This window comes from Kineosporia rhizophila (assembly GCF_021277265.1).
Lineage (GTDB): Bacteria > Actinomycetota > Actinomycetes > Actinomycetales > Kineosporiaceae > Kineosporia > Kineosporia rhizophila.
Window position 1 is genome coordinate 1 of sequence record NZ_JAJSOH010000037.1, and the last position, 57,671, is coordinate 57,671.

A 57,671-nucleotide genomic window follows, 5' to 3' on the forward strand; every position below is an offset into this window, starting at 1 on the left:
CCGACGGCGGATTCCGGGCTTACTCTCAGGCCGTCGAAGGACACATCAGGCATCGGACGTGGCAGGCTTGGGAGGACGGATTTCTCCCGGCCGCCCCCGGCTCCAGGGGTGGGGCCGGGGGATGCCACGCGCCCGCGCGCTGGGACCGGAAACCGACCGAAGGGGGAGCGCCGAAGTGCTGCTGACCGCCTTGCCCGTCCTGCTCTACATCGGACTGATCGTCTACTCGGTGTTCGACGCCCTGCAGACCCCGGCCGACGAGCTCTACCGCCTCACCCGGGGCCAGTGGATCGCCGCGATCGTCCTGGTCCCGCTCTTCGGTGCGGTGCTCTGGCTGCTGGCATCCGGGCCGCGGCGCGGAGGCCGGCACGAGCACGCCCCCGGTCACCCGGCCGGCACGGGCTGGGCGGCGGAGGGGATGACGCAGTACCCGGTGGGCCCGGACGACGACCCGGACTTCATCGCCGGGCTGGCCCGGGCCCAGCGCAAGCGCACCCTGACCCGCCCGGACGAGACCCCGGACGAGAACACCTCCGAGGCGAAGCCGTCCCCGCCGGACGACGAACCGGGCGACGCCACCGCCGGGTGAAACCGCGTTCCTGACGTCAAGCCGGACGCCTGACCTGGCGATACCCCGCCCATCGGGGATTGCGAGGCACGAGGGATGACGAACACGGAGCCGGGCAGCGGCAGCGGCCCCCGGGCCGAGATCCCGGTGCCCGGTCAGCGGCTGCCGGAGGAACCGGCCGGGGCCGCCGGCCTGGCGCCGGGTGAGGTCCTGATCTACGAGGACCGGTTCGGCCGGGTCACCCGGATCGGCACCGGTGAGGACGCGCTGATCCGGCGCGAGATGCTCGGGCCCAACGCGGCCGCCCGGGCCCGGCACTCGGCCGCGGTGATGGAGCGGCTCCGGGGGATCGCCGGGGTGCCCCAGCTGGTCCGCGGCGCCGAGGGCGCGGCCTACCACGCCAAGCCGTTCCGCGGGGAGTCGCTGCGGACGCTGATGGCCTCGCCGGGCTGGCACCTCGACCTGTCCGCCCTGGTCGACGTGGCCGTGGACCTGGCCGCCCTGCTCGCCCAGGTGCATGCCCGGGGCGTGGTGCACCACGACCTCAGCCCCGACACCGTTCTGCTCAGCGTGCCCCAGAACCGGGCGATGGTGGTCAACTTCGACCGGGCCACCCTGTTCTCCGGCGAGCAGCCCGGCTACGCGCACAGCAACTCGATCGTGAACCGGCTGGCCTACCTGGCCCCCGAGCAGACCGGGCGCACCGCCCAGCCGGTCGACCAGCGGGCCGACCTGTACGCCGTGGGGGTCGTCGTCTACGAGTTGTGCACCGGCGAACCGCCGTTCGGCCGGGGTGAGAACGACGCGCTCAGCCTGATGCGCGACCAGCTGGCCCGGATGCCCACCCCGATCGTCCAGGTGAAGCCGGACTTCCCCCGGCCGCTGTCGGACATCGTGGCCAAGCTGCTGGAGAAGGAGCCGGGCCGGCGGTACCAGAGCGCCGCCGGGCTGCTGCACGACCTGAAGCGGCTGCGGCAGGAGCTGGTCAAGGCGGGGGGCGCGCACGGTGGGCGGCAGCTCGCCCGGATCGGCTCGTTCGCGCTCGGCGACCAGGACTTCCCGCACCAGCTCACCGGTCCTTCCCGGCTGATCGCCCGGGAGGCCGCGACCGCCCGGCTGCGCACCGCGTTCCGGCAGGTCCGCACCGGCGGGGCGAGCGGGATCCTGGTCAGCGGGCGGGCCGGGGTGGGCAAGAGTGCCCTGGTCGACCAGCTGCGCCCGACCGTGGCCGAGGCCGGGGGCTGGTTCATCACCGGCACCTTCGACGCGGCCGACGCCGACCTGCGCTCGGACGCGGTGGTGGAGGCCCTCGGCGCACTCGGCCGGCTGCTGCTCGCCGAGCCCGACCACGCCCTGGCCGAGCAGCGTAAACGACTGCGGGACACGCTCGGTGGCAACGCCGCGCTGATCGCCGGGCTGGTGCCGGACCTGGCCCCGGTGCTGGGGGTGCCGGGCGAACCGGCGCTGGGCGATCCGCTGGAACTGCCCAGCCGGGTGCGGCAGGGCGCCCTCGACGTGCTGCGGGCCACCGCCTCCCCGCAGCGCCCGGTGGTGATGGTGCTGGACTCGCTGCACTGGGCCGCACCGTTCCCGCTCGGCCTGGTGGACGCGGTGCTGACCGGCACCGACATCGACGGCCTGCTGCTGGTCGGGACCCTGCGCGAGGACGAGGTGGGTGAGGGGCACCCGCTCGGGGCCCTGGTCCCGCGCTGGTCGCAGCTCGGGCTCTGGCCGGCCGCGGTCCGGCTGGAGAACCTGGCCCGCGACGACCTGGCCGGGATGCTCGCCGAGATGCTCCGGCTGGACCGGCGCGAGTCGGCCCGGCTGGCCGACGTGGTCGGGGCCCGCACCCGGGGCAACCCGTACGAGACCATCGAACTGCTGAACGCGCTGCGCGCCGAGGGCGCCCTGCGACTCGGCGAGACCGGCTGGACCTGGGACGCCTCGACCGTGCGGGGCCGGCTGGCCGGCAGCGACAGCGGCGACCTGCTCGCGGCCGGCCTGCAGCGGCTGCCCGACCCGACCGTGGCGGTGCTGGAGGTGCTGGCCGGGCTCGGGCACCGCAGCGAGCCGGCCACCCTGGCCACCGCGGCCGGGATGAGCATCCAGGAGCTGGACGAGCGGCTGGAACCGGCGCTCGCCGACGGGCTGGTGACGGTCACCAACGGCGACATCGAGGGGCGTTCGACGATCCGGTTCCGGCACGAGCGCAGCCGCCGGCTGGTGCGCGAGCGGCTGGGCCTGGAGGCGGAACGGCTGCTGCACCTGACCATCGCGCACCGCCTGGCCGACGACCCGGCCCACCTGACCACCGCGGCCGCGCAGTACGTGGCCGCCCTGCCGGAACTGACCGCCCCGGCCGAGCGCCGCCGGGCGGCGGCCCTGCTGGAGCGGGCCGGCTCGGCGATCCGGGTGACGAATCCGGTTGCTGCCGAACGCTTCTACGCGGCCGGACGGCGGCTGCTGGCCGGTGAGCTGGGCCCGGACGACGAGGACCTACGGCTGCGCCTGGACCTGGAACGGCACGCCACCGTCTACGGTCTGGGCGACCTGGACACGATGGACGCCCTGTTCGGGTCGCTGAGCACCCGCTGCGCCGACCCGGTGCGCCTGAACGACGCGGTCTGCCTGCAGATCTCGGCCCTGACCAACCGGGGCCGGGTGGACGAGGCGATCACCCTGGGCCGCCGGCAGCTGGAACGTCTGGGCTGCCCGGTCCCGCCCTCCGAGCAGCTCGCCGACCTGGTCGGGGCCGGGCTGCCGGAGTTCGGCGCCTGGGCCGGCGACGACGACCCGAGCGCCGACCTGAGCCGCCCGGAGGTCACCGATCCGCTCGTGCACGCCCGGGCCACGGTGATCCGCCGGCTCGGCCCGGCCGCCTACTTCGCCGACCACGACCTGCTCGGCTGGCTGATCCTGACCAGCTCCCGGATGTGGGCCGAGCACGGCCCGCAGCGGCAACTGGTGGAGTCGCTCTCGCACGCGGCCTTGCTGACGATCGGCCGCAACGACGACTTCCGGACCGGGTACCAGGTGGTGGGCCGGGTGCTGGCGGTCAGCGCCGAGCGCGGTTGGGAACCGGAGACCTCGCACGCCCGCTTCCTCTGCGGAGCCACGGCCCGGCCCTGGTTCGAGCCGCTGGAGCGGGCCGTCGCCGACCTCCAGCAGGCCGAGTCGGGGCTGCTGCGCGGTGGTGAGCCGCAGGCCGCGGCGTTCAGCTACGGCACCCTGTGCGCCTCGATGCTCGACTTCAGCCCGACCCTGAGCGGTCTGCTCGACACCGTCGACCAGGGCCTGGCGCTGGCCACCCGGATGGGCAACGAGCAGGCCCGCCAGCTGATCGTCTCCTACCGGGCGCTGGTCTGGGCGCTGCACGGCGACCAGGCGCCGGACCTGGGCCACCGCAGTTCGCTGACGGTGCCCGCGGCGGTGGTCAACCATCATCTGGTCTGGGCCCTGCTGGCCGCGGTGTTCGGCGACGACGACGCCCTCGAGGCCCACCTGGCCGAGGTGATGTCCCGGTTCGCCTTCGTCGAGAGCCTGTACCTGGGCTCGCAGGCACATCTGCTGAACGCCCTGCTGAAGGCCCGCCGCGCGGATCCGCGGGCCCGGGACAGCCGGGACTGGCTGGCCCGGCGGGCCGAGGACCTGCCCGCCACCTTCGGCCACCTGCTCTCCTGGATCGACGGCGAGATCGCCTGGGCGGACGGGGACGTGCAGGCGGCGATGAAGCACTTCGACGACGCGATCCTGCACACCCAGCCGTTCCGCGGCTGGCACCGGGCGATGATCACCGAACGGTCGGCGCTGCTGCGGCAGTCGCTCGGCCACGAGTACGGCGCCCGGGCGATGTTCACCCTGAGCCGCGACTCCTACGCCGCCTGGGGCGCCACCCTCAAGGTCGAGCAGCTGCGCCAGCGCCATCCGTTCCTGCGGGCGGTGATGCCCGAGCACGAGCCGCAGCCGCACCGGGTGGACGCGGTGGTGGCCCCGGCCGCCGACCACGACGCGGTGGACCTGCTCGCGGTGCTCTCGGCCTCCCAGGCGATCGGCCGGGAGACCGACTTCGAGCAGCTGCACGCCCGGGTGGTCGAGGTGCTCACCGCGATGACCGGCGCCACCGACGTCACCGTCCTGATCCGCGACGCCGAGGGTGGCTGGGGCACCGCGGGACTGGGTGGCGAGCCGGCCTTCCCGATGTCGGCCTTCCGCTACGCCGAGCGCACCGGCGAGCCGCTGCTGGTCGCCGACGCCACCCGGGACGACCGGTTCGGCGCCGACGAGTACCTGCGGGACCTGGCCTGCTGTGCGCTGCTGGTGGTGCCGATCCAGGCCCAGGGCCGGACCGTCCTGGTCCTGGTGCTGGAGAACCACCTGCACAGCAACGCCTTCTCGGCCGACCGGCTGGACGCCGTACGGCTGGTCGCCGGGCAGCTGGCCGTCTCGTTCGAGAACGCCCTGGCCCGGCGCCGGACCGAGCAGGAGGCCGAGCAGCGGGAGAAGCTGCTGGAGGCGGTGCGCCAGCGGGAACGGCTGCTGGAGACGCTGCTGGCGATCCAGCGCGACATCTCCCACCGGGTGCCGCTGCAGATGGTCATGGACGCCGTCACCGAGGGCGCCTCGGCCATGCTCGGCGGCGCGTTCGTGGCCCTGGTGCTGCTCGACCTCAACGGCACCGACCGGCCGAACATCCCCTCGGTGAGCGGGCACCGGGCCGGGGCCGGGACCGACGAGGCGGTGCTGCGCACGGCGATCGCCGCGGTCGAGGCCGACGAACTGGTCTCCGCACCGGAGGGCGAGGAGCAGGACATCACCCTCATCGCCGCCCCGGTGCACGTCAGCGGGCGGATCATCGGCAGCCTGGTGACCAGCGCCCCGGAACGGCTGGGGGCCGAGGACTGGCGCCAGGACCTGCTGGGCGCGTTCGCCGAGCAGGTCAGCCTGGCCCTGAACGACGCCAGCACGCTGGAGGCGATCCGCGAGGCCTCCTACGACTCGCTCACCGGCCTGGCCAACCGCTCGCTGTTCCTGGACCGGCTGAAGCAGGCCCTCTCCGGTCCCGCGGAGCACGAGTCCGCCGAGGTCAGCGTGCTGTTCATCGACCTGGACCGGTTCAAGGCGGTGAACGACACCCTCGGGCACGCGGCCGGTGACGAACTGCTGGCCGAGGTGGCCCGGCGGCTGCGCGAGAGCATCCGGGACAGCGACACCGTGGCCCGGCTCGGCGGGGACGAGTTCGCGGTGCTGATGGAGGGCACCCGGGGCCCGGCCCCGGCGCTGCGGGCGGCCGAGCGGATCAGCCACGCGCTGAGCCGGCCGATCCCGGTGCACGGCCGGGACATCTTCGTCTCGGCCAGCGTGGGGGTGGCCTGCGGCCAGGCCGCGCAGCACGAGACCGGCGAACTGCTGCGCCAGGCCGACCTGGCGATGTACCAGGCCAAGAAGTCCGGCTCCCGGCGGGCGGTGGTCTTCGAACCGCAGATGCAGGAGGACGCCCGGGACCGCCTGGAGCTGCAGGGTGACCTCCGCCGGGCGCTCGCCGAGAGCCAGTTCGAGCTGGTCTACCAGCCGCTGATGGATCTGCAGGACCCGGCCGGGCGGCGGCCGCTGGGGGTGGAGACGCTGATCCGCTGGCGCCATCCCGAGCGCGGGCTGATCTCCCCGGCCCTGTTCGTCCCGCTCGCCGAGGAGACCGGGGCGGTGGTCGAGATGGGCCGCTGGGTGCTGGTCCAGAGCTGCCGCCAGGTCGCGGCCTGGCGCCGCCACTCCTGGCCCGACCTGGGCCTGAACATCAACGTCTCGGCCCGTCAGCTCGCCGACGGGCTGCTCGCCAAGGAGGTGATCAGCACCCTGGCCGAGACCGGTCTGCCGGCCTCGGCGCTGACCCTCGAGCTGACCGAGACAGTGCTGATGGAGGACCCGGAGGGGATCACCGCGCAGCTGTCGGAGCTGCGCCGGCTCGGCGTGCAGGTCGGCATCGACGACTTCGGCACCGGCTACTCCTCGCTGTCCTACCTGCGGCGCTTCCCGGTGGACAAGCTGAAGATCGACAAGTCGTTCATCGACAACATCGAGACCGTCGAGGAGGACCTGGCGATCGTGCGCACGGTGGTCGACCTGGCCCGGATCCTGGCGCTGGAGACCACCGCCGAGGGCATCGAGAGCGGCGCCCAGGCCGACCTGCTGCACGACGTGGGCTGCGAGGTCGGCCAGGGGTACTTCTTCGCCCGGCCGCTGCCTCCGGAGGAGATCCCGGCGTTCCTGTCGAAGTTCTAGAAGGGCACGATGTCGCGGTGCAGCACCCGGTGCCGCAGCGCCGCCCGGAACAGGTCGGCCGCCCCGGAACGGGCCCGCAGCTGCCGGTCCAGCAGGGCGCCGGACTCCTCGACCAGTTCCATCCAGCGCAGTTCCCGCAGCACCGCGAAGAACAGCGCGCTGGTGTCGCTCTCGGACGGGGTGCGCCGGCCGGCCACCCGCCAGCCGGACTCGGTGATCACCGCCTGGACCAGGGTGCGCACGTCTTCCTCACCGACCACGTCGCCCGGGGCAAGTACCGCCAGCACGACCTCCCAGGCCACGGCCAGGGCGGAGTGCTCCGGGCCGACCAGCCCGGCGGCCACGGCCTGCCAGAGGGTGCGGCCGTCGGCCAGGGCGGCCCGGCCGCTCGGGGTCAGGGTGAGCCGGGAGGCCCGGCGCCGGCACAGGCCCAGGCGCTGCGCGGTCTCGCGCAGCACCAGCACCGGGTAGGCGTCGACCTCGCGGTTGGCCGGGCCGATCAGCTCGTCGCGCCAGCCCAGCTCGTCGAGCGCCCGGGAGACGGTGCGCGGCGGCAGGTAGCCGGCCGCGGTCAGGGCCAGGCCGTCGCCGATCTCGGTGAGCAGCCAGTCGAGCGGGCGCAGCAGCGCCCGGGCCGGCGCGGCCATGCCCGGGTCGACGTTCTCGCGCAGCGACGTCTCCAGCGGGGCCAGCAGACCGCCGCGGGTGGTCGAGCGCGGGCCGCGGATCCAGTCGTCCAGCCGCTCGTCGAGGATCTGGTCGTACAGCGCCTCGCCGGACAGGTCCATCCGGGGCGAGAGCAGCACGTTGAGGGTGATCTCGGCCTGCGAGTCGCGCCAGCCCCGGGTGCCCGGCTGCAGGTCGCCCACGGCCACCGCCAGCTCCAGCCGGTCGGCCACCGCCTCGCGGGCCTGGCCCTCGGCCGGGCCCATGATCGCGCCCCAGGTGAGCAGTTCGGTGTCCGGCGGCTCGATGCCCGAGCGCTGCATCGCCCGGCGCACCACCGTGCGGCCCCGGTCGGGGGCCTGGTCACCGGTGAAGAGGATCTGCCGGGTGGTGTCGCTGCGGGCGATACCGGCGTAACGCTGCATACTCAGGCCGTCGAGCAGTGCGGCCAGCGCCGTGGCCACCCGCCAGCGGCCCTGCGCGTCCGACATCCACGACCGGTTCAGCTCGTCCCAGCAGAACTGCTGGAGCCGCCACTGCGTCACCGATTCGGGACCCTCACCCCCGGTCAGAGAGTCCCAAGCCGCCCGAGCGTCCTCGGCCACCTCGGGTTCGGCACGGCCGATTGCGGCCAGCGCCTGTTCCACGGAATGCACGGAAGCAGCCTGCCACTAACCATCCTCCTGGGGAACCTGCCGCGCTGGCCGATCAGGTCACCGCTTAGCATTGGCCGGTGCCGAACGGGACCCCCTCACGCTTCCTCGAGACCCGGCTGACCTGCACCGATGATCGTCTCAACGGCCTCCTTCCGGTGCTCCGGGCAGCGCTTTCGGGCAGTGGGCCGGCCCTCGCACTCAGCGACGATGTCCCGCAAAGTCACCGTAAATCCACAGTGGGTCCATCTCCGGGCGATCTCGTCGGGGCCCCGATCCCGCTGGTCGGGGCCGATGACGACAGCGCCGACCCGACCGCGGTGGCGGTCCGGACGTCCGGTTCCACGGGTGCGGCCAAACACGTTCTGTTGTCCTCCTCGGCCCTGCTGAGCTCGGCCGCCGCCACCCACGACCGGCTCGGCGGCAGCGGCCGCTGGCTGCTGGCGCTGCCCGCCCAGCACGTGGCCGGGCTCCAGGTCCTGGTGCGCTCGCTGGTGGCCGGCACCACCCCGGTCGTGATGGACCTCACGTCCGGCTTCACCCCGGCCGGCTTCGCCGAGGCGACCGCCCGGCTGAACGGTCAGCGGTTGTACACCTCGCTCGTCCCGACCCAGCTCGTGCGTCTGCTGGACAGCCCAGAGGTCGACGCGCTGCGGCGCTACGACGCGATTCTGGTCGGAGGGGCCGCGGCAGGGCCGGCATTGCTCGAACGAGCTGCGGCGGCGGGCGTCCGGCTGGTGACCACGTACGGCATGAGCGAGACGGCGGGCGGCTGCGTCTACGACGGGGTGCCGCTGGACGGCGTGCAGATCACCCTCGACGAGCCCGACGGCCGGATCCGGATCGCGGGGCCGGTGCTGGCCCGGGGGTATCTCGGCGACCCGGAGGGCACCGAGGCCGCCTTCGGCACCCGGCCGCGGCAGTTCGTCACCAGCGACCACGGCTCCTGGCAGGAAGGGCGACTGCAGATCGGGGGACGACTGGACTCGGTGATCATCAGCGGTGGCCTGAACATCGTCCCCGGCCCGATTGAAGACGCTCTTGGTCACCTCTCCGGGGTGGCCGAGGCCGTGGTGGTCGGGTTGCCCGACCCCGAGTGGGGTCAGCGGGTGGCTGCGGCGATCGTGCTCTCCCCCGGCGCCGTTCCCCCTACCCTGGCCGAGGTCCGCGCCGCGGTCCGGCAGTTCGCCGACCCCCGCTCGGCGCCCCGGCAGCTGACCGTGCTGGAGAGCCTGCCGCTGCGCGGGCCCGGTAAGCCCGATCGCTCGGCGATCGCGCAGACCCTGGTGAGCACACCACCGACCGAAGTCCTGAGAGGAAGCTGAAGCATGGCCACCGCAACGCAATGGGTCGAGGGGGCGCGGCTGCGCACCCTCCCGCTCTCGGCCGCCCCGGTGCTGGCCGGGACCGGCGCGGCGATCGGCCAGGACCTGGGCTGGGGCGGGCGGGAACTGCTGGCGGCGGTGCTCGCGATGATCGTCTCGCTGGCCCTGCAGGTCGCCGTGAACTACGCCAACGACTACTCCGACGGCATCCGCGGCACCGACGACGACCGGGTCGGGCCGTTCCGGCTGACCGGCTCCCGCGCCGCCCGGCCGGAAGAGGTCAAGCGCGCCGCCTTCACCGGTTTCGGTGTCGCCGGGGTGGCCGGGCTGGCGCTGGTGCTGCTGTCCGGCCACCTCTGGCTGCTCGCCGTCGGGGTGCTGTGCGTGCTCGCGGCCTGGTACTACACCGGCGGCAAGCACCCCTACGGCTACGCCGGGTTCGGCGAGGTGTCGGTGTTCGTCTTCTTCGGCCTGGTGGCGGTGCTCGGCACGATGTACACCCAGGTGGGGACGATCTCGGGCACCGGAGTGGGGGCGGCCACCGGGATGGGGGCGCTGGCCTGCGCGGTCCTGGTCGCGAACAACCTGCGCGACATCCCCACCGACGCCGTGAGCGGGAAGCGGACGCTGGCGGTGCGGCTGGGCGACCCGGCGACCCGGGTGTTCTTCACCTTCCTGGTGGCCACCCCGTTCGTGCTCACCCTGGTGATCTCGCCCTGGCACCCCTGGACCGCGCTGTCGCTGCTGGCCCTGCCCCTGGCCAAGGGCCCGGTGACCGCGGTGACCTCGGGCGAGACCGGTCTGGGACTGATCCCGGCGGTCGGCGGCACCGGCAAGCTGGGCCTGGTGTGGGCCCTGCTGATGGGCATCGGCCTGGCCTTCTGAGCCCCGCCGGCCGGGCCGGGCCGACCGCGCGAGCCGGCTACTTCTTCGGCTGCTGGTCCTGCTCGGCCCGGATCGCCTCGGCGGCCAGCGCGTCCTCCACCTCGTCGTCCGGCCGTTCGAGGCCGGCCTCACGGGCCGCGGCCTTCTCGTCCAGCCGCCGACGGGTGCGCTCGGCCAGGGCCAGGCTCACCTCTTCGCGCGGCCTGCGCAGGAAGAGGTAGGACAGGGCCACCGAGATCACCCAGGCGAACACGATGAGCAGCAGGCTGCGGCCCATGACGAGGCCCAGCCCGATCAGGACCGCGACGAAGATCGCGAGCCGCATGGCGGTGTACTTGATCAGAGCCTGGTGCACCCCTTCAGGGTAGCCCGGCGTCACTCTCCGGCCGTCGCCCGCCCACCGGCACCTGACCGGGACGGGTCTTCAAGCTGCCCCCCTTCCCTGCCGAAGCAACGCGCATCAGCGTTCACCCGACCGGGTGACCCGCACCCGCGGTCTCGGCCGACGCCAGCAGGGAGACGACACGATGCAGCTTCTCGGGGCCGATCCCGGCGGCGAAGGCCGTCCCACCACTCCCGGCCTGAATTCCACCGACCTCAGCCCGGCCGGTCTGGCCCCGCTCACCGGTTTCGCCGGAACCGGCGCGACCGGCACCCAGGCGGGCCGCTGGGGCCGGCTACGCCGGATGGGCCGGCTCAGCCGGATCAGCCGGGGCAGCCGCCGTGGCGCCCGGGTGCGACTGCGCGGCCGCCGTCCGGTCGTGCGCACCGGCCGTCCGGGGCCGATCGATGATCACGCCGGTCTGCCCGCACCTCTGCTGACTCCCCCGCTGGCGATCGCAACCCCTGTGCTGGACAACCCTTCCCGCGACGCCGGGTGCGGATTCGACACCCTGACCTTCGGACCGGTCACACGCCCCGGCGGGCCCGGCGAAGAAGAGGCGGACACCGCCGAGTGGGACCTGCCGGTGTCCATGGCGATCGACCTGTCCGACGGCCCGAAGGTGATCCGGCGCCCGCTCCCGCCGCTACCCCCGGAGTTGCTCAAAGGCGTTCCCCGGCAGGCCGGTCCCGAGCGGGCCAACCCTGATGCGAACGACCAGGACGAACAGACCGGGCCGACCAACCCGGTCCGGGCCGAAGCCCTCGTTCCACCTCAGGCGCCGACTCCCGTGACCCCCTATGCCGGCGTCAATCTGAACCCGTCCTCTCCGGTGACCCACAAGGAACCCCGACGCGTCCCCGAGGCCCTGCTCACCCTCGTCCTTTCGTTGATCGCATCGGCCACCGCCTGGGCCACCGCCGCCACCCCGCAGGTCTGGCTCGCGCTCTCGGCCCTCCCCGCGGCCGGACTCCTGGCGCTGCTGCTGCCCGAGGCAACGGTGGCCCGGGTACTGCGCGCCACCGCGCTTTTCGCCTCCGCCGCCGCGCTGGCCGTGCTCGACCCGGCCATGACTCCCGTCAGCCTGACCATCGCCCTGGCCACCGCAGCCTTCTACCCCCTGATGCTCAGCCCAGCCGGCGGCTGGCTGGTTACCGCATTGGCTGTCGTCTCCCCCACCGCCGCACTGATCGGGCGCACGCTCGCCGACGGCCCCGACCGGGTGCTCCGCATGCTGGGCGACCCGCAGGCGAATCCGGCAGTCGGCCCCCAGATCGCGCTGGCCTCCGGCATTCTCGTCGCCGGACTGGTCGGCCTGACCACCACCGTCACCCGCCGCCGGCTCATCGGTGCCGCCTCAGCCGCCCAGACGGCCGAGCGCCAGGCCCGTGCCGAGGCGGCCGCCCTGGCCGCCGCCTCCTCGACCGATCCGGCCACCGGCCTGCCCAACCGCGACGGCCTGCTGCGGGCGATCGCGCTCACCCTCACCGAGCCCGACCCGGTCACCCGCGGCAGCAGCCAGCCCCCGGTCGGGCTGGTCCTGGCCGAGATCGAGCGGTTCGACCACCTGGCCGACACCTTGGGCGCCCCGCTGGCCGACGACCTCGCCGCCCAGGCCGGTCTGCGGATCTCCAAGGCCTTCGCCGACCATCTGGTGGGCCGCGTCTCGCGTCACCAGTTCGCCGTGGTGCTGACCGAGGACGTGCTCACCCCTAACGCCGACACCTGTGCCGACGTGGCCCGCAGCATCAGCCGGCAGATGGCCGAGCCGGTGCTGGCCGGCCGCCGCGAGTTCACCCTGTCCTGCTCACTGGGCGCCGTGATCTCGGGGCCCGGGCTGATCACCGCCGACGACCTGCTGCAGGCCGCCGACGAGGCGGTACGCACCGCCCGGCGCGGTGGCCGCGGCCGCTTCACCATGTTCGACCGGGCCGTGCGGGCCCGCCGCCGGCTGCAGGCCGGGCTGGAGAACGAACTGCGCCAGGCCGTGCTGCGCGGCTCGATCGAGGTGGACTTCCAGCCGATGCTCGCGCTGGGCTCCGGGACCGACGACGACGACCACATCACCGGCGCCGAGGCCCGCCCGCGCTGGCGGCGGCCGGACGGCACCACCATGCCCGCCGAGGACTTCCTGCCGCTGGCCGACGAGCTCGGGCTGGGCGTCACCCTCGGCCTGCAGACGATCAACCGGGCCCTGACCGCGCTGGTGATCTGGCGGCACGAGGGGGTCGGCGTGGACCAGGTCTGGGTCGGCCTGACCCCGGCCCAGCTGCAGGATCCGGACTTCGCCCACGAGGTGGCCGCGCAGCTGGCGATCCGCGGGCTGGCCGCCTCCTGCCTCACCCTGCAGATCGGGGCCGGTGAGCTCGGCGAGTCCGGCCAGGCCCTGCTGACCCTGGGAATGCTTCGCTCGCTGGGGATCTCGGTGGCCCTGGCCGACTTCGGCGGCGGCGGAACGTCTCTGACCATGCTGCGCCGGCTGCCGATCAGCGCGGTGAAGCTGGATGCGCGGCTGACCGCCGAGCTCGCCGAGGCCGACGACGTGCCCCGGGCCGCGGCCCAGTTGTGCCACTCGCTCGGGCTGCAGGTGATCTGCGACGCCGTGCAGACTCCCGGCCAGCTGGAGGGAGCCCGGCGGATCGGGGCGGACGCGGTGCAGGGTCAGGCGATCGCCCGGCCGATGTCCGCGCAGGACGTGACCAACCTGCTCACCCTGCGCATGCCTCGCGCCCTGCGGCTGGGCACCGAGAGCTAGAAGCTACTTCTTGTCCTCGTCGTCCGGCCGGGGCTGGCGGTGGTCGAGGGTGCGCAGGAAGTCGGGGTCGTCGTCGGGGCCCAGGGTGCGCAGCCGCCGCGGCGGCTGATTGCCCGGCGCGGCCTGGTGCCCGAAGAAGATCCAGATCAGACCGCCGAAGAACGGCACCATCACGATCAGCAGCAGCCACAGGGGTTTGGGCAGGGTGCGGATCTCGTCGTTGTTGCTGCGCAGGCAGTCGATGACCGCGTAGATGGTGATGCCGAGCGCCGCGAGCACGAGAAGAACCCTGACCATCGCCCAATGGTAGGCGGTGAGTCTGTGGCCCGCGCGTCCCCTTCGCGCACCACGAGAACCGAACCACAAACCAAGGACGCCTGTGAGCCGGAAGGCTCACAGTCCCCCAACGCCTCCGGCTCCGGGAGGTACCCCCAGTCCTCAGTTTGGATCTTGGTTTCGGTCGGTGCTACTTCGCGTAGGCGTGCAGCCCGGAGAAGAACAGGTTGACCCCGAAGTAGTTGAACATCAGGCAGGCGAAGGCGACGCAGGCCAGGTACGCGGCCCGCTTGCCGTCCCAGCCGCGGGTCGCCCGGGCGTGCAGGTAGGCGGCGTAGGCGACCCAGATGACGAAGCTCCAGATCTCCTTCGGGTCCCAGTTCCAGTAGCGGCCCCAGGCCTTCTCGGCCCAGATCGCACCGGCGATCAGGGTGAAGGTCCACAGCGGGAAGGCGATCGCGTAGAGCCGGTAGGACGTCCGGTCCAGCACGTCGGCGCTGGGCAGCTTGTCCATGAAGGCGCCGCGCGTGGGCGGCCGGCCCGCCGCGCTCAGCGAGGCCCGCCGGTCCTGCACCAACTGCAGCACGGTCAGCGAGAACCCGAGCACGTAGAGGGCGGAGGCGATGAACGCCACCGACACGTGGATGATCAGCCAGGTGCTCTGCAGGGCCGGCACCAGCTGGGCCGACTCGGTGTAGAGCACGGCGACCGCCAGGCCCAGGGTGAGCAGCACCGGGCCGACCACGAAGGTGCCCAGGAAGCGCAGGTCGAGGCGCCACAGCGAGGCCAGGTAGACCGCCGTGACGACGACCGCCCCGCTGATCGAGAACTCGTACATGTTGCTCCACGGCACCCGCTCCGCGGAGATGCCCCGGGTGATCACCCCGCCCAGGTGCAGGGCGAAGGCGAGCCAGGTGACCATCACCGCCATCGCCACGGTCTGCCGCTTCTCACCGGCCCGGTCGCCCGCCGCGAGCGAGGTCGGGGCCAGGTCGGTCCCGTGCTCGCTGGTCACCGACGGGCCGCCGACCTTGGCCAGTTCCTTCTCGCGGACCGCGGCGGCGGCCACCCGGCCCCGGCCGGACAGGTCCACGGCGAAGGCGACCAGGGCGACGGCGTAGGCCGCCATCGCCGAATAGATCAGGTTGTTGCTCAACTGCGCCAGGGATTCGTTGACGCCCACGTCAGACTCCTTCGCCCGCTGTGTCGGCCGGCTTCTCGCTGGGCGCGTCCGGTTCCCGGTCCGCGCGTGGTTCGGTCGCCGCCGTGTCCGTGCTGGTCGCCGGGGACTCCTCCACCCGGGCGGGCACTGCGGCCGTAAGGAGACTACGCACCTCGTCGGCGAGTTGCGTGTCTTCGGTCCGGGAGAGTCCGCCGACCCCGACGACGGTGAGGCCGTCGGCGCCGGGCGTGACCCGGAACCAGACCCGGCGCCGGCGGACGAACAGCGAGGCCGTCACGCCGAACAGGGCCATCAGGGCGAAGACCAGGACATAGGGCTTCGTCGGGTCGTAGCGGATGTCGAGCGCGACGTAGCGGGTGACGCCGTCGAGGGTGACGGTGCCGTTGCCCCCGGGCAGCTCGACGCTCTCGCCCACCCCGATCGTCTTGCTGAACTGCTCGCCCTCGGCGTTCTTGACCGGGGTCAGCCCCTCCGGGTCGAGGACGTAGACCGACCGGCCCACACCGTCGTCCAGGCCCAGGTCCCCGGTGAAGGCGAGAACCTGCAGCCGGGGGTTGTCGGCGGCCGGGAACACCGAGATCTCGGCGCCGGTGGCCGGGTCGGTGCCGGCGGTGGGCAGGAACACGCCCATCAGGCCCAGCTGCCGGGGCTTGGCCGCGGGCAGCTTGATCACGCCGGTGGAGGTGTAGTTCGAGTCGTTGGACAGGAAGGCCACCGGCCCGGACCAGACCTCGTTGCCCTCGCCGTCGCGCACGGTGATCTCGGGGGCGTAGCCGTTGCCGACCAGGAACAGCCGGGCGCCGTTCACATCCAGCGGCTGGTTGACCCGGATCGACCTCTCCTGCGGGTCGGCCCCGGGCTCGGTGACCAGGTCGACCTTGGCCTCGAAGTCGCGGGCGGCGCCGAACTGGCTCCCGCCCGCCTGGGACTCGAAGTCGGCGGTGAAGCTCTTGAGCGTGAACGAGTACGGCGGCAGGTCGTCGGCGCCGACGTTGCGGCCGGCCTGGAAGGTGTCGTACTGCGGCAGGGTGTTCGCCCACTTCTCGCCGACGATCACCAGGTTCTGGCCGGAGTAGCTGACGAACGAGCCGATCGCCATCGCCGCCAGCAGCCCGACCAGCGAGAGGTGGAAGAGCAGGTTGCCGGTCTCGGAGAGCATCCCGCGGTCGGCCGAGAGCGTCTGCCCGTCGTGCGCGTGCACCCGGTAACGCCTGCGCCGCAACGCCTTGCGGGCCGCCTCGAGCACCTCCTCCGGGGCCGCCGAGGTCTCGGCGCGGCCGTGCACCGGCATCCGCTCCAGGCGGCGCGGGGCGCGCGGCGGCTTGGCCAGCAGCGCCTTGAACTGCTGCCGGGTGCGCGGCACCACGCAGCCGATCAGCGAGATGAACAGCAGCAGGTAGATCGCCGAGAACCAGGGCGAGCCGTAGACGTCGAAGCCGTCGAACCGGTTCACCCAGGGCGCCAGGGTGGGGTGCTCCTCGATGAAACCGGTGACCTGGGCGGGGTCGATCCGGGTCTGCGGGATCAGCGAGCCCGGCACCGCGGCCAGGGCGAGCAGCATCAGCAGGATCAGCGCGGTGCGCATGCTGGTGAGCTGACGCCACATCCAGCGCAGCCAGCCGATCGGCCCCAGCCGGGGCTGCACGATCGGCCGCTCGGTGTCGGTCTCGGGCAGCCGGGGCTTCTGGCCCTCCTGCAGGTCGGCGCTCATCTACAGCACCAGCTCGAAGTTGGCCACGAACCCCTGGCTGCTCGCCACCAGGTGCCCCCAGAAACCGCTGACCAGCATCAGCCCGATCAGAACAAGCATGATCCCGCCGAACCGGGTGATCGCCACCCGGTGCCGGCGCAGCACGCCGAAGGCCGACATGGCGCGCCGGTAGGCCAGCGCGGCCAGCAGGAACGGCAGGCCCAGGCCCATGCAGTAGGCGAAGGCCAGCAGGCCGCCCCGGCGGGCGTCACCGAAACCGCTGGACATCGAGACGATCGCGGTGAGCGTGGGGCCGATGCACGGCGTCCAGCCCAGGCCGAACACCACCCCGAGCAGCGGGGCGCCGACCAGGCCGGCGGTGGGCCGGATGTCGAGCCGGCGCTCCACCGCGAACCTGGGCAGGAAGCCCGCGAACAGCAGCCCGAGGACGATGGTCACGGCCCCCAGCACCCGGGTGATGATGTCGTTGTACTCCATCAGCGAGCGCCCGACGGCCCCGGCGATCCAGCCCATGGTCACGAACACCGCGGTGAAACCGGCGATGAACAACGCCACTCCGAGCACCATCCGGCCGCGGCGCTGCTGCTCCAGGTCCTCACCGGTGAGACCGGTGACGTAGCCCAGGTAACCGGGCACCAGGGGCAGCACGCAGGGCGAGGCGAACGAGACCAGCCCGGCCAGGACCGCGATCGGGACGGCCAGCAACAGGGGGCCGTCGAGCACCGTGCCGGTCATGCCTGCGCATCTCCCGAGACGTCCTCGACCAGGTCGACCAGGGTGACCTTGGAGACCACGCCGACGTAGCGCGCGGCGATCCGGCCCTCGGCGTCGAGCACCAGGGTGACCGGGATGGTCTGCGAGGTGACCGCCCCGTTCAGGGCCAGCAGCAGGTCACCCTCGTCGAACAGGCTCGGGTAGGTGATCCCGTACTCCTTCTCGTGGGTCTTCGCCCCGGCCACGGTGTCGCGGAAGGCGATCCCGACGAAGTTCGCCTTCTCGCCCAGTTCCTCGTGCGCCTCCTGCAGGTCCGGCGCCTCGGTCCGGCAGGGCCCGCACCACGAACCCCACACGTTCATCACCAGCGGCTTGCCGCGCAGCGAGGCGAGGTCGAGCTTCTCGCCCTCGACCGTGGTGCCGGACATCGCGATCGGCTCCTTACGGTCACCGGTCTCGATGAACTGGGTGGCGCTGCCGTCGACGGCGGTGCCGTCGTCGGCCGACGCGTTCGAGCAGCCCGCCAGAGCCAGGACGAGGGCGCCGGCGGCGATCAGAGGTCGTGCGGAGAACATGGGACTCAGGCTCCCGCAATCTTCTGTGCGCCGGGCAGCAGGTCGCGCGAGGGCTCGGTGTAGGACACCGAGACCACCCGGTCGTCGTGGTACGTGATCGAGGTGACCGAGGCGAGCGAGCACTCGCGGGTGCGCGGGTCGTGCCACAGCCGGCGGTTCTCCACCTTCAGCCGGGCCATCCAGATCGGCAGCTGATGGCTGACCAGCACCGCCTCGTGGCCCACGGCCTTGTCCCGGGCGTCGGCCGCACCGGCCAGCATCCGCCCGGCGACCTGCTCGTAGGGCTCGCCCCAGGACGGCCGGAACGGGTTGCGCAGGTGCCACCAGTGCTGCGGGTGCCGCAGCGAGCCGTCGCCCACCCCGAAGGTCAGGCCCTGGAACACGCTGGTGCCCTCGGTGATCCGCGGGTCGGTGCCGACCTCCAGGTCGTGCGCCCCGGCCACCGGCTCGGCGGTCTGCTGGGCCCGCTCCATCGGCGAGGCGATCACCAGCACCACGTCGCGGGTGGCGAAGAACCCTGCGGCCCGCTCGGCCATCCGGTGGCCCAGGTCGGACAGCCGGAACCCGGGCAGCCGGCCGTAGAAGATGCCCTGCGGGTTGTAGACCTCGCCGTGGCGCAGCAGGTGCACCACGGTGCGGTGGTTCGCCTCGTCACCGGCCGTCGGGCGCACCAGGTGCGCGTTGACGTCCGGGTCCACCTCGGGCAGGTGGTCGGGCGCGGGTGGCACGTCCGGGTGGATCAGTTCCTCGTTGGTGCGCGGGGTCGCGCTCTCGCCGCTGGGCGGGTGCTCCTGGCTGGTCACGGCGCCATCCTTGCAGCCTCGGCGGCCGCCGCGGGCAGAGCGGAGACCACCTGGTCGAGGACCGTGTCGTCGTGCACGGCGGACAGGAACCAGGCCTCGAAGGCGCTGGGCGGCAGGTAGACGCCCTGGCTGAGCATCGAGTGGAAGAACGCGGCGAACGCCGGCAGGTTCTGCTGCCGGGCCTGGTCGTAGTTGGTCACCGTGGTCTGCTCGGTGAAGAACACGCTGAACATCGAACCGGCGAACTGGATGGTGTGGGGCACCCCGGCGGCGTTCAGCGCGTCGCGCACGGCGTAGGCCAGCTTGCCCGACTGGGCCAGCAGGTGGCCGTACACGTCGTCGGTGAGGTTGCGCAGGGTGGCCAGACCGGCGGCGGTGGCCACCGGGTTCCCGGACAGGGTGCCCGCCTGGTAGACCGGGCCGGCCGGGGCCAGGTGGCCCATCACGTCGGCGCGGCCGCCGAACGCGGCGGCCGGGAAGCCCCCGCCCATCACCTTGCCGAAGGTGAACAGGTCGGGCTCCGGGCCGGACTCCGAGAGCCCCTGCCAGCCCGACCGCGACACCCGGAAACCGGTCATCACCTCGTCGGAGATCAGCAGGGCGCCGCTCAGCCGGGTGACGTCGCGCAGGGCGGCCTCGAACTCGCGGCTCGGCGGGACCACGCCCATGTTGCCGGCGGCGGCCTCGGTGATCACCGCGGCGATCTGCCCGCCCTCGGCCGCGAACACCTTCTGCAGGGCCTCGACGTCGTTGTACGGCAGGACGATCGTGTCGGCGGCCGCCGCCCCGGTGACCCCGGGGGTGTCCGGGAGGGCCAGCGTGGCCAGGCCGGAGCCGGCCGCGGCCAGCAGGCTGTCCACGTGGCCGTGGTAGCAGCCGGCGAACTTCACGATCCGGGAGCGGCCGGTGAAGCCGCGGGCCAGGCGGATCGCGCTCATCGTGGCCTCGGTCCCGCTGGAGACCAGGCGGAGCTGCTCGACCGGGGCGACCCGGGAGACGATCTCCTCCGCCAGGGCCACCTCACCCTCGGTCGGCGTGCCGAACGAGAACCCGTTGGCGGTGGCGGCGCGGACGGCCTCCATCACGGCCGGGTGCTGGTGGCCCAGGATCATCGGGCCCCACGAGCACACCAGGTCGACGTAGCGCCGCCCGTCGGCATCGAAGAGATAAGGCCCCTCGCCCCGCACCATGAACCGCGGCGTGCCCCCCACCGCGCGGAAGGCGCGTACCGGGGAGTTGACGCCACCTGGCGTCACGGCGGAGGCGCGATCGAAGAGCGCCTGCGAAGCGGGAGCGTCGGCCGGGTAGACCCCACTGACGTCTGTCACCAGTGCAGTGTCCCAGTCCCGGACCTAGGACCCGCGACTGGGGGTCCTAGGTCTCCGCCGATCCTGCCCTGATCCTGCGCTGATCTTGCGGTGTTTCAGAGGTACAGGTCGACCCGGCCGGCCCCGATCGCCTGCACCGCCGCCATCTGGGCGGCCTGGGCCGCCATCATCGCGGCGTCGGCGGCCCGCTGGGCCAGCATCCGCGAGGCCTGCCGCTGTTCCATCATCTGCATGGTCGCCAGCAGGTCGACCCCGCCGTTGCCGACGTAGGCGTACTGGTTGCTCACGGTTCCTACACTCATCACTCCTCCTAGCCCGTCCAGGATCAAGCAGGCTTCAGGATCTGCCTGCCCCCTCCCGGTCGGCCGGACCCACCGTGATTTTCAGGCGCCGTCCGGGTGAATGAAGGGCCCGGATCGTGACCGTGCGTAGAGCTTCTCGCCCTAGGAGCGCAGGGCGGCGGCCACCTCGGTGGCGTAGTAGGTCAGGATCACCGACGCGCCGGCTCTGCGGATCGACAAGAGCGACTCATGGATTGCCTGCTCCCGGTCGATCCACCCGTTCGCGGCAGCCGCCTCGATCATCGCGTACTCGCCCGAGATCTGGTAGGCCGCAATGGGTATGCCGAACCGGTCGGCGGCCCGGGCGATCACGTCGAGGTAGCTCATCGCCGGCTTGACCATCACCAGGTCGGCCCCCTCGGCGATGTCCAGCTCCATCTCCCGCAGGCCCTCGGCGCCGTTGGCCGGGTCCTGCTGGTACGTCCGCCGGTCGCCCTTCAGGCTGGAGTCGACCGCCTCGCGGAACGGGCCGTAGAACGCCGAGGCGTACTTGGCGCCGTAGGCCAGGATCGACACGTCCTGGAAGCCGCGACCGTCGAGCGCCGCCCGGACCGCCGCGACCTGGCCGTCCATCATCCCGCTGGGGCCCACCGTGTGGACCCCGGCCTCGGCCAGCGCCACACCCATGTCGGCGTAGCGCTGCAGCGTGGCGTCGTTGTCCACGGCGCCCTCGGGGGTGAGCACGCCGCAGTGGCCGTGGTCGGTGAACTCGTCCAGGCACAGGTCGGCCATCACCACCAGCTCGTCGCCGACCTCCTGGCGCACGTCCTGCACGGCCTGGTTCAGGATCCCCTCGGGATCCGTGGCCCCGGAGCCGGCCGCGTCCTTGTGCAGCGGGATCCCGAACAGCATGATCCCGCCCAGGCCGAGCCCGGCGGCCTCGGCCGCCGCCTTCCGCAGCGACTCACGGCTGTGCTGGTACACCCCGGGCATCGTGCTGATCGGGCGCGGCTCGTCCAGGCCCTCCTTCACGAAGGCGGGCAGGACGAGTTCGGCCGCGTGCAGCCGGTTCTCGGCCACCATCCGGCGCACCGCGGGGTTGACCCGCAGGCGGCGCGGCCGGATCTGCGGGTAACCACTCACTTCGCGCTCCTGCGGGTGGATCCCTTGCGCTGGCTGGGCCGCAGCACCGGCTCACCGGCCTCGTCGGCGCTCAGCCGCAGCCCCGCACCGTACTCGGCCAGGGCCGCCACCAGCGCGTCGGCGCTCGGCTCGGCGGCCAGCACGTCGACCCGCAGGCCGTGCTCCTCGGCGGTCTTCGCGGTCTGCGGGCCGATGCAGGCGACCACCGTGGTGGCGTGCGGCTTGCCGGCGATGCCGACCAGGTTGCGCACCGTGGACGAGGAGGTGAAGACCACCGCGTCGAAGTGCCCGCTCTTGATCGCCTCCCGGGTGTCGGCCGGCGGCGGGGCGGCCCGCACCGTGCGGTAGGCGGTGACGTCGTCCACCTCCCAGCCGTTCTGCTCCAGCCCGGCCACCAGGGTGTCGGTGGCGATGTCGGCCCGCGGCAGGAAGACCCGGTTGATCGGGTCGAGCACCTCGTCGTAGGGCGGCCAGCACTCCAGCAGGCCGATCGCCGACTGGTTCTCGGCCGGGGTCAGGTCCGGCTCGATCCCCCAGTCGCGCAGCGCCGCGGCGGTGACCCCGCCCACGGCCGCGACCTTGAGGCCGGCGAAGGCCCGGGCGTCCAGGCCGAACTCCTCGAACTTCTCCCGCACCGCACGCACCGCGTTGACGCTGGTGAAGCCGATCCACTCGTAGCGGCCGGTGACCAGGCCCTTGACCGCCTTCTCCATCTGGTGCGGAGTGCGCGGCGGCTCGACCGAGATGGTCGGCACCACCTGGGCGGTCGCGCCGTGGTCGGCCAGCTCCTTGACGATCCCGCCGGCCTGCTGCTTGGTCCGCGGCACCAGCACCCGCCAGCCGAACAGCGGCTTGGTCTCGAACCAGGAGCCCTTGTCGCGCAGGCCCGCGGCCTCGCCGAACACCGCGGTCAGCGGCTTGTCCAGCTTGGCGGCGGCCAGCACCGGGCTGAGCTCGCCGAGCTGACAGGCCACCGAGCGCTGCCGGGTGGTGGTGCCGTGCGCGGTGACCACCACCGGGGTGTTGGCCCGGCGGCCGGCCTCGAGCAGACCGTCGGCCGCGCCGGCGATGTCCTCCTCGGCGCCCAGGACCACCACGGTGGTGCCGGCCGAGGCGTGCAGCTTCCAGTCCACCACCTCGCCGTGCGGGTGCAGCACGTGCACGCCGCTGACCCCGGCCGGGGTCAGCGGGACCCCGGCGTAGGCGGGCACCGCGGAGGCGGCGGAGACCCCGGGCACGACCTCGAAGGGCAGGGACTGCTTGCGGCAGGCCTGGATCTCCTCGGCCAGACCGGTGAACGTGGCCGGGTCGCCGTCCATCAGGCGCACCACCCGGGCCCCGGTCCGGGCCGCGTTGACCACGACCTTGGCCCGGCTGGCCCGGGTCATCGGCTGGCCGTCCTCACCGAAACCGGCGTCGAGCACCTCGACCCCGGGCCGGCAGTAACGGGCGATGACCGCCTCGCGGGGAAGCTGGTCGACCACGACGACGTCGGCCTCGCCGAGACGCTCGACGGCACGGAGGGTGAGCAGGCCGTCATCGCCGGGGCCGGCACCGACGAAGGCGACGGAACCACCGGGAGCCGCCTTCTTGCTGGTGATGATCGATGTCACGAGTCACCTTCTCTAGCCACGGCCACGTCGGCCGCCGGCAGGGGGTCTGGTACGGGGATCAGGAGGGCGGCGCCGGCGTCGAGCATCTGCTCGGCGAGCGCGCGGCCCAGGGTGGTGGCGACCTGCTCGTCCTGGGGATCGCCCAGCCGGGCGGTCGCACTGCGGCGGATGGTCTTCACGCCGTCCGGAGAACCGGCGAACGCGGTCAGCGTCAGCACCTCGTTCTCGATGGTGGCCAGGGCGCCCACGGGGGCGGCGCACCCTGCCTCCAGCCGGGCCAGCAGCGCCCGCTCGGCGAGCACGCAGAGCCGGGAGACCCGGTCGTCGAGCAGTCGCAGGGCGGCCAGCAGCGAAGCCGACTCCGGGCGGCACTCCACGGCGAGTGCGCCCTGCCCGGGAGCGGGCAGCATCTGCTCCGGGCCGAAGTGGTGGGTGGTCTCGCCGTCGCGCCCGAGCCGGCGCAGGCCGGACAGGGCCAGCACGACCGCGTCGACCTCGCCCGTCCCGATCCGGCCGATCCGGGTGCCCACGTTGCCGCGGATCCCGGTGACCTCCAGGTCCGGGCGCAGGGCGCTGAGCTGGGCGGCGCGGCGGGGCGAGCCGGTGCCGACCCGGGCCCCGGCGGGCAGCTGGGCGAAAGTCAGCCCGTCCCGGGCGACCAGCGCGTCGGACGGGTCTTCGCGCACCGGCACCGCGGCCAGGGTCAGGCCCGCGGGCTGGGCGTTGGGCAGGTCCTTGAGCGAGTGCACGGCGAAGTCGCAGCGCCCCTCGAGCACCGCCTCGCGCAGCGCCGAGACGAACACGCCGGTGCCGCCGAGCTGGGTCAGCGGGGTGTTGTCGGCCTGGCTGATGTCGCCCTTGGTGACGATCTCGACCAGCTCGACCTGGAACCCGCGCTTGGGGCAGGCCACCGACAGCGCCTCGAGCAGCCGGTCGGCCACCCACCGCGACTGGGTGGTGGCGAGCTCACTGCGCCGGGTGCCCAGCCGCAGCACGGTGGGCTTGTCGTCGAGGCCCTCGAGCACCCCGAAGGCGTCGGCGAACATTTGGTCGAGCGTGGTCACGATGCTCCTCCGGTGCGCCCGAGCAGGGCCGACAGGTCGGTCAGGGAGTCCTGCTCGAGCTGGACGGCCAGTTCCACCCCGGGCAGGTCACCCGCCTTCGCCGCCGGCGCCGGGCCGAGATTGAACAGCAGGCGCAGCGCCTCGGCGTAGGTGTCTCCACCGGGGGCTGCGGCCAGTTCCTTGACCCGTACGGTGGGCTGGTGGAGAAGCTTCTCCACCACCCGGTGCACGGTCTGCTCCAGTTCGGCGAAGACGTCCGGGTCCAGGCCGTCCAGGCGGCCCGAGAGCCGCTCCAGTTCCGCCTCCATCACCGAGCGGGCCATCGCCCGCAGCGCGACGACGGTCGGCGCGACCTCTTTGGCCCGCTGGTCGGCCAGGTACAGCGCGACCTCGTTCTCCACCATCGACCGGGCCTCGGCCAGGTCCTCGCTCAGGCCCTCGGCGGTCAGGATCCGGCCCAGGTGCTCCAGGTCGAACACGTACGCCCCGGGCAGCGCGGCCACCTCGGGCTCCACGTCGCGGGGCAGGGCCAGGTCGATGTACGCCTGCGGGCGGCCCTCGCGGGTCTTCAGCGCCAGCTCGGCCGCGTCGCGGGTGACCAGGTAGCCGGTGGCGCCCGCGCAGGCGATCACCAGGTCGGCGGCGGCCAGGGCCTGCGGCAGCTGCTCCAGCGGGACCGGGGTGCCGTCGACCGACTCGGCCAGGCGGCGGGCCCGGGGCAGGGTGCGGCTGCAGACCGAGATCGAGGCGACCTGGGCCCGGTGCGCCGAGGCGACCGAGAGGCCGCTCATCGCGCCGGCCCCGAGCACCAGCACGTCCAGCCCGCCGAGCGGGCCGAGCTCTTCGGCGGCCTGCCGCAGACCGGCCTCGACCAGGCTCGGGGCGGCCTTGTCGAGCAGCGTCTCGGAGTGCACCCGCTTGCCCACCCGCAGCGCGTTCTGCACCAGGTGGCCGATGGTGCGCCCGGCCGAGCCGGTGGCCTGGGCGGCCCGCAGCGCGGTGCGCACCTGGCCGAGGATCTGCTGCTCGCCGACCGCCATCGAGTCCAGGCCGCAGGTGACCTGGAAGAGGTGGGCCACGGCGGCGTTCTCGTAGTGCACGTAGAGGTGCTCGGTGAGCTCGCCCAGCGGCACCCCGGTGGCCTCGGCCAGCCCGGCGCCGATCTCGCCGATGCCGCCGTGGAACTTGCTGACATCGGCGTAGACCTCGAGCCGGTTGCAGGTGACCAGGGCGATGGCCTCGGCCACGTGCTCTCCCCGGCACAGGCTCGCGACCAGGCCGGAGGCCGACTCGGTGGTGAGGGTGGTGCGTTCCAGCAGGGCGATCGGAGCGGTGCGGTGCGACAGCCCGACGATCATGATGCTCATCCGGCGGCCTCGGCTCTCGACTCCGTCAGTGCGGCTCGGGGGGTGGTTCGGGGGGTGTTGCGGGGTTCGGAGGGCGCCGCTGCCCTCGTGTCGGTCCGGCCGTCACTCAGGCCGGCCAGGGCCCCGGAGAGGTCCTGGGGTTCGGTGGGCATCTCGCTGGTCAGCCGGCTGGCGAGGCGTCGCTGCTCGTGGAAGGCCAGGATCTGCAGTTCGGTGGCCAGGTCGACCCGGCGCACCATCACCCCGTCGGGGACGGTGAGCACGCACGGGGCGAAGTTGAGCACACCGGTGACCCCGGCCGCGACCAGCTGGTCGCAGATCTCCTGGGCGGCCGGCCCGGGGGTGGCGACCACCCCGATCTGGATGCCGCCGGCCCGGACGGTCTCCTCGAGATCCGCGAGCGGGCTGACCGTGAGTCCGGCCACAGTTTCGCCGACGACTTTCGGATCGGCGTCGACCAGAGCGGCGACGGTGAATCCCCGAGAGGTGAATCCGCCGTAGTTCGCCAGTGCGTGACCGAGATTTCCGATCCCGACGATCACGACCTTCCAGTCCTGGGTCAGGCCGAGTTCACGGGAAATTTGGTAAATCAGGTATTGGACCTCGTAACCCACCCCCCGGGTTCCGTACGAACCGAGGTGGGAAAGGTCTTTGCGGAGTTTCGCCGAACCGACTCCCGCCGCCGAGGCGAGTTCTTCCGAGGAGACCGTCGCCACACCGCGCTCGGCGAGGGCGGTCAGCGCCTGCAGGTAGAAGGGAAGCCGGGAGACCGTTGCCTCGGGGATTCCGTCACGGGCGGCCCGGCCGGATCGGACGAGCCGGGCGGGGCGTGGTCGGGTCACAGTCGGCCGGCTCCTTCGATGGCTTCGGTACCCCTGATGAGGGACGACTGACGCCTTGTGACCGGCGCAGTCATGCCGGTGTGTCGTTGCCCAGACTAAGCGCTTGTGAACGCATGCACAAAGTTTCGCGGTCATCGGTTACGGCGCGAGAAGAGCCCTTTACGGCGAGTGAGCGCTGCTCGCAGTCTGTCCTCGTCGACCCGCCAATAGGTGTGCTGTAGACCGTCCACGAGAACCACCGGGATCTGCTCCCAGTAGGTCTCGGCGAGTTCGGGATCATCCAGAATGGACAACTCGTTCCAGGCTGTCCCGGTTTCGATTGCGATCTTTTTCACCACCACCCGGGCGTCGTCGCACAAATGACAACCGGGTTTGCCGATGAGAGTGATTCGCGGCTGATCGCCGGTAACGTCGGGCACCCGGCCCACATTACGGTCACCGGCGGCCCCCGCCCACGCTCGCGACGTCACACAATTCATGTCTGTTCACGTCGGTGTGGCGTTGCCCGGCCTGTACGCCCTCCGCAGCGCGCGTAGACTCCCCGCCATGTCGGACGCCGAGATCCGGATGGTGGAGAGCCACTCCACACCGGCTCGCCCGGGCGACCCGACCGCGGCCGCCTTCTTCGACGTGGACAACACGATCGTCCGCGGGGCCTCGATCTTCCACCTGGCCAAGGGCCTCTACCACCGCGGCTTCCTGACCCCCCGCGACATCGCCCGGTTCGCCCTCCAGCAGGCACGTTTCCTGGCCCTCGGGGAGCATCCGCACGCGCTGGCCGAGGTGCAGACCCGGGCCCTGGCGTTCATCGCCGGCCGCTCGGTGGCCGAGATGCGCACCATCGGTGAGGAGGTCTTCGAGGACATCCTGGCCAACAAGATCTGGCCCGGCACCCTGGCCCTGGCCCGGATGCACGAGGACGCCGGGCAACGGGTCTGGCTGGTCACCGCCACCCCGATCGAGATCGCCGAGGTGATCGCCCAGCGCCTGGCCCTGACCGGAGCATTGGGCACCATCTCCGAACATGTGGACGGCCACTACACCGGTCAGCTGGTCGGCGCCCCGATGCACGGGGAGGCGAAGGCCGACGCGGTGGCCGCCCTGGCCGAGCGCGAGGGCCTGTCGCTACGCCGCTGCGCGGCCTACAGCGACTCCTCCAACGACATCCCCCTGCTGTCCCTGGTCGGGCATCCGGTGGCGATCAACCCCGACAGCCGGCTGCGGGCGCACGCCCGGGTCAACGGCTGGCAGGTGCACGACTACCGCACCACCCGGCGGGTGGCCAAGATCGGCCTGCCCGCGGCCGGGGCCGGGGTGCTGGCCGGGTTCGCGGCCGGGGCCCTGCTCACCAAGCGGCACGAACGGCCATCCGCGCACGCCTGCTCAGAAGAAGACCGAGCGCCGCTGAACCAGCAGTGAGTACAGGGTCTGCTGGATGGTCTGGCGGATCCGGTCGGTCAGGTCGAACACCAGGATCGGGTCCTCGGCGGCGGCCACCTGGTCACCGCCCGGCCCGGTGGTCGGGACCGGGGTGCCGAACTCGATCAGCCACTTGCTCGGCAGGGGCACCGCGCCGAGCGGGCCGAGCAGCGGGAAGAACGGCGTGATCGGCAGATAGGGCAGGCCCAGCAGCCGGGCCAGCGCGGGCACCTGGGCGATGATCGGGTAGATCTCCTCGGCCCCGACGATCGAGCAGGGCACGATCGGCACCCCGGTGCGCAGTGCGGCCGAGACGAACCCGCCCCGGCCGAAGCGCTGCAGCTTGTACCGCTCCGAGAACGGCTTGCCGATGCCCTTGTAGCCCTCGGGCCACACCCCCACCAGTTCCCCGGACGAGAGCAGGCGCTCGGCGTCGGCGTTCGAGGCCAGCGTGGCCCCGCCCCGGCGGGCCAGCCCGGCCAGGAACGGCGTCTGGAACACCAGGTCGCCCCCGAGGATGCGCAGGTGCCGCTCTCGCTCCTCGCGCACCGCGACGGCCGTCATCAGCGCGTCGATGGGCACAGCGCCGGAGTGGTTGGCCACGATCAGCGCCCCGCCCTCGGCCGGGATGTTCTCCGCCCCGCGCACCTCCACCCGGAACCAGTGCTGGTAGAGCGGGCGCAGCAGGTTGAGCGGGACGGCGTCGGCGAACTCGGGGTCGAACCCGAACGCGTCCACCTCGAAGTCCCCGGCCAGCCGGGAGCGCAGGAACTCGAGCACCTCGAGCAGTCGGTCGGGATGCTCCTCGGCCGGCGGTTGCGTGGTGGGCGCCTCTGAATTGAAGACGTTTGTGCCGGCCGCCGCCGTCGGCTCCGGTCGGCCGGTGGTTTCGGTCCGGATCGGAGACGACTCTTGCCCGTCGTCGTCCTCCGCCCCCGGGACCTCGGTGATGGCGGTGAGCACGGACTGCCCGATCTGGTTGGCGATGGACAGCACCATGGAAGCGGCGGACGAGGCCGGGACCATGGAAGGCTTGGGGATCTCGGCGTCCGGCACGGCGGGCGGCGGGTCTTCCGGAACGATCAGCAGAGGCGTGGTCCGCCGCCGATTCCGCTCGGCCGCCGCCCTTTCCGCCCCCGCCCGCACCTGCTGAGCCGCGACGACGACAGACTCCTCGGACCGGTCGGCCGCCCGCGACTCCGCCCCGCCCGGCTTGGAGGAGGTGGCGCCCGGCTTGGAGGAGGTAGCGCCCTGCTTGGAGGAGGTAGCGCCCTGCTTGGAGGAGGTAGCGCCCTGCTTGGGGGAGGTAGCGCCCGGAGTAGGGGAGGCTGCGGCCGGTTCGCGGGAGATGGCGCCCGGGCCGCGGGAGGTTGCGCCCGGGTCCAGGGAGGCTGCGCCCGGCTTGGAGGAGGTAGCGCCCGGAGTAGGGGAGGCTGCGGCCGGTTCGCGGGAGATGGCGCCCGGGCCGCGGGAGGTTGCGCCCGGGTCCAGGGGGGTTGCGGCCGGGTCGCGGGAGGTGACGGCCGGGTCGGGAAGGGTTGCGGCCGTGTCACCCGTCGCCACCGGCAGACCCGATACGCCGCCAGGCACACCCGACACGCCCGGCGAGCCCGGCAACGGCTGCCCCGGCTGAGCTACCGAGGTGCCCTTGGCCACCCGCTTAGCGGTGCTCTTCCGCGGCTTTGCGGTGCTCTTCCGCGGCTTAGCGGTGCTCTTCCTCAGCTGCGCTGCGCTGTCGCCGGCCTTGGCCTCAGCGCGCGCCGACCTCGCCGTGTTTTCCTCGGCCTTTGCCACGCCGCCCCGGGCTCTCGCGGCACCATCTGAGGCCGTCGTCGCGCTGTCCTGGGGCTTCGCCACGCCCTCCGGAGCCTGCGCCGCGCTACCTGAGGGCTCCGTCGCCACACTCAAAGGCGTCGCGGCGCCCTGTGACTCCGATGCGTCCGGCTGAGGTCCCGCCGCCAGCTTTCGCGAACGTCCTGCCTTCTGGGGCTTCGCCTCCCCCGAGGAGCCGGGGCTCTTGGGCGCGGTCTTCCGCTTTCGGGGGGCGGACGGGTTCGTGGGGTCGGCCGGGCTCACTGGAGCACCTCCGTCCCGGGCTGCGGTTCCGGCCGGAGCCGGCTGACCAGCTTCCGCTCCACCGCGTTCACCACGGTCGGTGAGAACACCCCGCGCAGGCCTCGGGTGCGTACGAAGTCCTGGAAGGCCGAGCGGGTGGTGTAGGCCGGCTCCAGGCCGAGCACCTCGCGCATCCGGGTGGTGTCCAGACAGCGGCCGAAGCGCAGGTAGCGGATCTGGTCGGCGCTGAAGTCGGCGAGCCCGCCGCGGTGGTAGACCGTGCCCATCAGCTCGGCCAGCGGGGACGCGATGCCCACGGTGGGGCGGCCGGCGAAGCGCGCGGCCTGGCCCAGGGTGATCACCCCGTCGCCGGCCACGTTGATCACGTCCTGGGCCGGGCCCAGGGTGGCCCGGACCAGGGCCTCGATCGCGTCGTCCTCGTGCAGGAACTGCAGGCGGGGGTCGAACCCGAGCACGGTGGGCACGACCGGCAGCGAGAAGTAGTCGGTCATCGAGGTGCGGATGCCCGGGCCGATCACGTTGGCCAGCCGCAGCGTGGCCACCTCGACGTCGGGCCGGCGCCGGCCGAAGCCGCGCACGTACTCCTCCACCTCGGCCGAGTCCTTGCCCCAGCCGCTGCGGGGCGGGTTCTTGCCGGTCATCGTCTCGGTGAGCATCGCCGGGTCGCGCGGGCTGCTGCCGTAGACCGCCGAGGTGGACTTCACCACCAGTCGCTGCAGCCGGGGGGCCCGCTGACAGGCCGCGAGCAGCTGCATGGTGCCGATGACGTTGACCTCTTTCTGCGCCGTGCGGCCGCCGGCCGAGTTGGGCGTGGCGATCACGCTCATGTGCACGACGGTGTCGGCCTCGGTCTGCTGCAGGATCCGCCCGATCATGGCGTTGCGGATGTCGGCCCGGACGAACTCGGCGTCGCCGATGTCGTGCGGCGGGGCGATGACGTCCACCCCGATCACCCGGCCGACCTCAGAACGGGAGGCGAGCGCCCGGGCGAACCGGCCACCGAGGTACCGGGAGACGCCGGTCACCAGCACCGTCCGACTCATCTGGTCCTCCGCCCCTGCTCGACGCCGTACCCGTGTCCCGACCGTAACCCTGACGGTAACCCTGACCGGACCGGCGCCCCTCGGCGACCGCAGCCCGCCCTCGCCTCAGACCGGGACCATCCCGACCGTAAGCGACTCGCCCGTCCGCGAGCGAGCATCCCGTCCGGGATCGGCGCTGCCTTCACGGTCTTGTCGCCACCTCGGGAACCCATCCGTCCACGAACGGTCTCGTCCCCGTCCCCCAACCCGACCCCGTCCAGAACTGGGCGTTCCTCCGCCCAGCCGGCACACCCGTCCGCAAGTGGTTGCCCCTCCGGCACGACTGTGCCCCCCGTGGGCCAAACCTCGGACCGACCCCACAAAGCACGCGCGGCGGCCAGTGAACACTGGCCGCCGAGGTGCGGTACTTCGTCCCTGCTGGGACTTACTTCTTGTTGCGACGCTGGTGACGCGTCTTGCGCAGCAGCTTGCGGTGCTTCTTCTTGGCCATCCGCTTGCGGCGCTTCTTGATGACGGAGCCCACGGGTCCTCGCAGTTCGTTGATCGGGTCGCCCGCGACACGCACGCGGGATCGAGGTTCTCGCGGCGCGGGGATGCCCGCACCAGCATTACCTGGTCCCAGGGTAGCGCCTCGTCAGTGGTGCACCCGGTCTCACCTCCGCGACATCGGTCCCAGCAGGACCTGCCGCGCGGCTCCTGGGCAGTTCAGGTGGTGGATCAGGCGGTCTCGGTGGTGCCGTTCATGTAGGAGTGACGCAGGTATTCCTGGACCGCGCGCTCGGGCACCCGGTAGGAACGGCCGACCCGCATGGCGGCCAGTTCACCGGCATGCACCAGCCGGTAGACGGTCATTTTCGACACCCTCATGATCCCGGCCACCTCGGCCACGGTGAGGAATCGAACTTCGAAATCTCCCCTGGGCAGTGCACGCACGGCGGTCATCTGAGGTCTCCCCTCGGTCGGGCTGACGGTCCGAATCGAAGGCGTTCGGCCCTCTCGCGCCGGATGTCGATTTCGCTCCGGATACGTTCGGCAACGCCCCGTAACCAACCATAGGTGTAAGTGAGCCTGAAGTGTGAATCGAGTTGCCGACTCGCCCGAATATCCGGGCGTGAGGATCCCCCGAACTGCCCGTTTTTGGCCCTCAACCCACCAGTACGGGCCTGGTGTGCATCAAAGTCCGTCTCCGAAGCCCGTTCGGGGGACGATTTGCTACTCCCCGGTCCGGCAGATCTCGGGCCGATGCCGGGCAGTCGGCAGGCGGTTGTCAGGCAGCTGCCGGGCCGGGGTTCAGTCGAAGTACGGGTCGAGCCCGTGGAGCGGGAAGATCGCCTTGCGGGTGGCCAGGACCACCCGGTCGATCGCGTCAGCCGGGTCGTAGCCGGTGCTCCAGGAGCGGTAGTCGATCTCGGCCCCGTCGGTCATCCGCTGCGGCGCCGGACGGCCGCAGCGGGATGTGACGTATTCGCGCCAACTGCCCGGCACATCTGTGCCCGGCGGGATCGGCCGGTGGGCCGCGATCCCGATCAGGTGCGCCCAGGCCCGGGGAACCACGTCGACAACCTCGTAGCCCCCGCCGCCGAAGGCCACCCAACGCCCGCCCGCGAAACGGTGGGCGAAGTCGTGCAGTGCTTCGTAGGAGGCGCGTTGGGCGTCGAGAGAGAGTGCTAGGTGGGCCAGTGGGTCGAGCACGTGGGAATCGCACCCCTGCTGGGTGACGAGCACCTCGGGCTCGAACGCCTGCAGCAGGGAGGGCACCACGGCGTGGAAGGCGCGCAGCCAGCCCGCATCGGAAGTGCCCGGGGGCAGCGCCACGTTGACCGCCGCGCCCTGCGCCGCGGGCCCACCGATTTCTTCAGGGAAGCCGGTGCCCGGGAACAGGACGCGCCCGTTCTCGTGCAGCGAGATGGTCAGGACCCGCGGGTTGTCCCAGAAGATCTTCTCCACGCCGTCGCCGTGGTGAACATCCACGTCCACGTAGGCGACCCGCTGGGCGCCGGCGTCGAGCAGCGCCTGGATCGCCACGCCGATGTCGTTGTACACGCAGAACCCGCTGGCCGCGCCGGGCATGGCGTGGTGCAGCCCACCGGTGAAGTTGACCCCGTGCTCGGCCTGGCCGGACCAGACCGCCAGGGCCACCTCCCGGCTGGCCGCGCAGATCCGCGCGCTGGCCTCGTGCATGCCCGGGAAGGTGGGCACGTCGGTGGAACCCAGGCCGAACTTCAGGTCCGAGACCACCGGGCGGGTGGAGGCCCGGCGCACCGCCTCGACGTAGTCGGCGTCGTGCACGCTGAGCAGCAGCTCGTCGTCGGCCGGCTCGGCCCCGACCACGTGCACCCCGGCCGCGTCGAGCAGACCCAGGGCCTCGGCCAGGCGGGCGGTGAGCTCCAGCCGGATCGGGTGCATCGGGTGCTCGTCACCGAAGTCGTACGCGGTGAACGCCTCGTCCCAGACCAGCCGCAGTGCCTCCACGGCCCCCACGGTAATCGCTGGACGAGCTGGTGGGCAGGTTCACGCGTTACGTAACGCCACGCAGCCGGGAGATTGCTCTCAGCTCTGCGACAGCTGCGCGGAGCGATTGCAGGCCGCCTCGATCGCCGAGACGAAGGCCCCGCGCACCCGCTGGTCGTCGAGGAGCCGCACGGCCGCCGCGGTGGTGCCGCCCGGGCTGGTGACCTGCTCGCGCAGGATGCTCGGGTGCTCGCCGGTCTGCCGCAGCATGGTGGCGGCGCCGAACAGGGTCTGCACCACCAGCTCGGTGGAGGTCGGCCGGGGCAGGCCGAGCAGCACGCCGGCCTCGATCATCGCCTCGGCCACGTAGAACACGTAGGCCGGGCCGGAGCCACTGACCGCGGTCACCGCGTCCTGGTAGGCCTCCGGCACCTGCAGCACCTTGCCCGTGGAACTGAGCAGTTCCTGGGCGCGCTCGGTGTGCTCGGGCCGACAGTGCGTGCCCGGGCTGAGCACCGACATGCCCTGGTCGACCAGCGACGGCGTGTTCGGCATGACCCGGATCACCGGGGTGCCCTCGGGCAGGGCGCCCTCCAGCGCGGCGATGGTCTGCCCGGCGGCCAGCGAGACCACCAGCGTGCCCGGGCGCAGGGCCGGGCCGATCTCGGCGAGCAGGCCGGCGATGTCCCGGGGCTTGACCGCCAGCAGCACGGTGTCGCCCCAGGCGGCGGCCGCGACGTTGTCCAGCACCTCGACGCCGTGCCGCTGCTTCAGCTCCTCGGCCCGCTCCGGACGGCGCGCCGAGACCACCACCTCGCCCGGTGACCGGCCGGCCCGCAGCAGCCCGGCCAGGATCGTGCCGCCCATGTTCCCGGCGCCGAGGACGGCGACCCGGCTCTGATGCCCCTGCTCAACCATGCCCGCCATCATGCCTTCACCCCCCGGCCGAGCGGGCCAGCACCTCGCCCAGGGCCAGGCCCAGGTGCAGGCCGAGCCGGGCCTCGCCGGAGTCCAGGTCCACCCCGGCCAACTGCTCGATCCGCTCCAGCCGGTAGTAGAGCGTCTGCCGGTGCACCGACAGCGCGGCCGCCGTGCGGGCCGCGTTACCGCCCTGGTCCAGGTAGACCAGGGCGGTCCGGATCAGGTCGGCGTCGGCCCGGGCCCGCAGCCGGTCGGCCGGGGTGCCCTCGATCAGCGCCTGCACCGCGGCCGGGCCCTGCGCGATCACCCGGTACACGCCGAGGTCGGCCCAGGTCAGGACCGGGCCCAGGTGAGGACGGGCGTGGGCGGTGAGCGCGGCGGCCTCGGCCTGGCGGGCGGCGGAGAGAAGAACCGAAGCCCAACCCGGGCGCCCCTGCGACCCGCCGCTCGAAAACTCAGGCGCGCCAATCGTCCTTTGTTCAAAAGGACCGCAGATCTCGCTTACCCCCGCCACCGCTCCCGACGGCAACTGCCGCGCCACCCGGCGGGCCGCGACTTCGGCATCCGCGCCGGCCGGCACCGAAAGCACCGTGCGCCGCCGCGACCCGTCGGACAGTCGGATCACCGCAACCACCAACGGCTCCCCCGCCGCCAACTCCCCCAAGGCGACGAGACGGCGCCAGGCGACATCGACGTCTTCAGTAGTGCTCGTGTTCTCGAACAGTGCCTCGATCAACGCCGTACGTTCGTCGGCTGCCCCCGCCCGTCGGGCCAGAAGAGCCCCGGCACGTTCGGCGAGCGGCGCAGACCGAACCAGCGCGGCCTTGTCTACCCCGGTGGCCGGCTCGACCACCCAGAAATAGCCGTACGTACGCCCGGCTGCCCGTACGGGGATGCAGATCCTGGCCGCGATCTGCCGGGACTCGTCGGCCGGGATCCGCACCGGCCCGGTGGCCGAGGCGATGCCGTGCTCCAGGAAATAGCTACGGACCTGCGCAGTGGCGTTCTTCCGCAGAATCGTCGCGGCGCGCACCTGATCGACCCCGTCCGGGCTCTGCGAGCCGTAGGCCACCAGGGCGAATCCCAGGTCCTCGAGCACCGCGGGGGCCTGCAGCAGGTCCGAGACGTCGTCCACCAGCTCCTGCAGCGCCCGGGCGTCCGGCTCGGCGGGGGCAGAGGTCATCCTGGTCGGACATTCGTCGGAACGGCTCGTGACATCTGCACATGGTGGCACTCCTGCCCCACTCCTAGCCTGGCCGTATGCCGAAACTCCTGCTGGCCGCCGCTCAGACCCGGCCGGTCCGGGCCTCCGTCAGCGCGCTGCCGATCAGCCGCAAGATGGTCCGCCGGTTCATCGCCGGCCCGGACGCGCCCTCCGCCCTGGAGGTCACCCGGAAGCTGCGCGAGCAGGGCCTGTCGGTGACGCTGGACGTGCTCGGCGAGGACGTGACCGAGGCCTCGCAGGCGGCCGCCACCGCCGCGGCCTACCGCTCGCTGCTGGCCGCGCTGGCCGATGCCGAACTGTCCGACCGCGCCGAGGTCTCGGTGAAGCTCTCGGCCCTGGGGCAGGCGCTGGGCGCCGACGGCCACAAGATCGCGCTGGAGAACGCGGCCTCGATCGCCGAGGCCGCGGCCGCCACCGGCACCACCATGACGCTGGACATGGAGGACCACACCACGGTCGACTCCACCCTCGGCATCCTGACCGAGCTGCGCACCCAGCACCCCTGGGTCGGCGCGGTGCTCCAGGCCGCGCTGTACCGCACCGAGGGCGACTGCCGGGACCTGTCGAACGCCGGCTCGCGGGTGCGGCTGGTGAAGGGCGCCTACGCGGAACCGGCCTCGGTGGCCCACCCGCGCAAGGCCGACGTCGACGCCGCCTACCGCCGCTGCATGGAGATCCTGTTCCAGGGCGAGGGGCACCCGATGATCGCCACCCACGACCTGGCGCTGGTCGCCGAGGCCACGGCCACCGCCTCGCGCCTGGGCCGGGCCCGCGACAGCTGGGAACTGCAGATGCTGTACGGCATCCGTGACCAGGAGCAGCGTTCGCTCGCCGCCGCCGGGGTGGACGTGCGGGTGTACCTGCCGTTCGGCACCGACTGGTACGGGTACTACATCCGGCGCCTGGCCGAGCGCCCGGCGAACGTATTCTTCCTGCTCCGTAACCTCTGAGACCCCTAATACCTAAGGACGATTCGATGGACGCGATCACGAAGGTCCCGGCTCCGGTCAACGAGCCGCCCCGCCCCTACACGGCCGGCAGCGCCGACCGAGCCGCACTCGAGCCCGCCCTGAAGGAGATCTGGGAGACCCGCACCGAGATCACGAACTGGATCGACGGGGAGCCGGTGGCCGGCGGCGGCGCCGTCGTCGAGGTCGTCGCCCCGTTCGAGAAGGCGCACGTCCTGGGCACTTTCCGGGAGTCGACGGCCGAGGACACGGCCCGGGCGATCGCCGCGGCGAAGAAGGCCGCCCCGGCCTGGGCCGCGCTCTCGATCGACGACCGGGCGGCGATCCTGCTCAAGGCCGCCGACCTGCTCACCGGCAGCTGGCGCGCGGTGACGAACGCGGTCACCATGCTCGGCCAGGCCAAGACGGTCTACCAGTCGGAGATCGACGCGGTCTGCGAGCTGGCCGACTTCTGGCGTTTCAACGCGCACTTCGCCCGGCAGATCTACGCCGAGCAGCCCGCGGCCAACTCCCCCGGCATCTGGAACCGGCTGGACCACCGGCCGCTCGAGGGCTTCGTCTACGCGATCACGCCGTTCAACTTCACCTCGATCGCCGCCAACCTGGCCACCGCCCCGGCCCTGATGGGCAACACGGTGATCTGGAAGCCGAGCCCCACGCAGGCCCTCTCGGCCGAGTACACGATGCGCCTGCTGCGCGCGGCCGGTCTGCCCGCCGGTGTGATCAACCTGATTCACGGCCCGGGCCCGGAGATCTCGTCGGTGGCCCTGGCCGACGAGGACCTGGCCGGTATCCACTTCACCGGTTCCACCGCCACTTTCCAGCACCTCTGGCAGGAGGTCGGGGCGCGGATCACGAACTACCGCTCCTACCCGCGCATCGTCGGCGAGACCGGCGGTAAGGACTTCGTCCTCGCGCACCCCAGCGCCGACGTCGACGTCCTGCGGACCGCCCTGGTGCGAGGCGCTTTCGAGTACTCCGGGCAGAAGTGCTCGGCGGCTTCGCGCGCCTACGTGCCCCGCTCGGTCTGGACCCGACTGAAGGACGGGCTCGCCGACGTCACCAGTTCTCTGCCCGTCGGCCCGCCCACCGACTTCGCCAACTTCACCTCGGCCGTGATCGACGAGCGGGCGTTCGCCAAGCACAAGGCCGCGCTGGCCCGGGCCGCCGCGGCCGAGGGCGTCGAGGTGCTGGCCGGTGGCAAGGTGGACGACAGCGTGGGCTACTTCGTCGAGCCGACCGTGCTGGTCGTCGACGACCCGGCCGACGAGGCGCTCACCACCGAGTACTTCGGCCCGATCCTGGCCGTGCACGTGTACGAGGACGCCGAGTTCGACGCCGTCGCGGCCGCCATTGCCAAGGACTCCAAGTACGCGCTGACCGGCGCGATCATCGCCCAGGACCGGCAGGCGGTGGCCTCGGCGGCCGAGGCCCTGCGGTTCGCGGCCGGCAACTTCTACGTCAACGACAAGCCGACCGGTGCGGTGGTGGGGCAGCAGCCGTTCGGCGGCTCGCGCGCCTCGGGCACCAACGACAAGGCCGGGGCCCCGCAGAACCTGCAGCGCTGGACCTCGACCCGGTCGATCAAGGAGACGTTCGAGCCGGCCGTGGACTGGCGCTACCCGCACATGGGCTGATCAAGGCCCGGCACTGACCACCGTGGGCTCCAGGTAACCCCCCTCGACCTGGGGCCCACGGTCTTTTCCTGAGTCCTAGCGGGCGGGCGTGAGGTCGGCCGAGGCCAGGTGCTCCCGGGCGAAGTTCAGGCACTCGGTCAGCTCGGCCTCCCGCTCGGCCCGGGTGCGGCACTTACGGGTGTTCACCTCGACCGCCACCACGCCGGCCCAGTCCCACTCCGAGAGCAGGTCCAGCACCTCGCCGCAGGGCTGCGTGCCCCGCCCGGGCAGCAGGTGCTCGTCCTTGGCCGAGCCCGCACCGTCGGCCAGGTGGATGTGCGCCAGCCGCTGCCCCAGAGCCCGGGCCATCGCCAGCGAGTCACCGCCGGCCGTGGCGGCGTGCGAGAAGTCCAGCGTGACGTGGCTGTACGGCTGCTCCAGCGGGTCCCAGCCCGGGGAATAGGCCATCACCTCGCGGCTACGGGCCCGCCAGGGGTACATGTTCTCCACCGCGATCGGCACCGCGAAGTGGTCGTTCATCCGGGCCACCCCGTCGACGAACGCCGCGCCGTACTCCTTCTGCCAGCGGAACGGCGGGTGCGCCACCACGGCAGTGGCCCCCACGTCCTCGGCCAGCTGCACCGAGCGCTCCAGCTTGGCCCAGGGCTCCTTGCCCCAGACCCGTTGCGTGACCAGCAGTGTGGGGGCGTGCACCGACAGCACCGGAACGCCGTAGTGCTGGGAAAGCCGCTTCAGCGCGCCGGTGTCCTGGCTGACCGGGTCGGTCCAGACCATGACCTCGACGCCGTCGTACCCCAGACGTGCAGCGATCTCGAACGCGTCGGCACAGGATTCCGGGTACACAGAACTCGTGGACAGCGCGACCTTGGCTGCCTTACCCCGTGAAGCCCGTGCCCCACCATTGTTCGATGAGCCCATGCCGTTCAGCGTAGTCACTCCCGCGGAGGCCGCTTGTGCACACCCTCCCGCGCACCGCGGGGCTCACCCGAGCGGCGTACGCGTGGACACGCCGGGCCCGGTGGCGCTCATCATGTCGTCGAGGCGGCGCAGGATCACGCCCTCGCGCAGCGCCCACGGGCTGATCTGCATGCTCTCCACCCCGAGCAGCTCCATCGCGGCCTCGGCGACCAGCGCCCCGGCCAGGATCTGCCGGGCCCGGCCGGTCGAGACGCTGGGCAGCTCGGCCCGCTCGGCCTCGGTCATCGCGGCCAGCCGCGGCACCCACTCGGTCAGGTCGGCCCGGCGCAGCGTGCCCTCCTCGGGGGTGCAGATCCGGGCCAGGGTGCGGAAGGTCTTGCTGCTGCCCACCACCTGGTCGGGCTGGCCGCCGCGGACCACGTCCCGCACCACCCGGCCGATCTCGGCCCGGGCGTAGCGGCGGGCGGCGCGGATCTGCTCGGCGCTCGGCGGGTCTCCGGCCAGGCGGTCGCGGGTGAGGCGGCCCGCCCCGAGCGGCAGCGAGATCGCCACGTCGGGCAGTTCGTCCAGCCCCGCGCCGATCTCCAGCGAGCCGCCGCCGATGTCCAGCACCAGCAGCCGCCCGGCCGACCAGCCGAACCAGCGGCGTACGGCCAGGAAGGTGAGCCGGGCCTCGTCGCCGCCGCCCAGCACGTGCAGCTCGATGCCGGTCAGCTTGCGCACCCGGGCCAGCAGCTCCTCGCCGTTGGGGGCGTCCCGGATGGCGGAGGTGGCGAACCCGATGACCTCCTCGACGCCCAGGTCCTCACCCACGGTGAGGCTGGACTCGACGAACCGCAGCAGCGACTCCTCGGCCGCCGGGGAGATCCGGCCGTCCGCGTCCAGCTGCTCGGCCAGCCGCAGCTCGGTCTTGTGCGAGGAGGCGGGCAGCGGCCGGGCCCCGGGATGGGCGTCCACCACCAGCAGATGCACCGTATTGGAACCCACGTCGAGAACACCGAGCCGCATCCTGCGAAAGTACCCCACGATCGGGTCGCGATCCGGCTACGGAGGGGTGGATCGCCTCCCATGCGCGAAAGCAGGCCCCGTCAGGGCTTACATTGTCGGCCATGCCCCATCCCCCCGCGCCGGAAATCGGCCTCGACCCGGCCCGGCTCTGGCTGGAGTTCCCCGACCCCGAGCCCGCCGAGATCGTCGAGGACCCCGAGAACCTCGACGACGACGACCACCTCGAGGAGCTGGTCGACGCGCTGCTCGAGGACGTCGTCGAGGACGAGGAGGAGGACGACGAGGACGGTCCGGTCGAGGACGACGACCAGCCCGACCAGGTCTTCCGCTGCGACCTCACTTGGCTCACCTCGAACTGGACGTGCGTCTACGGCAGCGGGTGCGCCGGCATCTACGCCGACCGGCCCAGCGACGGATGCTGCACGCTGGGCGCGCACTTCGCCGACGAGGAGGACGAGGAACGGGTCACCGAGGCGGTCAAGGGCCTCGACGCGACCCTCTGGCAGTTCGCCGAGGAGGGCACCCGGGACGGCTGGGTCGAGGTCGACCCGGACGGCCAGCGCAAGACCCGGGTGTTCGAGGGGGCCTGCATCTTCCTGAACCGGCCCGGTTTCGCCGCGGGCGACGGGTGTTCGCTGCACAAGCTGGCCTGGGCCCAGGACCGCGAGCCGCTGGAGCTGAAACCGGACGTCTGCTGGCAGCTTCCGATCCGGCGTTCGTACCGCACCGTCGAGCGCCCCGACGGCACCAGCTATCTCGAGGTCACGATCAGCGAGTACGACCGCCGCGGCTGGGGGGCCGGCGGTCACGACCTGGACTGGTACTGCACCGGCAACCCGCAGGCCCACGTGGGCAGCAAGCCGGTGTACCGCAGCCTGCGCCCGGAACTGGTGGAGCTGATGGGCCAGGCCGCCTACGACGTGCTGGCCCAGCACTGCGACCAGATCACCGGCGCCCGCAAGTTGATCCCGCTCACCGTGCACCCGGCCACCACCCGCGCCCCGCACGGCCACTGAACCGAAGATGGCCGAGGTCGTCCCCAGCCCCAACATCTGGCGGCACCCGGGGGTCTACGAGGTCGAGAACCGTGCGGTCGACCCGGACGGGGTGATCGAGTCGGCGATGCGCTCGATCCAGGACTGGTCCGGCGCCACGGTGCTCGACATCGGCTGCGGCACAGGCTTTCACCTGCCCCGGTTCGCGGCCGAGGCGGCGGCGGTGATCGGGGTGGAGCCGCACCCGCCCCTGGTCGAACTGGCCCGGCGGCGGGTGGCCGCGCTGAGATCGGCACCAGGCTCGGCGTCTGCGTCAGGTTCAGCTCCAGCATCGGCCGCGGCTTCGACGCCGCTGCCGGGGTCAGTGCCGGTGCCAGGCTCGGTCTCGGCGTCAGCTTCGGCCCCGGGCCCGACCCCGGAGGAGTTGCGCGCCCGGATCGACGTGCGCACCGGAACGGCCCAGAAGCTCCCGGTGGCCGACCGTTCGGTGGATGTGGTGCACGCCCGCTGGGCCTACTTCTTCGGCCCGGGCTGTGAACCCGGCCTGACCGAGATCCGCCGGGTGCTGCGGCCCGGCGGGGTGGCCTTCGTCATCGACAACGACGCCACCCGCTCTACCTTCGGCGCCTGGTTCCGCCGCTGGCTGCCCACCTACGACCCGGCCGCGGTGGAGGCCTTCTGGGCCCGCCAGGGCTGGTCCCGCCAGAGCCTCGACATCCGCTGGGAGATGGCGACCCGCGCGGACTTCGAGGCCGTGGTGCGCATCGAGTTCAGCCGCGAGCACGCCGACCGCATCCTCGCCTCTCACCCCGGCTCGTCGGTGGACTACGCGGTGAACCTGCTCTGGTGGCGCGCACCCGAGGGCCTGGTGCTCAGCCGCTGAGTCGCCTGCGCGCTGATCCCCCTGAAGCAGGCGCGGGTTCGACGGGCACGGGTGCACTACGTGTAAACAAAGTCTTGCTATGGCAAGTTTTGTCTACACGTAGCCGCCCCGCCGATGGACCAGCAGCACCTCCCGCCTACCCCCGCTCCCCCCGGCTGCCGACCAGCGGGAAGGTGGCGCGGCTCAGGGCGGTGAGCACGTCAGGCACCTCGTAGACCACCATCCCCTCGGGAGCCGGCGCCGCGTCGCGGGTGCCGACGGGGACGAAGGCCGAGGTGAAGCCGAGGCGGGCGGCCTCGGCGAGGCGGCGGCCGACGCCGGCCACCGGGCGGACCTCACCGGCCAGGCCGACCTCGCCGACGGCGATGGTGCCGGGGGCTAGAGGGCGGTCGATGGCGGCGCCGGCCACGGCGAGCGCGACCGCAAGGTCGCAGGATGGCTCGGCGATACGGACGCCACCGACGGTGGAGACGTAGACGTCGTTGTTGGCCAGGCGGGCCCCGGCCCGGCGCTCGAGCACGGCCAGGATCATCGAGACGCGGCTGTTGTCGAGGCCGGAGGTGGCCCGGCGGGGGTTGCTGCCGGCGGTCGGGGCGACCAAGGCCTGCACCTCGCTGACCAGGGGGCGGCGGCCCTCGAGGGTGACGGTGACACAGGTGCCGGGCACCGGCTGGGCGTGCTGGGACACGAACAGGCCGCTGGGGTCGGTGAGGCCGACGATGCCCACCTCGGACAGGTCGAAGCAGCCCACCTCGTCGGTCGGGCCGTAGCGGTTCTTCACCGCGCGGACCAGGCGCAGCCGGGAGTGCCGGTCGCCCTCGAACTGGCAGACCACGTCGACCAGGTGCTCGAGCACCCGGGGCCCGGCGATCGAGCCGTCTTTCGTGACGTGCCCGACCAGCAGCGTGGCCATGCCCCGCTCCTTGGCCACCCGGATCAGCGAGGCCGCCACCTCACGCACCTGCGAGACGCTGCCGGCCGAGCTCTCCACCGCATCGCTGGCGATGGTCTGCACCGAGTCGACCACCAGCAGGTCGGGCTGCACGTCTTCCACGTGGCCGAGCACGGTGGACAGGTCGGTCTCGGCGGTGAGCAGCAGCCGCGGCCGCAGGGCGCCGATGCGCTCGGCCCGCAGCCGGACCTGGCTGGCCGACTCCTCACCGGTGACGTAGAGCACCGTGCGGGTCTGCTGCGCGGCCTTGGAGGCCACGTCGAGCAGCAGGGTGGACTTGCCCACCCCGGGCTCGCCGGCCAGCAGCACCACCGCCCCGCTGACGATGCCCCCGCCCAGCACCCGGTCGAGCTCTTCGACACCGGTGGACCAGGTCTGGGCGTTGTCGGCCGCCACCTCGGCGATCGGCTGGGCCTTGACCCCCACCGCGCGGGCCTTGGTGACCCCGGCGGGCGCCGCGCTGGCGGCCTCCATCACGGTGCCCCAGGCCTGGCACTCGCCGCAGCGCCCGGCCCACTTCGCCGTCTGCCACCCGCACTCGGCGCAGCGGTAGCCGGGGTTGTCGCGCCCGGACCGCTTGCTGCGCCCTGCCGAACCACGCCGCGCATCAGATGTGCTCACGCCCCAGAACCTACGCGGCCCCACCGACAGTCTTGCCCGGCCCCGGCCGGGAAACGCCTCGACCGCAGGCCAGGGGACACTCGGCCGGCGGCCCGCCCGGCCTTCGCGCCCGGCCGTCAGTGCATCCCGATAGACTTGCTCCCGTGGTCGCCGAGCGCACTCCCGAAGAGCTGCTGCGGTACACCCTTGCCGCCGTGGCCCCGGGCACCACGCTGCGCGACGGTCTGGAGCGCATCCTGCGGGGCCGCACCGGCGCGCTGATCGTGCTCGGTCACGACCCGGTGGTCGAGAGCATCTGCACCGGCGGCTTCCACCTCAACGTCGGCTTCTCCGCCACCCGGCTGCGCGAGCTGGCCAAGATGGACGGCGCGATCGTCACCGACGAGGACGGCTCGCACATCCTGCGGGCGGCCGTGCAGCTGGTGCCCGACCCGACCATCCAGACCGACGAGTCCGGCACCCGCCACCGCACCGCCGAGCGGGTGGCCAAGCAGACCGGCTACCCGGTGGTCTCGGTCAGCCAGTCGATGCGGATCATCGCGCTCTACGTGGCCGGCCGGCGTTACGTGCTCGAGGGTTCCGACGCGATCCTGGCCAAGGCCAACCAGGCCCTGGCCACGCTGGAGCGCTACAAGGCCCGGCTCGACGAGGTCACCAGCACCCTCTCCGCCCTCGAGATCGAGGATCTGGTCACCGTCCGCGACGTGTCGATCGTGATCCAGCGCCTGGAGATGGTCCGCCGCATCTCCGACGAGATCCAGCACTACGTGGTCGAACTCGGTACCGACGGCCGGCTGCTCTCGCTCCAGCTCGACGAGCTGATCGGCGGGGTCGGCCCCGACCGCGACCTGGTCATCCGCGACTACCTCGACGCCACCCGGCGGGAGCGCTCGATGCCCGAGGTGGTCACCGCCCTGGCCGAGATCGCCTCCAACGACCTGGTCGACCTCGGTCTGGTGGCCCGGGTCCTGGGCTTCGTGCAGGGCAACGACGCGCTCGACGCCTCGGTCAGCCCCAAGGGCTACCGCCTGCTCACCAAGGTCCCCCGGCTGCCCGGCGCGATCGTCGAGCGCCTGGTCGACCACTTCGGCGACCTGCAGAAACTCCTGGCCGCCAACCTCGACGACCTGATGCTCGTCGAGGGCGTCGGCGACCAGCGGGCCCGCGCGGTGCGCGAGGGCCTCTCGCGCCTGGCCGAGTCCAGCATCCTGGAGCGGTACATCTGAGCCCGACACGAACTAGAGACGGGTCTGGTCACCGACGCGGTCCCGGCACCTCCGCCACCACCCGAGGTGCGGGTCCCCGTGACCGCACCACCCCGTCCTCAATCGCTGACGAAAGCCCGCTCCACCGGCCGATCCTCGACTGGTACGAGGCCAACGCCCGCGAATTGCCCTGGCGCGAGCCGGGCTGCTCGCCCTGGCTCATCCTGGTCAGCGAGATCATGCTGCAGCAGACCCCGGTCAACCGGGTGCTGCCGATCTGGCGCGAGTGGGCCGAACGCTGGCCTACCCCCGCCGACCTGGCCGATGCCTCCCCGGCCGACGTGATCCGGGCCTGGGGTCGGCTCGGCTACCCCCGCCGGGCGCTGCGCCTGCACCAGGCCGCCCAGGCCATCGTCGAGCGCCACAACGGCAGCGTGCCGAGCGACCACGCCGAACTGCTGGCCCTGCCCGGCATCGGCTCGTACACGGCCGCCGCAGTGGCCAGCTTCGCCTTCGGCCAGCGCCACGCCGTGCTCGACACCAACGTGCGCCGGGTCTTCGCCCGCACCGTCTCCGGGGTCGAGTACCCGCCGCCCGCGCTCACCGCCGCCGAGACCCGGCTCGCCACCGAACTTCTGCCCGAGCAGAAGGCCCACGTCTGGGCGGTGGCAGTGATGGAACTGGGCGCTCTGATCTGCACCGCCCGCTCCCCCAAGTGCGCCGCCTGCCCGGTCTCGGCGCAGTGCGCCTGGCGGTTGGCCGGCTCACCCCCGCACACCGGCCCGGCCCGTAAGGGGCAGGCCTGGGCCGGCACCGACCGGCAGATCCGCGGCGCCCTGATGGCCGCCCTACGGCACAGCAAGGAGCCGCTGTCGCAGCCTCAGCTGGTCATCGAGGTGCCCGACAGCGCCCTGCGCGATCCCGGGCAGCGCTCGCGGTGCCTGGCCGGACTGATCGAGGACGGACTGGTCGAACCACTGCCGGACGAGCGCTACCAACTCCCTGCCTGAGCAGCATTAGGTGAAAACCCCCACATGGGATACACGGGGCGTACGTTACGACTGCCGTCTGAACGACTTAAATCTTCGCTAACCTCGACGCGTGGTCCAGAACGACGGGGGGAAGCCGCGGCCTGCCCAGGCGGCCGAGGCCGAGCCTGCTGTTGCCTTCGACCACGTCGCCTTCACCCTGCGCACGGGCTGGCGGCGTCGCCGTCGGCAACTGTTCGACAGCCTGTCGTTCACCGTCACCCCTGGTGAGGCGGTAGGTCTGCTGCTCCCTGAGGGAGCGGGCAAGACCAGCCTGGCCAAGCTGGCCACCGGGATGACCCGGCCGGGCTTCGGCTCGGTGCACCTGCTCGGCCTCGACCCGGTGCAGGCCGGGCTGGAGTCGGCCGGACGGGTCGGCGCCATCGTGAACGAGCACTCGCACCTGTGGCCCGACATCCCGCTCGAGGATGCGCTGGGCCTGCTCGCGCGCCATCTGGGCCTCGCCGAGCAGGCCGCCACCCTGCGCCACCGTCTGCTGGCCGAACGGCTCGAGCTGACCCGGGTGCTGCGGACCCGGGTGGTCGACCTGACCGTGGCTCAGCGCCGCCGCGCCGAGCTGGTGGCCGCCCTGCTGCCCGATCCGGAACTGCTGATCCTGGACGAGCCGACCCGCGGCATGGACGCGGCGAGCAAGGAGCGCATCCGCTCGGTGCTGCGCCAGGAGAACCGGATGAACGGCCGCACCCTGCTGCTGCTCACCAGCGACCTGGCCGACGTCGAGTCCACCTGCCCCCGGCTGCTGGTCGGGGTGGAAGGCCGGATCGGGTTCGACGGCAACGTGCCTGCGCTGACCGAACTGCTGGGCGCGGAGAAGGTTCTGGTGGTCGACCTGCTGGCCCCGGCCGGCCCGCTGGACGACGTTCCCGGCACCCAGCTGATCGCGGTCGAGGCCGGAGGTCTGCGGCAGCGGCTGGGCATCACTCCCGGGCACACCACCACGGCGAAAGTGCTTGCCGACGTGGCCTCCCGGGCTCGGGTGCGGAACCTCACCCTTCAGGAGCCGGACGTCGCCGAACTGGTGCGCCGCCTGACGCTATAGCTCACGCAGCATGCGGGAGTTGCCCAGGGTGTTGGGCTTCACCCGGGCCAGGTCGAGGAACTCGGCCACGCCCTCGTCCCGCGAGCGCAGCAGTTCCAGATAGACCTCGGGCGCCACCGGCGTCCCCTCGATCTCCCGAAAACCGTGCTGCTCGAAGAACTTCACCTCGAAGGTCAGGCAGAACAACCGGGAGACGCCCAGCTCGGTGGCCTGCTCGATGAGCGTGTCGAGCAGCGCGTGCCCGACCCCGGCCCCGCGCCGGCTCGACGAGACCGCCAGCGTGCGCACCTCGGCCAGGTCTTCCCAGAGCACGTGCACTGCGCCGCACCCGATCACCTGGTCGTCGGCGTCCACCGCGACGCGGAACTCCTGGACGTCCTCGTAGTAGGTGACCCGCTCCTTGTTCAGCAGGATGCGCTCGTCGGCGTAGCCGGAGACCAGGCTCGCGATGGTGGGGACGTCGGTGGTGCGGGCACGCCGGACACGGAACTCAGCCACCCGTCGATGTTCCCACGCCCGGCACCCGTGCGGTGAGTCGGGAACCCCACTGCTTTTGGACGTTTGTGGGCACCCACGAAGGAAACGCACCTACATCGGTGCCCAAGCACGTCTTCAAACCACAAACGGCCGAAGGCCGGAACCCCCACGGGGTTCCGGCCTTCGCCGTGACAGTGCTGCGGATCAGGAAGCCGCTTCGCCGGCGACCGGCGGAGCGCCCTTCTCGGTGGCTCCGGCCAGCTCCGGGATGGACCCGCTCTTCGAGGCTCCGCGGAAGCTGAAGGTCGCCGTGGCCGGCTCCCCCTCAGCGTCGACCAGAACGATCTGGCCCGCCTTGAGCTCGTTGTAGAGGATCTTCTCGGACAGCGTGTCCTCGATCTCGCGCTGGATGGCGCGGCGCAGCGGCCGGGCGCCCAGCACGGGGTCGTAGCCCTTGTGGGCCAGAGCGATCTTCGCGGCCGGGGTGAGCTCGAGGCCCATGTCCCGGTCCTTCAGACGCTCGTCCACCTTGGCGATCATCAGGTCGACGATCTGGATGATCTCGTCCTGCGACAGCTGCGGGAAGACGATGGTGTCGTCGACCCGGTTGAGGAACTCCGGGCGGAAGTGCTGCTTGAGCTCCTCCGCGACCTTCGCCTTCATCCGCTCGTAGCTGGTCTTCGTGTCGCTGCCGGACTGGAAGCCCAACTGCACACCCTTGGCGATGTCCCGGGTACCCAGGTTCGTCGTCATGATGATCACAGTGTTCTTGAAGTCCACCTGGCGGCCCTGGCTGTCGGTCAGGCGACCGTCCTCCAGGATCTGCAGGAGCGAGTTGAAGATGTCCGGGTGGGCCTTCTCGACCTCGTCGAACAGCACCACCGAGAACGGCTTGCGCCGCACCTTCTCGGTGAGCTGGCCACCCTCTTCGTAGCCCACGTACCCGGGCGGCGAACCGAACAGCCGCGAGACCGTGTGCTTCTCCGAGAACTCGGACATGTCCAGCTGGATCAGCGAGTCCTCGTCGCCGAACAGGAACTCGGCGAGCGCCTTGGCCAGCTCGGTCTTACCCACACCGGTCGGGCCGGCGAAGATGAACGAGCCACCGGGACGCTTCGGGTCCTTCAGGCCGGCCCGGGTACGGCGGATCGCCTGGGAGAGCGCCCGCACCGCGTCGGTCTGGCCGATGATCCGCTTGTGCAGCTCGTCTTCCATCCGGAGCAGACGCGAGGTCTCCTCCTCGGTGAGCTTGAACACCGGGATACCGGTCGCCGTGGCCAGGACCTCGGCGATCAGTTCCTCGTCGACCTCGGCGACCACGTCCATGTCGCCGGCCTTCCACTGCTTCTCCCGCTCGGCCTTCGCCGCCAGCAGCTTCTTCTCGCTGTCGCGCAGCGAGGCCGCCTTCTCGAAGTCCTGCGCGTCGATCGCGGACTCCTTGTCGCGACGGGTCTGCGCGATCTTCTCGTCGAACTCGCGCAGGTCCGGCGGAGCGGTCATCCGGCGGATCCGCAACCGGGCGCCGGCCTCGTCGATCAGGTCGATCGCCTTGTCCGGCAGGAACCGGTCGTTGACGTACCGGTCGGCCAGCGTCGCCGCCGCGACCAGGGCCGCGTCGGTGATGGAGACCCGGTGGTGCGCCTCGTAGCGGTCGCGCAGCCCCTTGAGGATCTCGATGGCGTGGGCCAGCGAGGGCTCCTGCACCTGGACCGGCTGGAACCGGCGCTCCAGGGCGGCGTCCTTCTCGATGTGCTTGCGGTACTCGTCGAGCGTGGTGGCGCCGATGGTCTGCAGCTCACCGCGGGCCAGCATCGGCTTCAGGATGCTGGCGGCGTCGATCGCGCCCTCCGCGGCACCCGCCCCGACGAGGGTGTGGATCTCGTCGATGAACAGGATGATGTCGCCGCGGGTGCGGATCTCCTTGAGCACCTTCTTCAGGCGCTCCTCGAAGTCACCGCGGTACCGCGAGCCGGCCACCAGGGCGCCGAGGTCGAGGGTGTAGAGCTGCTTGTCCTTCAGCGTCTCGGGCACCTCGCCCTTGATGATCGCCTGGGACAGGCCCTCGACGACCGCCGTCTTACCGACCCCGGGCTCACCGATCAGGACCGGGTTGTTCTTGGTGCGCCGCGACAGCACCTGCATGACCCGCTCGATTTCCTTCTCCCGGCCGATGACCGGGTCGAGCTTGCCCTCGCGGGCGGCCTGCGTCAGGTTGCGGCCGAACTGGTCGAGCACCAGCGAGCCGGACGGCGTGCCCTCGGCCGGGCCGCCGGCCGCGGCCGGCTCCTTGCCCTGGTAGCCGGACAGCAGCTGGATGACCTGCTGGCGCACGCGGTTGAGGTCGGCGCCGAGCTTGACCAGCACCTGGGCGGCGACGCCCTCGCCCTCACGGATGAGGCCGAGCAGGATGTGCTCGGTACCGATGTAGTTGTGGCCCAGTTGCAGCGCTTCCCGCAGCGACAGCTCCAGCACCTTCTTGGCGCGGGGCGTGAACGGGATGTGCCCGGAGGGGGCCTGCTGTCCTTGACCGATGATCTCCTGCACCTGCTCGCGGACAGCGTCGAGCGAGATGCCGAGGGACTCCAGCGCCTTGGCTGCGACTCCCTCGCCCTCGTGGATCAGCCCCAGCAGGATGTGCTCGGTACCGATGTAGTTGTGGTTGAGCATCCTGGCCTCCTCCTGGGCCAGGACAACAACACGGCGGGCGCGGTCGGTGAACCTCTCGAACATCTGCGCTCCTCGTGCGGTCAGTGGGGGTGAGACTGAGGTCTCGCTGACCTTATCGATGCTATCTGGGGCTACGGAAAGAAACACCCTGCGTTCTGAGAGTGAGACTGTTCCGACACCCGTGCATCGGCCAACGGAGCTGGAACCTTACGTGTTCCAGGCTCGCGGCACAGCACTTCGATGTTCGCTGTCGGCGGACAGAACCGGCACCCTTCCGGCGCTTTGCGGTCTTCGTGCCCATGTCCGGCCGGGAGCGCCGGACGCGACGCGCCGGAGGAGCCCCTCTACGCGGGCTGCCCGTCCAGAGTGCCACCCGGGATCTTCCGGCGCGCCCCCGGATCACCCACTCGGCCCCGGCCCCCTCAGGCGTCTCCCGGCCAGGAATTCGGCGGGCTTTTCACCACCCGCGCGAGGGCACCGGACACGAAGCGGACAATGCCGGATGAGCACAACGATTGCACCGTTCACTGCACAAGCAATCCTTGCAGAACAACAGGCAGCGCCGGAACGATCACACAAACTCCTCCGGCCACGTTGTCAGTACGAGCTCCGGCCGGTGATGAAGTCGGGGGGGGTTACCCGGCGGTGGGAGTCGATCGCATCACACCACCTTCCGGCACCGGTTAGACACGATCCGATCGGGGTGCCGCTTAGGTCCGGGCCGGGTCCGACAGTTTCCGGCCGGCCTTCATTCGGGCCGACCAGTGAATTCGGGAAAACGCCGAAATTCTGCGGTCGTCTTTTTCTCCGGCCGGCCGAGGAAAAAAGACCCGGCAAACGGCGACGGGCGCCGAACCTTCACGGTTCGGCGCCCGTCCACGAACTTCACCGTGATTTCCACGGAGGTGGCGCTGCTGTTCCCCCCTGATTTCCGCCGCCGGTAACCGGCGGCGGAGACGGCGGAAGGCTCAGTGCGCGCCCTCGTAGGCGGCCATCACCTCGGCCGAGACCCGGCCCCGGTCACTCACCTGGTAGCCGTTCTCCCGGGCCCACGCCCGCACGTCGCCCAGATCCGCCTTGGACGAGGCCGGACGGCGCCCGCGCGGGCTTCCGGCCCGGGTGGTACGGCCACTGACCTTGCGCGCGTGCCCCACCCACGGTGCGATCGCGTCCCGCAATGCCTCCGCATTCGCTGCGGAGAGGTCAATTTCATAGCTGACCCCGTCGAGCGAGAACGACACCGACTCCTCGGCCTCGCCCCCGTCCAGGTCGTCAACAAGAATGACCTGCACCTTCTGCGCCATCAATTACTCCTAGAAACGCCACCGGAGTCCACCCCGGGCAGGCGAACCCATTCATGGGAATGATGGAGTCGACATTCCAGCATGTCAAGCCAACACCTCAGCATGACCACAAATAGCCGGTGCTTAGCAGATCTTCCGCAGCTCCGGGACTTTCTGAGTTTCCCCGGTAGTCGGCCGACGGGTAGCGCGTTGCGTCACCCGTTCGGCCGAACCGGTGACAGTTATTGCTGTCCCGGTGTACCGGCCGGCTTCGGCGATTCACCGGGGCCGGCCGATTGCCCGGTCGATTGCGCGGTATGCGTTTGCCCCGCGGCTTTCTCGGCCGCCGCCGCCCGGCGGTCCTCGGCGGCCTGGGCCAGGCGCTCACGCCGGTCGGCCTGAAACACCGCCCGGATCGCGATCACGAAGAGGAAGAGAACACCGATCGAGGGAAAGATCGCGGCCACGTAGTCCATGTCGACTCCTACGACTTCAGCGGTTGCGGGCCGCTATTCCGGCTTGACCAACGGGAACAGAATCGTCTCCCGGATGCCGAGCCCGGTGACCGCCATCAACAGGCGGTCCAGGCCCATGCCCATGCCTCCGGTGGGCGGCATGCCGTGCTCCATCGCCCGCAGGAAGTCCTCGTCCAGGCGCATCGCCTCGTCGTCACCGGCCGCGGCGACCTTGGCCTGGGCCACGAAGCGCTCACGCTGCACCACCGGGTCGACCAGCTCCGAGTAGCCGGTGCCGAGCTCGAACGAGCGCACGTACAGGTCCCACTTCTCGGCGACCCCGGGGGTGCTGCGGTGCGGGGCGACCAGGGTGGAGGTCTCTTCCGGGTAGTCGCGCACGAAGGTCGGCGCGTACAGGTCCGGCACCACCAGTTCCTCGAAGAGCTCCTCGGCCAGCTTGCCCGGGCCGTACCAGCTCTCCACCTTCACGTCGTGCTTGGCGGCCAGCTCGACGAGTTCGGCCAGGTCGGTCTGCGCGGTGATCTCCCGGCCGGCGGCCTGCGACAGCGAGCCGTACATGGTGATCTGCTGCCACTCGCCGCCCAGGTCGTACTCGGTGCCGTCGGCCAGGGTCACCGTGGTGCCGCCGGCCACCGCGGTGGCGGCCGCCTGCACCAGGGTGCGGGTGAGCTCGGCCATCGAGTCGTAGTTGCCGTAGGCCTGGTAGGCCTCGATCATCGCGAACTCCGGCGAGTGCGTGGAGTCGGCACCCTCGTTCCGGAAGTTGCGGTTGATCTCGAAGACCCGGTCGATCCCGCCGACCACCGCGCGCTTGAGGAAGAGCTCGGGGGCGATCCGCAGGAACAGCTCGAGGTCGAAGGCGTTCATGTGGGTCTTGAACGGCCGGGCCGCGGCCCCGCCGTGGATGGTCTGCAGCATCGGGGTCTCGACCTCGACGAAGTCGCGACCGTGGAACGTCTCGCGCAGCGAGCGGACCACGGCGGCACGGGTGCGCACCACGTCGCGGGCGGCCGGGCGCACGATCAGGTCGACGTAGCGCTGCCGGACCCGGGCCTCCTCGGACATCTCCTTGTGCAGCACCGGGAGCGGGCGCAGCGCCTTGGCCGCCATCGCCCAGCGGTCAGCCATCACCGAGAGCTCACCCCGCTTGGACGAGATCACCTCACCGTGCACGGTGACGAAGTCACCCAGGTCGACGTCGGCCTTGAAGGCGGCCAGCGCCTCGGCGCCGACCCCGTTGGCGGTGACCATCACCTGCAGCTGGGTGCCGTCGCCGTCCTGCAGCACGGCGAAGCAGAGCTTGCCCGCGTCGCGGAAGCGCATCACCCGCCCCGCCACCGAGACGATCTCGCCGCTGGAGGCGCCGGTCTCCAGCTCGGCGTGCGCGGTGCGGATCTCGGCCAGGGAGTGCGTGCGCTCGACCTCGACCGGGTACGCCGGCTTGCCCTCGGCCAGGATGCGCGCCCGCTTCTCCGCGCGGATACGCATCTGCTCGGGTACGTCCTCCCCGTTCGGGACGGGCGCGTCTGCCGGGTGGGCTGCCTGCTGTTCGGTCACGACGAGTCATCCTAGTCGGCTGCCTAGGCGCTGATCGCCCCGCCGTCAACCCCGGCCGCTCAGGACTGCTCGAGGATCGCGCTGGTGGTCAGGGCCGCCCAGATCCGGGCCGCGGTCTCGCGCTCGGCCGGGGTGGGGCGGACCACCAGTTCCGGGTCCTCCGGGTGCTCGGCCGCCTGACCGCCGACGTGCTCGACCAGGGCCACCGCCAGGTTGCGCAGCCGGATGTTGAAGTGCTGGCTGGCCCGGGCCAGGGCGGCGAAGGCGGCCGGGGCGTCGGCGCCGATCGCCCCCATCACGAGCCCCTTGGCCTGCTCGATGACCCGGCGGTACTGGGTCATCTGCAGCATCTGCTGGGCCACCTGCTCCTCGCCCGCGCAGTACTCCACCACCGCCAGGGCCTGGGTGACCAGCGGCTCGTAGCGGTCGATCTCGCGCAGCACCTGGCTGTCCGGCACCCGGTCCAGGTAGACCGAGAACACGGTGGGCAGGTCGGACCCGAACTCGCCGGGGACGAAGATCACGCCCCGGACCTGCTCGAGCAGCTTCGGCTCGACGCCGGGCAGGTCGCCCAGGCCGAGCTTGGCGTCGTCGCTGTCCGGCCGGGTGACCACGGCGTCCCGGCGGAAGGCGTCCCAGATCGGCCCGTGGGCATGTTGCCACTGCGCCGGGTCGAGTTCCGTGGCGACTCCGATCGCCGCGACGGTCTTCGGTGTCCCGCCCTCGTTCCGGCTGTCCGTCGCGACACTGAGGCCGACGCCGAGACTGCCCGGCACGGACTGCAGCGTGAACTCGAGAAGGCTTGTCAGCAGGTCGTTCCCGAACTCGCGGATGGTCAAAGAAGGATCCTTTCGAAGGCGGCGGCCGGACGACCGCCGGTCTCCCAGCATCAGGCTTCAGCGCGCGCAAAGCGATCACAGCTGCCAGGCTCGAACGAGTAGCGGCAGCGGCGGCCGACCTGCACGGCCGGAGGTCGCGCCGGTCGATGAGAGGAAGATGATCAGGTTATGGTGGCCCCCTCGTCCAGCACAGGCGCGAGTTCCTCACCCGTTTCCTTGAGCGGAACCTCTCGAGAGGCGCCTGTGTCCCCCTCCCGTAAACGACGTCGTGCCTCCCCCGAGTGGGAGGGTCGCACGATCATCCGCATCGCGGCACTCCCCGGGCGGGGTGTCTACGTCCGGCACCTCGGTCACCCCGAGGGTGTCGACGGTGTGCACCGGCCGACGGTGCAGATGCCCGGGTCCGCGCCGCGCCCCCCGGCCGCGTTCGACCCGGCCTGGCTGGCCGCCCATCTCGGCGACATGCAGGTCGTCCACGTGCACGCCCTGGCCCCCCGGATGAACGCCGAGCACGTGCAGGCGGCGATCCGGGCCACCCGTGAGTCCGGCCGCCCGCTGGTGGTCACCGCCTACCACCTGAGCGACCCGACCGGCCTGGACGAGGCCGGGTACGCCGAGCAGCTGGACGCCCTGATCCCGGCCGCGGACCAGGTGATCACGCTCACCGCCGGGGCCGCCGACGAGATCGCCCGGCGCTGGTCGGTGGGCGCCGACGTGCAGCCCCACCCGCACGCGGTCGACTTCGTGCGGATGCGCCGCGAGCGCCCCGCCCGCGGCCAGAACAGCCCGTTCGTGGTCGGGGTGCACCTGGGCGGCCTGCGGCTGCCGAGCGACCCGGTCAAGGTGGTCGCCGCGCTGGCCGAGGCGGCCCGGCAGGTACCCGAGGTGCGCCTGGTGGCGTTCGCCCACGACCACCTGCTCGACTCCGACTCCACCCGCTACGACCCGGCCACCGTGCGCGAGATCGACCGGCTGCTCAGCGCCGCCGGCGGTTCGTTGCGGGCCCACCGGCCGATGACCGACTCCCAGCTCTGGGACAACATCTTCGGCCTCGACGCCGCACTCGTACCGCCCTTCTTCGGCTCGCACTCGGTGTGGCCGGAGGCCTGCTACGACCTGGGCACCCAGGCGATCATGCCGGCCGCCAACCACGCCGCCCAGCAGCGTCCGGACGCCGGCAGCCTCTCCTACACCAGCGACCGCGACGGCCTGCCCGACGTGGCCTCGCTGACCGAGGCGCTGGGCAAGGCGGTGGCCACCCAGGAGGTGCTGCGGGCCGACCCGACGGCGCGCTTCACCGAGCGGGTCAAGATCGCCGAGTGGCTGCGCAACAACTACGAGCGTCTGCTGGCCGACCGGGCCTGAGCCGCGAGGTGCGGCACACCGCGGTGTGCCGCACCGGTTCCCGGCCGGTGTAACGGTTCTCAGCCGACCAGGTCGATCGCCAGGTCGAGGATCGGTGAGGAGTGGGTCAGCCCGCCGACCGAGAGGTAGTCGACCCCGGTGCGGGCGTACTCGGCCGCCACCTCGAGGGTGAGCCCACCGGTGGCCTCGATCTCGATCGGCTCGCCGGTGGTCGCCCGGGCCGCCTTCACGCTCTCGGCCAGCAGGGCCGGCGACATGTTGTCCATCAGCAGGAACCGGGCGCCGATCTGCACCGCCTCCACCGCCTCGGCCGTGGTGGTCACCTCCACCTGCACCGCGACCTCCGGGAAGCGCTGCCGCACCAGGCGGTAGGCCTCGGCCACCGAGCCGGCCGCGATCTTGTGGTTGTCCTTCACCATCGCGACGTCGTACAGGCCCATCCGCTTGTTCGTGCCGCCGCCGCAGCGCACCGCGTACTTCTCCAGCATCCGCAGCCCCGGCGTGGTCTTGCGGGTGTCCAGCACCTGCGCCCCGGTGCCGGCCAGCTCGTCCACCCAGCGCCGGGTGTGGGTGGCCGTGCCGCTGGTACGGCAGACCAGGTTGAGCAGGGTGCGCTCGGCGATCAGCAGCACCTGGACCGGCCCGTGCAGCACGGCCAGCACGTCGTCGCGGACCACGGCCCGGCCGTCCGGGACCCGCAGTTCGGCGGTGGCCGCCGGCAGCCCGGTCCAGGCCGAGACCTCGGCGAGAACCACCGGCACCAGCGGCATCCCGCTGATCACCCCGGCCGCGCGGGCGACCACGTGGGCCCGGCCCGGCACCTCGGCCCCGATCGTGGACTCGCTGGTCACGTCGTGCCCGGGAGCGGCCCCGGGTACCTGCACGACGGCACCGCCGATGCCCAGGTCCTCGGCCAGGGCGTCGCGCACCACCGAGCGCACCCGGTCCGGGTCCAGCCCGGCGGCCGTCAGGGCCTCGATCGTGCCGGTGGGCCAGGGGGTCTCGGTCTGCCAGCGATCCACGATCAGCCTTCCAGGGGTTCGAACCGGGTGATGAGCTCACCGTCGGGGTCCAGCCGGCCGATCAGCCGGCCGCGCCAGGCGGCGTCGTCGCGCTGCGGGAAGTCCTCGCGGTAGTGCCCGCCGCGGGTCTCCTCGCGGAGGGCGGCGACCTGGGTGAGCACGGTGGCGACGGTGTGCAGGTTGGTGGTCTCCCACTCGGCGGTGCCGTGGGTGACGTCGATCTTGTCCACGCCCACCGGGACCTCGGTGCCACCGGCGGCGGAGATCCGGGCCAGGCTCGCGGCCGCCTTCTCCAGCCCCTCGGCGGTCCGGATGACCCCGGGTCCGGAAGAGGCGGCCCGCTGCGCCTTCACCCGCGCGGTGGCCGCGAGCAGGCCGGCCGGCCCCGGCCGGTCCACGGCCTCCAGCTGGGGCAGCTCCCCGCTCCCGAGCCGCGCGCTGACGTCGTCCGCAATTCGGTGGGCGAACACCAGACCCTCCAGCAGCGAGTTGCTGGCCAGCCGGTTCGCCCCGTGCACACCCGTGCACGAGCACTCGCCCACCGCGTACAACCCGGGCAGGCTGGAACGGCCGTCGGCGTTCACCCGGATCCCGCCGGAGTGGTAGTGCTGGGCGGGCGCCACCGGGATCAGGTCTTCCGCCGGGTCGAAACCGTGCCCGGCGAGCGCGTTCACGATGGTGGGGAAGCGCCGGCGCAAGAAGGTGCGGCCGAGGTGCCGGGCGTCGAGGAACACGTGCGAGGTGCCGGTGGTGGCCATCTGCCGCACGATCGCCTTGGCCACCACGTCACGCGGGGCCAGCTCGGCCATCTCGTGCACACCGGTCATGAAGCGCAGGCCGTTGACGTCGAGCAGCTGGGCCCCTTCGCCGCGCACCGCCTCGGAGATCAGCGGCTGCTGACCCCGGGCGTTCTGGCCCAGCCAGAGCACGGTCGGATGGAACTGCACGAACTCCAGGTCGGCGGTCTCGGCCCCGGCCCGCAGAGCCGCCGCGATGCCGTCGCCGGTGGCCTCACGCGGATTGGTGGACGACTGGAAGACCTGGCCGATGCCCCCGGTGGCCAGCACGACCGCCCGGCCGAGCGCCGCCCCGACTCCGTCGCGACTGCCTTCACCGATGACGTGAAGCGTTACCCCGCAAGCAGTTCCGTTTGCGCTGGTGAGCA

Annotated in this window: 48 protein-coding genes (1 of these 48 running past the window's edge); 14 read left to right on the plus strand and 34 right to left on the minus strand. The window is 72.0% G+C overall.

Going from position 1 to position 57,671, the window contains the following annotated elements; translation table 11 throughout:
- Positions 1-175 precede the first annotated feature (175 nt).
- A complete protein-coding gene (locus LWF15_RS31780) occupies positions 176-589 on the plus strand; it encodes a PLD nuclease N-terminal domain-containing protein (RefSeq protein WP_232814681.1) in 414 nt (137 codons plus the stop codon).
- A 75-nt stretch (positions 590-664) separates the two neighbouring features.
- Positions 665-6,844: an EAL domain-containing protein gene (locus LWF15_RS31785; RefSeq protein WP_232814682.1), complete on the plus strand. Its 6,180-nt coding sequence runs from the start codon at positions 665-667 to the stop codon at positions 6,842-6,844.
- On the opposite strand, the gene LWF15_RS31790 is transcribed toward LWF15_RS31785, so the two are convergent.
- The gene (locus LWF15_RS31790; RefSeq protein ID WP_232814683.1) at positions 6,841-8,166 is read right to left on the minus strand and encodes a hypothetical protein; all 1,326 of its coding nucleotides are present in this window, start codon (positions 8,164-8,166) and stop codon (positions 6,841-6,843) included. The two genes, LWF15_RS31785 and LWF15_RS31790, sit on opposite strands and share 4 nt — an antisense overlap.
- A gap of 77 nt (positions 8,167-8,243) precedes the next feature.
- On the opposite strand from LWF15_RS31790, the gene menE reads away from it, so the two are divergent.
- Both menE and LWF15_RS31800 read left to right on the plus strand, forming a co-directional pair.
- On the plus strand, positions 8,244-9,488 hold the full coding sequence (gene menE, locus LWF15_RS31795) for an o-succinylbenzoate--CoA ligase (protein ID WP_232814684.1): 1,245 nt from the start codon (positions 8,244-8,246) through the stop codon (positions 9,486-9,488).
- Between the two features lie 3 nt (positions 9,489-9,491).
- Positions 9,492-10,373: a 1,4-dihydroxy-2-naphthoate polyprenyltransferase gene (locus tag LWF15_RS31800; protein WP_269811198.1), complete on the plus strand. Its 882-nt coding sequence runs from the start codon at positions 9,492-9,494 to the stop codon at positions 10,371-10,373.
- Between the two features lie 37 nt (positions 10,374-10,410).
- On the opposite strand, the gene LWF15_RS31810 is transcribed toward LWF15_RS31800, so the two are convergent.
- Positions 10,411-10,728, minus strand: a complete 318-nt coding sequence (locus LWF15_RS31810) for a DUF4229 domain-containing protein (RefSeq protein ID WP_285616375.1) — start codon at positions 10,726-10,728, stop codon at positions 10,411-10,413.
- A gap of 172 nt (positions 10,729-10,900) precedes the next feature.
- Between LWF15_RS31810 and LWF15_RS31815 the strand changes: the two genes are divergently transcribed.
- On the plus strand, positions 10,901-13,510 hold the full coding sequence (locus LWF15_RS31815; protein WP_232814685.1) for an EAL domain-containing protein: 2,610 nt from the start codon (positions 10,901-10,903) through the stop codon (positions 13,508-13,510).
- A 3-nt stretch (positions 13,511-13,513) separates the two neighbouring features.
- On the opposite strand, the gene LWF15_RS31820 is transcribed toward LWF15_RS31815, so the two are convergent.
- The 14 genes from LWF15_RS31820 to LWF15_RS31885 all read right to left on the minus strand — a co-directional run bounded on the left by LWF15_RS31820 (position 13,514) and on the right by LWF15_RS31885 (position 26,829).
- Positions 13,514-13,807 (minus strand): PLD nuclease N-terminal domain-containing protein, encoded by a 294-nt coding sequence (locus tag LWF15_RS31820; protein ID WP_232814686.1) that lies wholly within the window; start codon positions 13,805-13,807, stop codon positions 13,514-13,516.
- 169 nt (positions 13,808-13,976) lie between these two features.
- Positions 13,977-14,969 (minus strand): c-type cytochrome biogenesis protein CcsB, encoded by a 993-nt coding sequence (ccsB, locus tag LWF15_RS31825; RefSeq protein WP_232814687.1) that lies wholly within the window; start codon positions 14,967-14,969, stop codon positions 13,977-13,979.
- A gap of 1 nt (position 14,970) precedes the next feature.
- Positions 14,971-16,680: a cytochrome c biogenesis protein ResB gene (gene resB, locus LWF15_RS31830; RefSeq protein WP_232814688.1), complete on the minus strand. Its 1,710-nt coding sequence runs from the start codon at positions 16,678-16,680 to the stop codon at positions 14,971-14,973.
- Complete coding sequence (locus tag LWF15_RS31835; RefSeq protein ID WP_232814689.1) at positions 16,681-17,415, minus strand: cytochrome c biogenesis CcdA family protein; 735 nt, start codon at positions 17,413-17,415, stop codon at positions 16,681-16,683.
- Positions 17,412-17,969, minus strand: coding sequence for a TlpA family protein disulfide reductase (locus LWF15_RS31840; protein ID WP_232814690.1), 558 nt, complete (start codon positions 17,967-17,969; stop codon positions 17,412-17,414). The genes LWF15_RS31835 and LWF15_RS31840 overlap by 4 nt, the downstream gene beginning before the upstream one ends.
- A 5-nt stretch (positions 17,970-17,974) precedes the next feature.
- Positions 17,975-18,640, minus strand: a complete 666-nt coding sequence (locus LWF15_RS31845; RefSeq protein ID WP_408624446.1) for a histidine phosphatase family protein — start codon at positions 18,638-18,640, stop codon at positions 17,975-17,977.
- Positions 18,641-18,768: 128 nt separating this feature from the next.
- Positions 18,769-20,100, minus strand: coding sequence for a glutamate-1-semialdehyde 2,1-aminomutase (gene hemL / locus LWF15_RS31850; protein WP_232814692.1), 1,332 nt, complete (start codon positions 20,098-20,100; stop codon positions 18,769-18,771).
- A 95-nt stretch (positions 20,101-20,195) separates the two neighbouring features.
- Positions 20,196-20,402, minus strand: a complete 207-nt coding sequence (locus LWF15_RS31855; RefSeq protein WP_232814693.1) for a hypothetical protein — start codon at positions 20,400-20,402, stop codon at positions 20,196-20,198.
- 141 nt (positions 20,403-20,543) lie between these two features.
- A complete protein-coding gene (gene hemB / locus LWF15_RS31860) occupies positions 20,544-21,524 on the minus strand; it encodes a porphobilinogen synthase (protein ID WP_232814694.1) in 981 nt (326 codons plus the stop codon).
- Positions 21,521-23,137, minus strand: coding sequence for a bifunctional uroporphyrinogen-III C-methyltransferase/uroporphyrinogen-III synthase (locus tag LWF15_RS37965; protein WP_232814695.1), 1,617 nt, complete (start codon positions 23,135-23,137; stop codon positions 21,521-21,523). The genes hemB and LWF15_RS37965 overlap by 4 nt, the downstream gene beginning before the upstream one ends.
- Positions 23,134-24,183, minus strand: coding sequence for a hydroxymethylbilane synthase (gene hemC / locus LWF15_RS31870; RefSeq protein WP_269811208.1), 1,050 nt, complete (start codon positions 24,181-24,183; stop codon positions 23,134-23,136). The genes LWF15_RS37965 and hemC overlap by 4 nt, the downstream gene beginning before the upstream one ends.
- A 14-nt stretch (positions 24,184-24,197) precedes the next feature.
- Complete coding sequence (locus LWF15_RS31875; RefSeq protein WP_232814697.1) at positions 24,198-25,568, minus strand: glutamyl-tRNA reductase; 1,371 nt, start codon at positions 25,566-25,568, stop codon at positions 24,198-24,200.
- Positions 25,565-26,410, minus strand: coding sequence for a redox-sensing transcriptional repressor Rex (locus LWF15_RS31880; RefSeq protein WP_232814698.1), 846 nt, complete (start codon positions 26,408-26,410; stop codon positions 25,565-25,567). Before LWF15_RS31880 ends, LWF15_RS31875 begins: the two co-directional genes overlap by 4 nt.
- A gap of 131 nt (positions 26,411-26,541) precedes the next feature.
- The gene (locus LWF15_RS31885) at positions 26,542-26,829 is read right to left on the minus strand and encodes a glutaredoxin family protein (RefSeq protein ID WP_232814699.1); all 288 of its coding nucleotides are present in this window, start codon (positions 26,827-26,829) and stop codon (positions 26,542-26,544) included.
- A 127-nt stretch (positions 26,830-26,956) separates the two neighbouring features.
- On the opposite strand from LWF15_RS31885, the gene LWF15_RS31890 reads away from it, so the two are divergent.
- Complete coding sequence (locus LWF15_RS31890; RefSeq protein ID WP_232814700.1) at positions 26,957-27,829, plus strand: HAD family hydrolase; 873 nt, start codon at positions 26,957-26,959, stop codon at positions 27,827-27,829.
- Here LWF15_RS31890 and LWF15_RS37970 read toward each other — a convergent pair.
- The 7 genes from LWF15_RS37970 to LWF15_RS31925 all read right to left on the minus strand — a co-directional run bounded on the left by LWF15_RS37970 (position 27,794) and on the right by LWF15_RS31925 (position 35,503).
- Positions 27,794-29,392 carry a lysophospholipid acyltransferase family protein gene (locus LWF15_RS37970; RefSeq protein WP_232814701.1) on the minus strand — a complete coding sequence of 533 codons (1,599 nt, stop codon included), beginning with the start codon at positions 29,390-29,392 and terminating at the stop codon, positions 27,794-27,796. The two genes, LWF15_RS31890 and LWF15_RS37970, sit on opposite strands and share 36 nt — an antisense overlap.
- Before the next feature lie 509 nt (positions 29,393-29,901).
- Entirely contained in the window at positions 29,902-30,948 is a 1,047-nt protein-coding gene (locus LWF15_RS31900; RefSeq protein ID WP_232814702.1) for an NAD-dependent epimerase/dehydratase family protein, read from the minus strand.
- Between the two features lie 424 nt (positions 30,949-31,372).
- A complete protein-coding gene (locus LWF15_RS31905; RefSeq protein WP_003792170.1) occupies positions 31,373-31,471 on the minus strand; it encodes a 30S ribosomal protein bS22 in 99 nt (32 codons plus the stop codon).
- A 194-nt stretch (positions 31,472-31,665) separates the two neighbouring features.
- Positions 31,666-31,890 (minus strand): helix-turn-helix domain-containing protein, encoded by a 225-nt coding sequence (locus LWF15_RS31910; RefSeq protein WP_232814703.1) that lies wholly within the window; start codon positions 31,888-31,890, stop codon positions 31,666-31,668.
- Between the two features lie 348 nt (positions 31,891-32,238).
- A complete protein-coding gene (locus LWF15_RS31915) occupies positions 32,239-33,354 on the minus strand; it encodes an acetoin utilization protein AcuC (RefSeq protein ID WP_408624449.1) in 1,116 nt (371 codons plus the stop codon).
- A gap of 144 nt (positions 33,355-33,498) precedes the next feature.
- Positions 33,499-34,317 (minus strand): pyrroline-5-carboxylate reductase, encoded by an 819-nt coding sequence (proC, locus tag LWF15_RS31920; RefSeq protein ID WP_232814705.1) that lies wholly within the window; start codon positions 34,315-34,317, stop codon positions 33,499-33,501.
- Between the two features lie 16 nt (positions 34,318-34,333).
- Positions 34,334-35,503: a PucR family transcriptional regulator gene (locus LWF15_RS31925; RefSeq protein ID WP_232814706.1), complete on the minus strand. Its 1,170-nt coding sequence runs from the start codon at positions 35,501-35,503 to the stop codon at positions 34,334-34,336.
- Between the two features lie 77 nt (positions 35,504-35,580).
- Here LWF15_RS31925 and LWF15_RS31930 point away from each other — a divergent pair, with 77 nt between their 5' ends.
- Positions 35,581-36,495 carry a proline dehydrogenase family protein gene (locus tag LWF15_RS31930; RefSeq protein ID WP_232814707.1) on the plus strand — a complete coding sequence of 305 codons (915 nt, stop codon included), beginning with the start codon at positions 35,581-35,583 and terminating at the stop codon, positions 36,493-36,495.
- A 26-nt stretch (positions 36,496-36,521) separates the two neighbouring features.
- Positions 36,522-38,150, plus strand: a complete 1,629-nt coding sequence (gene pruA, locus LWF15_RS31935; protein ID WP_232814708.1) for an L-glutamate gamma-semialdehyde dehydrogenase — start codon at positions 36,522-36,524, stop codon at positions 38,148-38,150.
- A 75-nt stretch (positions 38,151-38,225) separates the two neighbouring features.
- On the opposite strand, the gene LWF15_RS31940 is transcribed toward pruA, so the two are convergent.
- Positions 38,226-39,068, minus strand: coding sequence for a sugar phosphate isomerase/epimerase family protein (locus tag LWF15_RS31940; protein ID WP_232814709.1), 843 nt, complete (start codon positions 39,066-39,068; stop codon positions 38,226-38,228).
- A 63-nt stretch (positions 39,069-39,131) separates the two neighbouring features.
- Positions 39,132-40,076: a Ppx/GppA phosphatase family protein gene (locus tag LWF15_RS31945; RefSeq protein WP_232814710.1), complete on the minus strand. Its 945-nt coding sequence runs from the start codon at positions 40,074-40,076 to the stop codon at positions 39,132-39,134.
- Between the two features lie 101 nt (positions 40,077-40,177).
- On the opposite strand from LWF15_RS31945, the gene LWF15_RS31950 reads away from it, so the two are divergent.
- Both LWF15_RS31950 and LWF15_RS31955 read left to right on the plus strand, forming a co-directional pair.
- Positions 40,178-41,092, plus strand: coding sequence for a hypothetical protein (locus LWF15_RS31950; protein WP_232814711.1), 915 nt, complete (start codon positions 40,178-40,180; stop codon positions 41,090-41,092).
- A 7-nt stretch (positions 41,093-41,099) separates the two neighbouring features.
- Positions 41,100-41,954, plus strand: a complete 855-nt coding sequence (locus LWF15_RS31955) for a class I SAM-dependent methyltransferase (protein ID WP_232814712.1) — start codon at positions 41,100-41,102, stop codon at positions 41,952-41,954.
- 136 nt (positions 41,955-42,090) lie between these two features.
- Here the strand turns inward: LWF15_RS31955 and radA are convergent, their stop codons facing one another.
- Positions 42,091-43,527: a DNA repair protein RadA gene (gene radA / locus LWF15_RS31960; protein WP_232814713.1), complete on the minus strand. Its 1,437-nt coding sequence runs from the start codon at positions 43,525-43,527 to the stop codon at positions 42,091-42,093.
- On the opposite strand from radA, the gene disA reads away from it, so the two are divergent.
- The 3 genes from disA to LWF15_RS31975 all read left to right on the plus strand — a co-directional run bounded on the left by disA (position 43,518) and on the right by LWF15_RS31975 (position 46,820).
- Positions 43,518-44,753, plus strand: coding sequence for a DNA integrity scanning diadenylate cyclase DisA (gene disA / locus LWF15_RS31965; protein WP_408624439.1), 1,236 nt, complete (start codon positions 43,518-43,520; stop codon positions 44,751-44,753). The two genes, radA and disA, sit on opposite strands and share 10 nt — an antisense overlap.
- A gap of 164 nt (positions 44,754-44,917) precedes the next feature.
- Positions 44,918-45,742, plus strand: coding sequence for an HhH-GPD family protein (locus tag LWF15_RS31970; RefSeq protein WP_232814715.1), 825 nt, complete (start codon positions 44,918-44,920; stop codon positions 45,740-45,742).
- A 91-nt stretch (positions 45,743-45,833) separates the two neighbouring features.
- A complete protein-coding gene (locus LWF15_RS31975; protein WP_232814716.1) occupies positions 45,834-46,820 on the plus strand; it encodes an ATP-binding cassette domain-containing protein in 987 nt (328 codons plus the stop codon).
- Here LWF15_RS31975 and LWF15_RS31980 read toward each other — a convergent pair.
- The 6 genes from LWF15_RS31980 to LWF15_RS32005 all read right to left on the minus strand — a co-directional run bounded on the left by LWF15_RS31980 (position 46,815) and on the right by LWF15_RS32005 (position 54,119).
- Entirely contained in the window at positions 46,815-47,318 is a 504-nt protein-coding gene (locus LWF15_RS31980) for an amino-acid N-acetyltransferase (RefSeq protein ID WP_232814717.1), read from the minus strand. The two genes, LWF15_RS31975 and LWF15_RS31980, sit on opposite strands and share 6 nt — an antisense overlap.
- Before the next feature lie 183 nt (positions 47,319-47,501).
- The gene (locus tag LWF15_RS31985; RefSeq protein WP_232814718.1) at positions 47,502-50,027 is read right to left on the minus strand and encodes an ATP-dependent Clp protease ATP-binding subunit; all 2,526 of its coding nucleotides are present in this window, start codon (positions 50,025-50,027) and stop codon (positions 47,502-47,504) included.
- 905 nt (positions 50,028-50,932) lie between these two features.
- The gene (locus tag LWF15_RS31990; RefSeq protein ID WP_232814719.1) at positions 50,933-51,268 is read right to left on the minus strand and encodes a histone-like nucleoid-structuring protein Lsr2; all 336 of its coding nucleotides are present in this window, start codon (positions 51,266-51,268) and stop codon (positions 50,933-50,935) included.
- Between the two features lie 221 nt (positions 51,269-51,489).
- Complete coding sequence (locus LWF15_RS31995; protein WP_232814720.1) at positions 51,490-51,723, minus strand: hypothetical protein; 234 nt, start codon at positions 51,721-51,723, stop codon at positions 51,490-51,492.
- Between the two features lie 33 nt (positions 51,724-51,756).
- Positions 51,757-53,280 (minus strand): lysine--tRNA ligase, encoded by a 1,524-nt coding sequence (gene lysS, locus LWF15_RS32000; protein WP_232814721.1) that lies wholly within the window; start codon positions 53,278-53,280, stop codon positions 51,757-51,759.
- Between the two features lie 59 nt (positions 53,281-53,339).
- Complete coding sequence (locus LWF15_RS32005; protein WP_232814722.1) at positions 53,340-54,119, minus strand: ANTAR domain-containing protein; 780 nt, start codon at positions 54,117-54,119, stop codon at positions 53,340-53,342.
- A gap of 243 nt (positions 54,120-54,362) precedes the next feature.
- Here LWF15_RS32005 and LWF15_RS32010 point away from each other — a divergent pair, with 243 nt between their 5' ends.
- Positions 54,363-55,484, plus strand: a complete 1,122-nt coding sequence (locus LWF15_RS32010) for a glycosyltransferase family protein (protein WP_232814723.1) — start codon at positions 54,363-54,365, stop codon at positions 55,482-55,484.
- A gap of 59 nt (positions 55,485-55,543) precedes the next feature.
- Here the strand turns inward: LWF15_RS32010 and nadC are convergent, their stop codons facing one another.
- Together nadC and LWF15_RS32020 are read right to left on the minus strand one after the other, a co-directional pair.
- The gene (gene nadC, locus LWF15_RS32015; protein ID WP_408624451.1) at positions 55,544-56,455 is read right to left on the minus strand and encodes a carboxylating nicotinate-nucleotide diphosphorylase; all 912 of its coding nucleotides are present in this window, start codon (positions 56,453-56,455) and stop codon (positions 55,544-55,546) included.
- Positions 56,456-56,508: 53 nt separating this feature from the next.
- Positions 56,509-57,671, minus strand: the 3' portion of a protein-coding gene (locus LWF15_RS32020; RefSeq protein ID WP_232814725.1) for an L-aspartate oxidase. Its footprint extends 529 nt past the window's final position; 1,163 of the gene's 1,692 nt are visible here — the last part of the coding sequence; the start codon falls outside the window, past its right edge — the gene reads right to left on this strand; its stop codon occupies positions 56,509-56,511.

Excerpts from the sequence above, each read along its gene's own strand:
- LWF15_RS31785 (WP_232814682.1), top strand. The coding sequence starts at position 665 with ATGACGAACACGGAGCCGGGCAGCGGCAGCGGCCCCCGGGCCGAGATC.
- LWF15_RS31800 (WP_269811198.1), top strand. The coding sequence starts at position 9,492 with ATGGCCACCGCAACGCAATGGGTCGAGGGGGCGCGGCTGCGCACCCTC.
- LWF15_RS31815 (WP_232814685.1), top strand. The coding sequence starts at position 10,901 with ATGCAGCTTCTCGGGGCCGATCCCGGCGGCGAAGGCCGTCCCACCACT.
- LWF15_RS31820 (WP_232814686.1), bottom strand. The coding sequence starts at position 13,807 with ATGGTCAGGGTTCTTCTCGTGCTCGCGGCGCTCGGCATCACCATCTAC.
- resB (WP_232814688.1), bottom strand. The coding sequence starts at position 16,680 with ATGAGCGCCGACCTGCAGGAGGGCCAGAAGCCCCGGCTGCCCGAGACC.
- LWF15_RS31835 (WP_232814689.1), bottom strand. The coding sequence starts at position 17,415 with ATGACCGGCACGGTGCTCGACGGCCCCCTGTTGCTGGCCGTCCCGATC.
- LWF15_RS31840 (WP_232814690.1), bottom strand. The coding sequence starts at position 17,969 with ATGTTCTCCGCACGACCTCTGATCGCCGCCGGCGCCCTCGTCCTGGCT.
- LWF15_RS31855 (WP_232814693.1), bottom strand. The coding sequence starts at position 20,402 with ATGAGTGTAGGAACCGTGAGCAACCAGTACGCCTACGTCGGCAACGGC.
- hemC (WP_269811208.1), bottom strand. The coding sequence starts at position 24,183 with ATGTTCGCCGACGCCTTCGGGGTGCTCGAGGGCCTCGACGACAAGCCC.
- LWF15_RS31875 (WP_232814697.1), bottom strand. The coding sequence starts at position 25,568 with ATGAGCATCATGATCGTCGGGCTGTCGCACCGCACCGCTCCGATCGCC.
- LWF15_RS31890 (WP_232814700.1), top strand. The coding sequence starts at position 26,957 with ATGTCGGACGCCGAGATCCGGATGGTGGAGAGCCACTCCACACCGGCT.
- LWF15_RS31900 (WP_232814702.1), bottom strand. The coding sequence starts at position 30,948 with ATGAGTCGGACGGTGCTGGTGACCGGCGTCTCCCGGTACCTCGGTGGC.
- LWF15_RS31910 (WP_232814703.1), bottom strand. The coding sequence starts at position 31,890 with ATGACCGCCGTGCGTGCACTGCCCAGGGGAGATTTCGAAGTTCGATTC.
- LWF15_RS31915 (WP_408624449.1), bottom strand. The coding sequence starts at position 33,354 with ATGCACCCGATCCGGCTGGAGCTCACCGCCCGCCTGGCCGAGGCCCTG.
- proC (WP_232814705.1), bottom strand. The coding sequence starts at position 34,317 with ATGGTTGAGCAGGGGCATCAGAGCCGGGTCGCCGTCCTCGGCGCCGGG.
- LWF15_RS31925 (WP_232814706.1), bottom strand. The coding sequence starts at position 35,503 with ATGACCTCTGCCCCCGCCGAGCCGGACGCCCGGGCGCTGCAGGAGCTG.
- LWF15_RS31930 (WP_232814707.1), top strand. The coding sequence starts at position 35,581 with ATGCCGAAACTCCTGCTGGCCGCCGCTCAGACCCGGCCGGTCCGGGCC.
- pruA (WP_232814708.1), top strand. The coding sequence starts at position 36,522 with ATGGACGCGATCACGAAGGTCCCGGCTCCGGTCAACGAGCCGCCCCGC.
- LWF15_RS31940 (WP_232814709.1), bottom strand. The coding sequence starts at position 39,068 with ATGGGCTCATCGAACAATGGTGGGGCACGGGCTTCACGGGGTAAGGCA.
- LWF15_RS31945 (WP_232814710.1), bottom strand. The coding sequence starts at position 40,076 with ATGCGGCTCGGTGTTCTCGACGTGGGTTCCAATACGGTGCATCTGCTG.
- LWF15_RS31950 (WP_232814711.1), top strand. The coding sequence starts at position 40,178 with ATGCCCCATCCCCCCGCGCCGGAAATCGGCCTCGACCCGGCCCGGCTC.
- LWF15_RS31955 (WP_232814712.1), top strand. The coding sequence starts at position 41,100 with ATGGCCGAGGTCGTCCCCAGCCCCAACATCTGGCGGCACCCGGGGGTC.
- disA (WP_408624439.1), top strand. The coding sequence starts at position 43,518 with ATGTGCTCACGCCCCAGAACCTACGCGGCCCCACCGACAGTCTTGCCC.
- LWF15_RS31985 (WP_232814718.1), bottom strand. The coding sequence starts at position 50,027 with ATGTTCGAGAGGTTCACCGACCGCGCCCGCCGTGTTGTTGTCCTGGCC.
- LWF15_RS31990 (WP_232814719.1), bottom strand. The coding sequence starts at position 51,268 with ATGGCGCAGAAGGTGCAGGTCATTCTTGTTGACGACCTGGACGGGGGC.
- LWF15_RS31995 (WP_232814720.1), bottom strand. The coding sequence starts at position 51,723 with ATGGACTACGTGGCCGCGATCTTTCCCTCGATCGGTGTTCTCTTCCTC.